Annotated in this window: 52 protein-coding genes, 1 tRNA gene and 1 pseudogene (1 of these 54 only partly in view); 21 read left to right on the top strand and 33 right to left on the bottom strand. The window is 72.3% G+C overall.

Annotated elements, in window-relative coordinates; translation table 11 throughout:
- The 3 genes from MNY60_RS11995 to MNY60_RS11985 form a co-directional block, all read right to left on the bottom strand.
- On the bottom strand, positions 1-97 hold the 5' end (the start) of the coding sequence (locus tag MNY60_RS11995) for a nucleotide exchange factor GrpE (protein WP_242360674.1). It extends 575 nt beyond the left edge of the window; the window shows 97 of its 672 coding nt (coding positions 1-97); the start codon lies at positions 95-97; its stop codon lies beyond the left edge, outside the window.
- A 158-nt stretch (positions 98-255) separates the two neighbouring features.
- Positions 256-1,317 carry a heat-inducible transcriptional repressor HrcA gene (hrcA, locus tag MNY60_RS11990; protein WP_242334218.1) on the bottom strand — a complete coding sequence of 354 codons (1,062 nt, stop codon included), beginning with the start codon at positions 1,315-1,317 and terminating at the stop codon, positions 256-258.
- A gap of 10 nt (positions 1,318-1,327) precedes the next feature.
- Positions 1,328-1,927, bottom strand: a complete 600-nt coding sequence (locus tag MNY60_RS11985; protein WP_242360672.1) for a tetratricopeptide repeat protein — start codon at positions 1,925-1,927, stop codon at positions 1,328-1,330.
- A gap of 436 nt (positions 1,928-2,363) precedes the next feature.
- On the opposite strand from MNY60_RS11985, the gene MNY60_RS11980 reads away from it, so the two are divergent.
- The 5 genes from MNY60_RS11980 (at position 2,364) to pdxA (ending at position 10,468) form a co-directional block, all read left to right on the top strand.
- Positions 2,364-6,107: a transcription-repair coupling factor gene (locus MNY60_RS11980; RefSeq protein WP_242360670.1), complete on the top strand. Its 3,744-nt coding sequence runs from the start codon at positions 2,364-2,366 to the stop codon at positions 6,105-6,107.
- A gap of 269 nt (positions 6,108-6,376) precedes the next feature.
- A complete protein-coding gene (locus MNY60_RS11975; protein WP_242334210.1) occupies positions 6,377-7,381 on the top strand; it encodes a peptidyl-prolyl cis-trans isomerase in 1,005 nt (334 codons plus the stop codon).
- A gap of 2 nt (positions 7,382-7,383) precedes the next feature.
- Positions 7,384-8,337: a peptidyl-prolyl cis-trans isomerase gene (locus MNY60_RS11970; protein ID WP_242355180.1), complete on the top strand. Its 954-nt coding sequence runs from the start codon at positions 7,384-7,386 to the stop codon at positions 8,335-8,337.
- The gene (locus tag MNY60_RS11965) at positions 8,334-9,353 is read left to right on the top strand and encodes a peptidylprolyl isomerase (protein ID WP_242360667.1); all 1,020 of its coding nucleotides are present in this window, start codon (positions 8,334-8,336) and stop codon (positions 9,351-9,353) included. The genes MNY60_RS11970 and MNY60_RS11965 overlap by 4 nt, the downstream gene beginning before the upstream one ends.
- Positions 9,350-10,468 (top strand): 4-hydroxythreonine-4-phosphate dehydrogenase PdxA, encoded by a 1,119-nt coding sequence (pdxA, locus tag MNY60_RS11960; RefSeq protein WP_242360666.1) that lies wholly within the window; start codon positions 9,350-9,352, stop codon positions 10,466-10,468. Before MNY60_RS11965 ends, pdxA begins: the two co-directional genes overlap by 4 nt.
- Here the strand turns inward: pdxA and ychF are convergent, their stop codons facing one another.
- The 15 genes from ychF to atpH form a co-directional block, all read right to left on the bottom strand.
- Positions 10,469-11,581: a redox-regulated ATPase YchF gene (gene ychF, locus MNY60_RS11955; protein WP_242334198.1), complete on the bottom strand. Its 1,113-nt coding sequence runs from the start codon at positions 11,579-11,581 to the stop codon at positions 10,469-10,471.
- A gap of 85 nt (positions 11,582-11,666) precedes the next feature.
- Positions 11,667-12,200, bottom strand: coding sequence for a F0F1 ATP synthase subunit B (atpF, locus tag MNY60_RS11950; protein ID WP_242355175.1), 534 nt, complete (start codon positions 12,198-12,200; stop codon positions 11,667-11,669).
- 53 nt (positions 12,201-12,253) lie between these two features.
- Positions 12,254-12,484: an ATP synthase F0 subunit C gene (atpE, locus tag MNY60_RS11945; RefSeq protein ID WP_242334192.1), complete on the bottom strand. Its 231-nt coding sequence runs from the start codon at positions 12,482-12,484 to the stop codon at positions 12,254-12,256.
- A 73-nt stretch (positions 12,485-12,557) separates the two neighbouring features.
- Positions 12,558-13,652: a F0F1 ATP synthase subunit A gene (atpB, locus tag MNY60_RS11940; protein ID WP_242360665.1), complete on the bottom strand. Its 1,095-nt coding sequence runs from the start codon at positions 13,650-13,652 to the stop codon at positions 12,558-12,560.
- Positions 13,649-14,017: a hypothetical protein gene (locus tag MNY60_RS11935; protein ID WP_242334187.1), complete on the bottom strand. Its 369-nt coding sequence runs from the start codon at positions 14,015-14,017 to the stop codon at positions 13,649-13,651. The genes atpB and MNY60_RS11935 overlap by 4 nt, the downstream gene beginning before the upstream one ends.
- A complete protein-coding gene (locus MNY60_RS11930; RefSeq protein WP_242334185.1) occupies positions 14,014-14,277 on the bottom strand; it encodes an AtpZ/AtpI family protein in 264 nt (87 codons plus the stop codon). The genes MNY60_RS11935 and MNY60_RS11930 overlap by 4 nt, the downstream gene beginning before the upstream one ends.
- A 149-nt stretch (positions 14,278-14,426) precedes the next feature.
- On the bottom strand, positions 14,427-15,557 hold the full coding sequence (locus tag MNY60_RS11925; protein WP_242334182.1) for an aminotransferase class V-fold PLP-dependent enzyme: 1,131 nt from the start codon (positions 15,555-15,557) through the stop codon (positions 14,427-14,429).
- The gene (gene hemL / locus MNY60_RS11920) at positions 15,558-16,847 is read right to left on the bottom strand and encodes a glutamate-1-semialdehyde 2,1-aminomutase (RefSeq protein WP_242360664.1); all 1,290 of its coding nucleotides are present in this window, start codon (positions 16,845-16,847) and stop codon (positions 15,558-15,560) included.
- Positions 16,848-16,864: 17 nt separating this feature from the next.
- Complete coding sequence (locus MNY60_RS11915) at positions 16,865-17,704, bottom strand: tetratricopeptide repeat protein (RefSeq protein ID WP_242334175.1); 840 nt, start codon at positions 17,702-17,704, stop codon at positions 16,865-16,867.
- Positions 17,701-20,409: a DNA gyrase subunit A gene (gene gyrA / locus MNY60_RS11910; RefSeq protein ID WP_255821338.1), complete on the bottom strand. Its 2,709-nt coding sequence runs from the start codon at positions 20,407-20,409 to the stop codon at positions 17,701-17,703. The genes MNY60_RS11915 and gyrA overlap by 4 nt, the downstream gene beginning before the upstream one ends.
- 295 nt (positions 20,410-20,704) lie before the next feature.
- The gene (locus MNY60_RS11905) at positions 20,705-21,103 is read right to left on the bottom strand and encodes a F0F1 ATP synthase subunit epsilon (RefSeq protein ID WP_242334172.1); all 399 of its coding nucleotides are present in this window, start codon (positions 21,101-21,103) and stop codon (positions 20,705-20,707) included.
- A 3-nt stretch (positions 21,104-21,106) separates the two neighbouring features.
- Positions 21,107-22,555, bottom strand: coding sequence for a F0F1 ATP synthase subunit beta (atpD, locus tag MNY60_RS11900; RefSeq protein ID WP_242334169.1), 1,449 nt, complete (start codon positions 22,553-22,555; stop codon positions 21,107-21,109).
- Between the two features lie 17 nt (positions 22,556-22,572).
- On the bottom strand, positions 22,573-23,448 hold the full coding sequence (gene atpG, locus MNY60_RS11895; protein WP_242334167.1) for an ATP synthase F1 subunit gamma: 876 nt from the start codon (positions 23,446-23,448) through the stop codon (positions 22,573-22,575).
- Between the two features lie 21 nt (positions 23,449-23,469).
- Positions 23,470-25,005 (bottom strand): F0F1 ATP synthase subunit alpha, encoded by a 1,536-nt coding sequence (gene atpA / locus MNY60_RS11890; protein ID WP_242334164.1) that lies wholly within the window; start codon positions 25,003-25,005, stop codon positions 23,470-23,472.
- Between the two features lie 40 nt (positions 25,006-25,045).
- A complete protein-coding gene (gene atpH, locus MNY60_RS11885) occupies positions 25,046-25,585 on the bottom strand; it encodes an ATP synthase F1 subunit delta (protein WP_242360663.1) in 540 nt (179 codons plus the stop codon).
- A gap of 205 nt (positions 25,586-25,790) precedes the next feature.
- Here atpH and MNY60_RS11880 point away from each other — a divergent pair, with 205 nt between their 5' ends.
- Positions 25,791-26,171, top strand: coding sequence for an Hsp20/alpha crystallin family protein (locus MNY60_RS11880; protein WP_242334158.1), 381 nt, complete (start codon positions 25,791-25,793; stop codon positions 26,169-26,171).
- A 107-nt stretch (positions 26,172-26,278) separates the two neighbouring features.
- Here the strand turns inward: MNY60_RS11880 and MNY60_RS11875 are convergent, their stop codons facing one another.
- The 3 genes from MNY60_RS11875 to MNY60_RS11865 form a co-directional block, all read right to left on the bottom strand.
- Complete coding sequence (locus tag MNY60_RS11875; protein ID WP_242334236.1) at positions 26,279-26,704, bottom strand: polymer-forming cytoskeletal protein; 426 nt, start codon at positions 26,702-26,704, stop codon at positions 26,279-26,281.
- Positions 26,705-26,878: 174 nt separating this feature from the next.
- Positions 26,879-27,781 carry a ParB/RepB/Spo0J family partition protein gene (locus MNY60_RS11870; protein ID WP_242360662.1) on the bottom strand — a complete coding sequence of 301 codons (903 nt, stop codon included), beginning with the start codon at positions 27,779-27,781 and terminating at the stop codon, positions 26,879-26,881.
- Positions 27,778-28,557 (bottom strand): ParA family protein, encoded by a 780-nt coding sequence (locus tag MNY60_RS11865; RefSeq protein ID WP_242334152.1) that lies wholly within the window; start codon positions 28,555-28,557, stop codon positions 27,778-27,780. The genes MNY60_RS11870 and MNY60_RS11865 overlap by 4 nt, the downstream gene beginning before the upstream one ends.
- 1,768 nt (positions 28,558-30,325) lie before the next feature.
- Here MNY60_RS11865 and MNY60_RS11860 point away from each other — a divergent pair.
- From MNY60_RS11860 to MNY60_RS11855, 3 genes and pseudogenes are all read left to right on the top strand, one after another.
- Positions 30,326-30,844, top strand: a pseudogene (locus MNY60_RS11860) (DUF5700 domain-containing putative Zn-dependent protease); the annotation flags it as partial.
- A 100-nt stretch (positions 30,845-30,944) separates the two neighbouring features.
- A complete protein-coding gene (locus MNY60_RS24465) occupies positions 30,945-31,118 on the top strand; it encodes a hypothetical protein (protein WP_374109402.1) in 174 nt (57 codons plus the stop codon).
- A 445-nt stretch (positions 31,119-31,563) separates the two neighbouring features.
- Positions 31,564-31,860, top strand: a complete 297-nt coding sequence (locus tag MNY60_RS11855; protein ID WP_242334149.1) for a GYD domain-containing protein — start codon at positions 31,564-31,566, stop codon at positions 31,858-31,860.
- Positions 31,861-32,067: 207 nt separating this feature from the next.
- Here MNY60_RS11855 and rsmG read toward each other — a convergent pair whose 3' ends face one another.
- From rsmG to rpmH, 7 genes are read right to left on the bottom strand one after another with little or no spacing between them, the layout of a single operon-like run.
- Positions 32,068-32,715, bottom strand: a complete 648-nt coding sequence (gene rsmG, locus MNY60_RS11850; RefSeq protein ID WP_242334146.1) for a 16S rRNA (guanine(527)-N(7))-methyltransferase RsmG — start codon at positions 32,713-32,715, stop codon at positions 32,068-32,070.
- 7 nt (positions 32,716-32,722) lie between these two features.
- On the bottom strand, positions 32,723-32,944 hold the full coding sequence (locus tag MNY60_RS11845) for a hypothetical protein (RefSeq protein WP_242334143.1): 222 nt from the start codon (positions 32,942-32,944) through the stop codon (positions 32,723-32,725).
- The gene (locus MNY60_RS11840) at positions 32,944-33,447 is read right to left on the bottom strand and encodes a R3H domain-containing nucleic acid-binding protein (RefSeq protein ID WP_242334140.1); all 504 of its coding nucleotides are present in this window, start codon (positions 33,445-33,447) and stop codon (positions 32,944-32,946) included. Before MNY60_RS11840 ends, MNY60_RS11845 begins: the two co-directional genes overlap by 1 nt.
- Positions 33,448-33,460: 13 nt before the next feature.
- Positions 33,461-35,104 carry a membrane protein insertase YidC gene (gene yidC / locus MNY60_RS11835; protein ID WP_242360660.1) on the bottom strand — a complete coding sequence of 548 codons (1,644 nt, stop codon included), beginning with the start codon at positions 35,102-35,104 and terminating at the stop codon, positions 33,461-33,463.
- Positions 35,105-35,106: 2 nt separating this feature from the next.
- On the bottom strand, positions 35,107-35,331 hold the full coding sequence (gene yidD / locus MNY60_RS11830) for a membrane protein insertion efficiency factor YidD (protein ID WP_242334134.1): 225 nt from the start codon (positions 35,329-35,331) through the stop codon (positions 35,107-35,109).
- Entirely contained in the window at positions 35,328-35,672 is a 345-nt protein-coding gene (gene rnpA / locus MNY60_RS11825; RefSeq protein ID WP_242334131.1) for a ribonuclease P protein component, read from the bottom strand. Before rnpA ends, yidD begins: the two co-directional genes overlap by 4 nt.
- Before the next feature lie 8 nt (positions 35,673-35,680).
- Positions 35,681-35,830: a 50S ribosomal protein L34 gene (rpmH, locus tag MNY60_RS11820; RefSeq protein ID WP_242334129.1), complete on the bottom strand. Its 150-nt coding sequence runs from the start codon at positions 35,828-35,830 to the stop codon at positions 35,681-35,683.
- 293 nt (positions 35,831-36,123) lie between these two features.
- On the opposite strand from rpmH, the gene dnaA reads away from it, so the two are divergent.
- From dnaA to MNY60_RS11780, 8 genes are all read left to right on the top strand, one after another.
- Positions 36,124-37,506, top strand: a complete 1,383-nt coding sequence (gene dnaA / locus MNY60_RS11815; RefSeq protein ID WP_242360659.1) for a chromosomal replication initiator protein DnaA — start codon at positions 36,124-36,126, stop codon at positions 37,504-37,506.
- Between the two features lie 344 nt (positions 37,507-37,850).
- Positions 37,851-38,981, top strand: a complete 1,131-nt coding sequence (dnaN, locus tag MNY60_RS11810; protein ID WP_242355154.1) for a DNA polymerase III subunit beta — start codon at positions 37,851-37,853, stop codon at positions 38,979-38,981.
- Positions 38,982-38,989: 8 nt separating this feature from the next.
- Positions 38,990-40,099, top strand: coding sequence for a DNA replication/repair protein RecF (recF, locus tag MNY60_RS11805; protein ID WP_242355152.1), 1,110 nt, complete (start codon positions 38,990-38,992; stop codon positions 40,097-40,099).
- Positions 40,100-40,255: 156 nt separating this feature from the next.
- Positions 40,256-42,673, top strand: a complete 2,418-nt coding sequence (gene gyrB, locus MNY60_RS11800) for a DNA topoisomerase (ATP-hydrolyzing) subunit B (RefSeq protein WP_308197129.1) — start codon at positions 40,256-40,258, stop codon at positions 42,671-42,673.
- Positions 42,674-42,741: 68 nt separating this feature from the next.
- The gene (locus MNY60_RS11795; protein ID WP_242360658.1) at positions 42,742-43,737 is read left to right on the top strand and encodes a 3-oxoacyl-ACP synthase III family protein; all 996 of its coding nucleotides are present in this window, start codon (positions 42,742-42,744) and stop codon (positions 43,735-43,737) included.
- 100 nt (positions 43,738-43,837) lie between these two features.
- A tRNA-Gln gene (locus tag MNY60_RS11790) sits at positions 43,838-43,911 on the top strand.
- 62 nt (positions 43,912-43,973) lie between these two features.
- Positions 43,974-44,483, top strand: coding sequence for an archaemetzincin (locus MNY60_RS11785; RefSeq protein WP_242334118.1), 510 nt, complete (start codon positions 43,974-43,976; stop codon positions 44,481-44,483).
- 7 nt (positions 44,484-44,490) lie between these two features.
- Positions 44,491-45,291: a hypothetical protein gene (locus MNY60_RS11780; RefSeq protein ID WP_242334114.1), complete on the top strand. Its 801-nt coding sequence runs from the start codon at positions 44,491-44,493 to the stop codon at positions 45,289-45,291.
- Between the two features lie 71 nt (positions 45,292-45,362).
- Here MNY60_RS11780 and MNY60_RS11775 read toward each other — a convergent pair whose 3' ends face one another.
- The 5 genes from MNY60_RS11775 to MNY60_RS11755 form a co-directional block, all read right to left on the bottom strand.
- Complete coding sequence (locus tag MNY60_RS11775) at positions 45,363-46,277, bottom strand: alpha/beta fold hydrolase (RefSeq protein WP_242360657.1); 915 nt, start codon at positions 46,275-46,277, stop codon at positions 45,363-45,365.
- Between the two features lie 7 nt (positions 46,278-46,284).
- Positions 46,285-48,321, bottom strand: coding sequence for a heterodisulfide reductase-related iron-sulfur binding cluster (locus MNY60_RS11770; RefSeq protein ID WP_242334109.1), 2,037 nt, complete (start codon positions 48,319-48,321; stop codon positions 46,285-46,287).
- 151 nt (positions 48,322-48,472) lie between these two features.
- Positions 48,473-49,708: a hypothetical protein gene (locus MNY60_RS11765; protein ID WP_242360656.1), complete on the bottom strand. Its 1,236-nt coding sequence runs from the start codon at positions 49,706-49,708 to the stop codon at positions 48,473-48,475.
- A 213-nt stretch (positions 49,709-49,921) separates the two neighbouring features.
- The gene (locus MNY60_RS11760; RefSeq protein WP_242334103.1) at positions 49,922-50,590 is read right to left on the bottom strand and encodes a DsbA family protein; all 669 of its coding nucleotides are present in this window, start codon (positions 50,588-50,590) and stop codon (positions 49,922-49,924) included.
- An 87-nt stretch (positions 50,591-50,677) separates the two neighbouring features.
- A complete protein-coding gene (locus MNY60_RS11755; protein WP_242360655.1) occupies positions 50,678-51,667 on the bottom strand; it encodes a RimK family alpha-L-glutamate ligase in 990 nt (329 codons plus the stop codon).
- A gap of 118 nt (positions 51,668-51,785) precedes the next feature.
- Between MNY60_RS11755 and MNY60_RS11750 the strand changes: the two genes are divergently transcribed.
- From MNY60_RS11750 to MNY60_RS11735, 4 genes are all read left to right on the top strand, one after another.
- Entirely contained in the window at positions 51,786-54,629 is a 2,844-nt protein-coding gene (locus MNY60_RS11750) for an isoleucine--tRNA ligase (protein WP_242360654.1), read from the top strand.
- Positions 54,626-55,261: a signal peptidase II gene (gene lspA / locus MNY60_RS11745; RefSeq protein ID WP_242360653.1), complete on the top strand. Its 636-nt coding sequence runs from the start codon at positions 54,626-54,628 to the stop codon at positions 55,259-55,261. Before MNY60_RS11750 ends, lspA begins: the two co-directional genes overlap by 4 nt.
- A 55-nt stretch (positions 55,262-55,316) precedes the next feature.
- Positions 55,317-56,399, top strand: a complete 1,083-nt coding sequence (gene lgt / locus MNY60_RS11740) for a prolipoprotein diacylglyceryl transferase (protein ID WP_242360652.1) — start codon at positions 55,317-55,319, stop codon at positions 56,397-56,399.
- Positions 56,400-56,443: 44 nt separating this feature from the next.
- Positions 56,444-56,943, top strand: a 500-nt coding sequence (locus tag MNY60_RS11735) for a hypothetical protein (RefSeq protein WP_242360651.1), incomplete at its 3' end; no start/stop codon positions are given.

Genomic DNA, 56,943 nt, shown 5'->3' with positions numbered 1-56,943 from the left:
CGCCGCCCGAGATCCGCTCGACGGAGCGGAGCGCCTCCTCGACCGCGTCGAGGGGGATGTCCGCCCGGAAGGCACCTTTGTCGTGGGTGTCGGCCATCGCTCGCGATCGGGGGTTCGAAGGGGCGAGCGACGCCGCGGCACGCCTCGCGCCGCGCGCGCGCGCTCGCGGCCATCATGGCACGGGCCCGACGGGCGGAACAAGGCTCGCGCCGCGACGGAGCGCGCCCGGCCCGCGGCCCGTGTACGCCGCTCCCGCTACCCGTCCGACAGGGCCGCGAGGGCGCGCGAGATGTGGCGCGCGGTGAGATCCACGAGCGGTATGACGCGCGCGTAGTTCATGCGCGTGGGGCCCACCACCGCGAGCGTGCCGAGCACGTGATCGCCGCGCCCGTACGGCGCCGCGATGACCGAGACGTCCGGCACCGCCGCGAACTCGCTCTCCGCGCCGATGAAGATCTGCACCTCCTGCGAGGTGAGCACGCGATCGAGCACCCGCAGGATGCGGTCCTTCTCGGCGAACGCCTTGAGCAGCGCCCGCGCCTTGCGCACGTTCGCGAACTCCGGCGCGTCGAGGAAGCTCTCCTCGCCGTCGACGAGCACCCGCTCCTCGTTCGGCGCGAAGGACTGCTCCGCGAGCGAGAGTGCCTTCTGGAGGAGGTCGTGCAGCGCGCTCTGGTCGGCGCGCATGTCGGAGAGGATCTGCTCGCGCACCGCCGGGAGCGTCTCCGCCGCGGCCGCGAGCGCCTGGATCTTCTCGTTCAGGTAGTGCGCGGCGCGCTCGAGGTCCGCCGCCGCCATGGGGAACTCGAGCTGCACGAGCTTGTTCGTGACGATCCCCGCCTCGGAGACGAACACGGCGAGCACCCGGTTCTCGCGCAGCCGCACGAACTCCACCTGGCGGACGGGATCGACCCGGGGCCGCGGCGTCGTGACCACGCCCGCGTGGTGCGAGAGCGAGTGGAGCAGGTCGGCGGTGCTCTCGAGGAGCTGGCCCACGTCGTTCGCGGCGTGGGCGAGCCGCTCGATCCGGTCGCGGTCCTGCGCCGAGGGCGGGCGCATCTTGAGGAGCGAGTCGACGTAGAGCCGGTAGCCGCGCTCGGTGGGGATCCGCCCGGAGGAGGCGTGCGGCTTCTCGAGGAAGCCGAGCTCCTCGAGATCGCCCATCACCGACCGCACCGTGGCGGGAGAGCAGTCGAGCTCGTGGCGTGCGAGGAGCGGCTGGCTCGCGACCGGCTCGCCGGTCTGGATGTAGTCCTGGACCAGCGCGCGGAGGATCTCGCGCTCGCGTTTGTCCAGCTCGCCTGTGGGCCCCGGCATCGGTCTCCGCCTACTCGCCGGCGAGGTGCCTCTCCGCCGACGCGGCGAGGGCCGCGAAGCGGCTCCCGGAGAGCTCCCGCCAGCGCGCGCCCGCGAGCGCTCGATCGCCCGACGCCTGGGCGACGAGCGCCTCGAGGTGAATGCGCTCCTCGGGGTAGACGTAAGCGAACGCTGCCCGCGCCGCACCCCCGTCGTCGAGCCGCAGCGCCTCGGCGAGGGCGGCGCGCGTGGCGTCCTGCTCGCCGCGTCCGTCGGCGAGCAGCGCGAGCGCGTACCAGGGCTCGGGCCGCGCCGGATCGATGGCGCGCGCGGTCTCGAGGTAGGCCTCGGCGGCGGAGACGTACCCCTCGGCCGCGTAGAGCTCGCCGAGGTTCACGAGCGCCGCCTGCTGCTCCCGGGGCCTGCCGCTCGCGACCACCTCGTCGAGCAGCCGGCGCGCCGCGTCGGCGTGCCCCTCGAGCAGGTAGCTCACCGCGAGGTCGTTGAGCGCGGCCAGGCGATCGGGATCCTGGGCGAGCGACGCCTCGAAGGACGCGCGGGCGCCCGCGAGGTCGCCCGCCCGGACACGCTCAGAGCCCGCGCCCGGCGGGCTCGCGAGCGTGGCGAGCATGGGCGCCGCGTCCTCGCGAGCGGCCGGGCGAGGCTCCGCCCCGCCGCACGCAGCGAGGGCGAGCGACGCGAGGGCCGCAGCGATGGAGGAGCGGGAGATCGGTGGCCGCACGGGTGGCTCTAAGGCGTTCCAGGGCTGGTCCGAGTGTAGCGGTGCCCCAGAGGCCGATCAAGGAAGCAGGTGGCGCAGCGGGCGCGGCGGGATGGGGGGAGTTAGGATCAGGGCGAGGCGTCGGGCACGGCGAGGATCGGCGTGAACGCTCCCCCGAAGTCGCGAACGCTCCCCACGGGGGCGAGCGACTGCGGCGGCGCGAGCACGGCGAAGGTCGTCCGTTGAGCCCGGCGCCTCTTCTTTTCGACCGCGTCCCGAGCGGGCATGAAACGCGCGCGCCCCCAGGCGGCGTCGCAAGTAAGATGCCGCCCCCGAGCCGATCGCCGTGATCACGACGAAGCCTTCCTCAGACGAGACTGCCCCGACCGACGCGCGCGCCCGCGTCCGCCGCGCCCTCGAGACCCAGCGGCGCGCCGACGTGGTGGGCGTCGCCGGCGCCGCCCGCGGATACCTCGTGCGGGAGCTCCTCGCGCCGGGCCCCGCCCGGGCGCGCGCGGTCCTCGCGGTCGCACCCGATGAGGAGGACGCGGACGGGCTCGCGCGCGACCTCGCGTTCTTCCTCGGGCGTGACGCCGTCGTGCGCGTCCCGTCCGACGCGGTGCTGCCCTACGACGACCTGTCGCCGGACCGCGGCGTGGAGATGGAGCGGCTCTCCGCGCTCGCGAAGCTCCATGTCGCCCCGGATGCCGTGAAGGCGGTGGTGGTCTCGGCGCGCGCGCTCGCGCGCCGCATGGTGCCGCGCCGCGTGTTCGAGGCGGGGGCGGACCTCCTCGGCAAGGGCGTCTCGATCGAGCGCGAGGCGCTCGCCGCGAAGCTCGTGCTGCTCGGCTTCACCCGCACGCCCCTCGTCGAGGACCCCGGCACGTTCGCCGTCCGCGGCGGCATCGTCGACCTGTGGAGCCCGGCCGACGCCGCGCCCGTGCGGCTCGAGTTCTTCGGGGACGAGATCGAGAGCTGCCGCGCCTTCGACCCGCAGACCCAGCGCAGCGAGGGCGACGTGGCGGAGGTGCTCCTCTCCCCGGCGCGCGAGGCGCTCTTCTCCGACGAGGGGAAGGAGGCGGCCAAGGCGGCGGTGCGCGAGGCGGCCGAGCGCGTGAACCGTCCCACCTCGCGGGTGCGCGAGGTGCTCGACGCGATCGACGCCGGCACCCCGTTCTTCGGCATGGAGGCGCTCCTCCCCGGCTTCCACGCCGGGGGGCTCGGCACGCTCCTCGACTACCTGCCCCCGGGCACCCTCGCCTACGTGGACGACGCGGCCGGCGTGGAGGAGGCGCTCCAGGAGCTCGACGCGGAGCTCGCCCGCGAGCACGAGGCCGCGCTGCGCCGCGAGGAGCTGGCCCTCCCGCCGCAGGCGCACTTCCTCCCCGCCGCCGAGGCGCTCGCCGCGCTCGCGGCGCGGCCGGTGGTGCGCCGCCACGGGGTGTGGCTCGGGACGGCGGAGCCCGTCCGCTTTTCGCTCTCGGACACCCACGCCATCCGCGGGGAGATCGAGGCCGCCCACGGCGACGAGGGCGCGCTCGCCCCGCTCACCCGCCGCCTCGACGAGTGGCGCCGGCGGGGCATCGCGGCCGTGGTCGCCTGCGGCTCGCCCTCCACCGCGGACCGGCTCCGCCGGCTCCTCGAGGATCGGCGCCAGGCGTTGCGCGCGCACGAGGGCCCTCCAGGCGATCCGCGCGCGATCTTCGACCCCGCCATCCACGCCCACGTGTTCCAGGGCGAGATCTCGCAGGGCTTCGTGGACGGCGAGGCGGGGCTCGCGGTCGTCGCCGACGAGGAGATCTTCGGCCGGCGGGTGCGCAAGAAGGCGCGGCGCACCAAGGAGGAGAACGCCTTCGCGGCGGCCTTCCGCGAGCTCAACGACGGCGACCTCGTCGTCCACGTCGAGCACGGCATCGCCCGCTACCTCGGCCTCACCAAGATGCAGATCCGCGGGGTGGAGGGCGACTTCCTCGTCCTCGCCTACGACGGCGCCGACCGGCTCTACCTGCCGGTCGCGAAGCTGCGCCAGGTGCAGAAGTTCACCGGCGCCTCGCCGGAGACGGTCCGGCTCGACCGGCTCGGCGGGCAGTCCTTCGCGCTCCGCAAGGCGCGGGTGAAGGAGCAGCTCCTCAAGATGGCGGCGGAGCTGCTCGACATCTACGCCGCACGCGCGGCGCACCCGGGCTTCCAGTTCGCCCAGCCGGACGGGATCTTCCGCGAGTTCGAGGCGGAGTTCCCCTGGGAGGAGACGCCCGACCAGGCGAAGGCGATCGCCGACGTGATCGCCGACATGACGAAGGGTTCCCGTCTGCGAGCGAAGGGGCAGTCGGCTGAGCCTGCCCCGGAGCGAGCGGGGGGAGCCTCATCCGCCCCCCCAGTTCCCATGGACCGGCTCGTCTGCGGCGACGTCGGCTACGGCAAGACCGAGGTGGCGATGCGCGCCGCCATGCTCGCGGTGCTCTCGAAGAAGCAGGTGGCGGTGCTCGTCCCGACCACCGTGCTCGCCTCGCAGCACGAGCGGACCTTCCGGGAGCGCTTCAAGGGCTACCCGGTGCGCATCGAGGCGGTCTCCCGGATGAAGACCTCCGAGGAGGTGAAGCGGATCCTGAAGGACGCCGCCCAGGGGAAGGTCGACATCGTCGTCGGCACGCACCGGCTCCTCGCCGCGGACGTCTCCTTCAAGGAGCTCGGCCTCGTGGTGGTGGACGAGGAGCAGCGCTTCGGCGTCGCGCACAAGGAGCGCCTGAAGAAGCTCCGCAAGCTCGTGGACGTCTTGACGCTCACCGCGACGCCCATCCCGCGCACGCTGCACATGAGCCTCGCCGGCGTGCGGGACCTCTCCATCATCGCCACGCCGCCGGAGGATCGGCGCGCCATCCGCACCTTCGTCATGAAGTTCGACCCGCAGGTGGTCAAGGAGGCGATCGAGACCGAGCTGAAGCGCGGCGGGCAGGTGTACTTCGTCCACAACCGCGTCCGCTCCATCAACGCGATGCAGAAGTTCCTCGCCGAGATCGCGCCCGAGGCGCGGGTGGGCGTCGCCCACGGGCAGATGGGCGAGGGCAAGCTCGAGGAGGTGATGAGCCGCTTCGTCCGCAAGGAGCTCGACGTGCTCCTCGCGACGTCGATCATCGAGAGCGGCCTCGACATCCCGAGCGCGAACACCATCATCGTGAACCGCGCCGACCACTTCGGCCTCGCGCAGCTCTACCAGATCCGCGGCCGCGTCGGCCGCAGCCGCGAGCGCGCCTACGCGTACCTGCTCGTGCCCGCGAGGCGCCCCGTGACGAAGGACGCCCAGAAGCGCCTCGAGGTCCTGCAGCGCTTCAGCGAGCTCGGCGCCGGCTTCAAGATCGCGAGCCACGACCTCGAGATCCGCGGGGCGGGGAACCTGCTCGGCAAGGACCAGTCCGGCCAGATCGAGGCGGTCGGCTTCGAGCTCTACTCCGAGCTCCTCGACGAGGCCGTGCGCGAGCTCAAGGGCGAGCCGCCGCGCGAGGACATCGATCCCGACGTGCAGCTCCCGGTGCCGGCCTTCATCCCCGACCCGTACATGCCGGACGTCCACCAGCGGCTCTACTTCTACAAGCGGCTGGCCCAGGCGACGACCGACGAGGAGCTCGACGAGGTGCGGGCGGAGATCATCGACCGCTGCGGCGATCCGCCGGAGGAGCTCGACGCGCTCTGCGACGTGATGGCGGTGAAGGTGCGGCTGCGCGCGCTGCGCATCCGCGCCATCGAGGCCGGCCCCGGCCGGCTCGTCCTCACCCTCGGCGAGACGGCCGCGCTCGACCCGTTCCTGCTCGCGAAGCACGTGGCGGCCTCGGGGGGCGCGCTCCGCCTCACCCCGGACATGAAGCTCGTCTCGGCGCTCCCCGGCGCGAAGCCCCCGCCGGCGAAGGCCCCGCCCGGCAAGCCTGCCAGGATCGTGAAGGGCAAGGCGGCCCCGCGCCCTGCGCCGGTGGCCGTCCGGACGGCGGCGGTCGGGCTCGTGCCGTCGCCGGCCATGGAGCTCTCGACCGGGCGCGAGCTGCTCGGCGCCGCCCGCCAGCTCCTCGCCGGCCTCGCCCGCTGCGCGCGGCCCGAGTGAAACGGGCCGCGGCGCCTGGCCGCGCCTCGCGTCGCATCGCGCGTCGCGAGCAGGCGCCGGGACAGGGCTTTGGGCGGCGGGGGCGCGACCTGGCGTGCGAGGGACGGCGGGCCACCCGACGGGGGGACCTCGTCCTTGATCCCCCCCTCGTTCCGTGCTCTTTTCAGCCGCTCCAAGCCAGCGCCCGGACCCCCGGCGGGGAAGAACGGGGCGTGGTCCTGCGTTGGCTGACCGGCCTTTACCGCACGTCTTCCCGAAGGAGCACCCGCATGCTGCGCCGTTCCCTCGTCATCGGCCTCTGCGCGCTCGCCGCCGCCTGCCAGTCGCCGAAGGACAAGAAGTCGGGCCCCGTGATCGCGAAGGGCAACGGGGTCACCATCACCGCCGACGAGTTCAAGGCCCGCCTCGACGAGCAGTCGCCGTTCATCCGGGCGCGCTACTCGACGCTCGAGCGGAAGAAGGAGTTCCTCGACAACCTCATCCGCTTCGAGGTGCTGGCGCGGGAGGCCGAGAAGCAGGGCCTCGCGACGGATCCCGACGTGCAGCTGACCCTGAAGAAGATCATGGTCCAGAAGCTCGTCCAGAAGAACTTCCAGGACCTCGAGCGCGCGAAGGAGGTCCCCGAGCCCGAGCTCCAGAAGTACTACGACGAGCACAAGACGGACTACTTCCGCCCGAAGCGCGTGCGCGTCGCCGCGGTGGTGTTCGAGGCGCCGGCCGGCTCGCCCGAGCGCGCGAAGAAGCTCGCCGCCGCGAAGGCCGCGCTCGCCAAGATCAAGGCCGACGAGCAGAAGAACCCGCTCGCCTTCACGCAGGCGGTCTCGCAGTACTCCGAGGACGCCGCCACGAAGAACGCCGGCGGCGACCTGCAGTACAAGTCGCACGAGGAGCTCACGGCGGCCTACTCGAAGGAGCTCGCCGACGCCGCCTTCGCGCTCTCCGCCGGGCAGACCTCCGGCGTCGTCGAGACGCCGAAGGGCTTCTACCTCCTCAAGCTCACCGCGCAGCAGGAGGAGCTGAACCGCTCCTTCGACCAGGTGAAGGCGCAGATCCAGAACAAGCTCTACCGCGAGAAGAAGACGAAGGAGTTCGACGAGTGGCTGAAGCGCCTCAAGGACGAGGCGAAGATCTCCGTCGACGAGAAGGCCCTCGAGGCGGTGGAGGTCAGCGCCGCCGCGCCGGGCGCCATGCCCGGGATGCCCGGCACCGGGATGACGGGGGTCATGCCCCACGGCCCGATGCCGAGCGCGACCCCCGCCCCGCCGGCGAAGTAGGCGTGCGCGCGAGGCTCCTCATCCCGCTCGCGGCCCTCGGCGTGCTCGCCGGGGGCTGCGGCCGGTGCGGCGGCGAGAAGAAGGACGCGCCGCCCGCGCCGCGCGCCGTGGCGCTCGTGAACGGCGAGCCCATCGGCGCCGACGTCCTCGCGCGCGAGCTGCGCGAGACGCGCGCCGGCGAGGCCCAGGCCGACGGCGGGGGCGACACGCTCCGCCGCGGCCTCCTCGACGAGCTCGTGGATCGGGCGCTCCTCCTCCAGGAGGCGCGCGCCCGGTCCATCGTGGTGGGCCAGGACCAGGTCGAGCGCGCGTTCCTGCGGGTGCGCGCCGAGTACCCCGGCTCGAACTTCGACGACCTCCTCGCCCAGCAGCGCCTCGGCCAGGCGGACCTCAAGGGGCGGCTCAAGGACCAGCTCACCATCGAGCGGCTCTTCGAGGAGCAGGTGTTCCCGCAGGTGCAGGTCGCCGACGGGGAGATCCAGCGCTACTACGCGGACCACGCGGCGGAGTTCGAGGAGCCGGAGCGGGTGCACGTGCTCCAGGTCGTGGTGTCGACCAAGGAGGAGGCGCTCGCGATCCGCGACCGCCTCCGCAGGAACCCGCAGACCTTCGCGGAGGTCGCGCGCAAGTCGTCGATCGCCCCGGAGGGCAAGGCCGGCGGCGACCTCGGCTTCATCGGGCGCGGCGCGGGATTCCCCGAGGTCTTCGACGTCACCTTCTCCCTGCCCCTCAACAAGGTGAGCGACGTCACCCCCTCACCGTACGGCTTCCACGTCTTCAAGGTGATCGACCGGCGCGCCGCGGCCCGGCGCTCGCTCGACCAGGCGCGGCCCGAAATCGCCGAGAAGCTCACCCGCGAGAAGCGCGCGCGGGCCCAGGACGATTATCTCAAGGCCTTGCGCGAGCGCGCCCGCATCGAGATCGACGAGAAGGCCCTCGCCGGAGTGAATCCGTGACCCCAGCCGCCCTCCCCCTGCTCGTCCTCCTCGCCGCCGCCCCTGCCGCCCCCGCGGCCCCTGCGGCGCCCGCGACGCCTCCCCCGGCGGCCGCCCCTCACCAGGTCGTCGACCGCGTCGCCGCGCTCGTGAACGGCGAGGTGGTGACGCTCTCCGAGCTCGCCGACCGCGCCGGCCCCGCGCTGCTCAAGGCGGAGCAGCTCAGCCCGGGGCCCGAGCGCGACCAGGCCCAGGCCGCCGCGCTGAAGCGCGCCCTCGACGACGTGATCGCCGAGCGGCTCCTCCAGGCGAAGGCTGCGGAGCTGCAGCTCGAGGCGACCGAGCAGCAGATCGACGAGGCGGTCGCGGACATCAAGAAGCGCAACGACTTCGACGACGCGGCGCTCGAGCGCGCGCTCAAGGAGCAGGGGCTCGACCGGGCGGCCTTCCGCGCCAACGTGAAGCGCGAGTACGACGCCTTCCTCGTCCTCCAGTACGAGGTGCGCTCCAAGGTGAAGGTCTCGGACGACGACCTGCGCAACTACTACCAGTCCCACCCGCAGGAGTTCGGCGGCGAGGACGAGGTGAAGGTCCGCCACATCTTCCTGCCCCTGCCGGACGGCGCCACCAAGGCGCAGCAGGAGAAGGTGCAGGAGCAGATGACCCGCATCCTGCAGCGGCTCAAGACCGGCGAGGACTTCTCGGCAGTGGCGCGCGAGGTGTCGAAGGGCCCCTCCGCCGCCGAGGGCGGCGACCTCGGCTGGCTCCGCCGCGGCACCATCGAGAAGGCCCTCGAGGACGCGGCGTTCGCCCTCAAGCCGGGCGAGCTCTCGCCGCCCGTGCGCGCCGGCCCCGGCCTGCACGTCTTCAAGGTCGAGGAGCGCCGGGCGTCGGGGACGAGGTCGTTCGAGGACGCGAAGGAGGAGATCCGCGCCCACCTCGTCGACCAGCAGGCGGGCACCTACCGCCAGCAGCTCATCGCCGAGCTGCGCCGCGACGCGCTCGTCGAGACCAAGCTGCCCGAGCTGCAGAAGTGAGCGTCCGCGCGCGCCGGCACGCGGTCGCCGTCGCGCCGCGACCCATCGCCTCTTCGCCCCGGGCGCCGAGGCGCCGCGCCGCGAGCGCGCGGCCGGAGCGCGCCCGGCTCCCCGCGCTGCCGCGCATCGCCGTGAGCCTCGGCGACCCCTCGGGCGTGGGCGCCGAGGTGACCGCCAAGGCGCTCGCGGCGCTGCGGGGCGCCCTCGTGCCCTACGTCTTCGGCGACGCGCGCGTGCTCGCCCGCGAGCTCGCCTCGAGCGGACTCCCGCTCGTCGTCCCCGGCGCGCCGCTCCCGCCGGAGGGCGCGCTCGTCACGGTCACGCGGCTCCCCGCCGGCGCGGTGCGCCCCGGCCGCCCCGATCCCCGCGCCGGCGAGGCCCAGCTCGCCGCCCTGGAGGCCGCCTTCGACGCCGTGCGGCGCGGGGACGCCGACGCGCTCACCACCGCCCCGGTGTCGAAGGCCCAGGTCGCCCGCGCGCTGCCCGGCTTCGTGGGCCACACCGAGTGGCTCGAGGCCCGCTGCGGGGTGCGCCGCTCGGTGATGATGCTCGCCGGCGAGAAGCTCAAGATCGCGCTCGTCACGAACCACGTCGCCTTCGCGAAGCTCAGGCGCGCGCTCACCGTCGAGCGCATCGCCGAGACGCTCGTCATCACCCACCGGGCGCTGCGCGAGGACCTGGGCCTCGCGCGCCCGCGCCTCGCCCTCGCCGCGCTCAACCCGCACGCCGGCGAGGAGGGCGCGTTCGGCGACGAGGAGAAGACGCTCCTCCCCGCCGCGCTCGCCCGCGCGGCGAGCGCCGGCGCCCGCGCGCGCGGCCCGTTCCCCGCGGACTCGGTGTTCTTCCGCGCCGCGCTCGGCGAGTTCGACGCGGTGGTCGCCCTCTACCACGACCAGGGGCTCATCCCCGTGAAGCTCCTCGACGCGGTGGGCGGGGACCCGGCGGTGAACGTGACGCTCGGGCTCCCCATCGTGCGCACGAGCCCGGATCACGGGGTCGCCTACGACATCGCCGGCAGCGGGGTGGCGAACCCGGCCTCGATGATCGCCGCGCTCCGCCTCGCCGCGCGCATCGCGGGGGTCAGGGCGCAGGCCCGCCCGACCCGCGGCCGCTGATCACACATTAAACCTAAAGTGCATCACGTCGCCGTCCTGGACGACGTACTCCTTGCCCTCGATGCGCAGCTTGCCCTTCTCGCGCGCGGCGGACTCGCTCTTCAGCTCGAGCAGATCCTCGATGCGGATCACCTCCGCCTTGATGAAGCCCTTCTCGAAGTCGGAGTGGATGACGCCCGCCGCCTGGGGGGCGCGCGAGCCCGCCTTCACGGTCCAGGCGCGGCACTCGTCCTCGCCGGCCGTGAAGTAGGTGATGAGGCCGAGCAGCCGGTAGCCCGCGTGGACGAGCCGGTCGAGGCCGGGCTCCTCCAGGCCGAGCGAGGCGAGGTACTCCTCCCGCTCGCCGGGGGCGAGCGCGGCGAGCTCGGACTCGACCTTGCCGGAGATCTCCACCATGGGCGCGCCCTCGGCGTCGGCGAGCGCCTTCACCGCCAGGATGCTCGGATCGGTCGCCTCCTTGCCGAGCTGCGACTCGTCAACGTTGGCGATGTAGAGCACCGGCTTCGAGGTGAGGAGGAAGAGGTCGGCGAGCAGCGCGCGGTCGTCCTCGGAGAGCTTCTGCGCGCGGACGGGGGTGCCCGCCTCGAGGCCGGCCTTGGCGCGATCGAGCGCGGCGAGCTCCGCCTTGGCGAGCTCGCCGGGCTTCCCCGGCGCCTTGGCGTTCTTCATGGCCCGCTCGCGCCGCTTCTCGACCGACTCGAGGTCCTTCAGCATGAGCTCGGTCTCGACGACCTCCCGGTCGCCGCGCGGATCGACCTTGCCCGCGACGTGCACGACGTCGGGGTCCTCGAAGCAGCGCAGCACGTGGGCGATCGCGTCGACCTGCCGGATGTTGCCGAGGAACTGGTTGCCGAGCCCCTCGCCCTTGGAGGCGCCGGCCACGAGGCCGGCGATGTCCACGAACTCGAGGGTGGTGGGGGTGGTCTTCTTCGGCTTGAAGAGCGCGGCCAGCCGCTCGAGCCGCCGATCGGGCACCGGCACGACCCCCACGTTCGGCTCGATGGTGCAGAACGGGTAGTTCGCGGCCGCGGCCTGCGCCGCGCCGAGGAGCGCGTTGAAGAGGGTGGACTTCCCCACGTTGGGGAGGCCGACGATGCCGATCGAGAGACCCATGCGACCCTTGAATCTAGCCCGCGGAAAATGGAAACGCTCCGGCGGACGCGGGGCCCGCCGGAGCGTCTAGACCGGTCCGGCCGCGCTAGGCGGCGCGGTTCGCCGGGAGCTGCGCGATGTAGTCCTCGACGAGCTTCCGCTGCGAGGCGTCGTCGAGGTTCGCCTTCACGAGGCGAGAGGCCGCGTCGATGGCGAGGTCCGCGACCTGCGCGCGGAGCTCCGACATCGCCTTGGTCTTCTCCTCGTCGATCTGCCTGCGGGCGGAGGAGACGAGCTCGTCCGCCTCCTTGCGGGCGCGGGCGGTCAGCTCCTGGCGGAGCACCTCGACCTCCTGCTGGTTGCGCCGCGCGAGCTCGGCGGCCTCGCGCTGCGCGTGGGCGAGCGAGGCCTTCTGCTCGGCGAGCATCCGCTCCGCCTCGGCGCGCTCCTTCTTGGCCGCCTCGATCGCCTCGCGGATGGTCCGCTCCCGCTCGTCGAGCATCTTGACGATGGGCCCCCACGCGAACTTGGAGAGGACCACGAGCAGGAACAGGAACGTGATGGCCGCCCAGAGGGTGAGGCCGGGGTTCAGGTCCGTGAGCCCTCCGGCTGCGAGGGGCAGGGACGCGAGGGAGGCCATGCGCGACTCCGTGGGTGAAGAGGAGGTGAAGGTTCGACGAGCCGGATGTGCCCCTACGCCTTGATGGCGAGGAGCACGCAGACGACGATCGCGAAGAGCGTCACGCCCTCGATGAGGGCGGCGGCGATGATCATCGAGGTGCGGATGTCGCCGGCGACGGTCGGCTGGCGGGCGGAGCCCTCCATGGCGGCGGCGGCGAGCTTGCCGATGCCGAGGCCGGCGCCGAGGACGGCGAGGCCGGCGCCGAAGCCGGCGGAGAGGAACGCGAGGGCGGTGGAGGTCATGGTCGTCTGCCTTGTCTTTCAGAGGTGCGGGATTACCGGGCCGCTTGATTCCCGTGGCGCGTGGAGCGCTCGACTACCCATGGCCGGGGGACGCCCCCGCCACGTGAGAAGCGTGGTTGCCGTGATCGACCGAGCCCATGCCCGGCTCGCCGTGGCCGTGCTCGCCGTGCTCCTCGTCGTGGCCGTGGTGCGCGAGGCCCTGACCGATGAAGAGCGAGGAGAGCATGGTGAAGATGTAGGCCTGCACGAACGCGACGAAGAGCTCGAGCAGGTAGATGCCGAGCGCCATCGGCACCGAGCCGAACGCCACGCCCCAGTGGCCGAGGGCGAAGATGAGGCCGATGAGCGAGAAGATGACGATGTGGCCCGCCACCATGTTGGCGAAGAGACGGACGGTGAGAGCGAAGGGCTTCGTGAAGAGGCCCAGGATCTCGACCGGGATCATGATGGGCCACAGCCACGGGGCGACGCCGCCCGTCAGGTGCTTCAGCCAGCCGCCGAGCCCCATCGCCTTGATGGCCGCGTACTGCGTGATGACGAAGGTGAACAGCGCCAGGGCGACCGTGACGGACAGGTTGCCGGTCGCGGTGGCGGACCAGGGCAAGAGGCCGAACAGGTTCACGAAGAGGATGAAGAAGAAGGCGGTGACGAGGTACGGGACGAAGCGGTCGCCGTCGTGCTCGCCGATGTTCTTGCGGGCGATCTCGTTCCGCACGAACTGCACGAGCATCTCGAGGAAGTTGTAGAGGCCGCGGGGGACGAGCCCCTTCCTGCGCACCGCCGAGACGAAGGCGACGATGAGCACGAGCGAGGCGATCCACATCATCACCGCGTGCTTCGTCGGCGTCATGTCGAGCGAGCCGAAGACGAGCGGGCCCGACGCCTTGCCGGTGGCGTGATCGCGGTGCGTGCCGAACACGTGGTCGAGGTCGACCTCGCAGTTCCAGGCGAAGCCGCCCTCGCAGTAGCCCGGGTACTCGAGCGTGTGACCGTCGGTCACGTGGTGCATGAGCGACTCGGAGAGGCCGCCGCCGTGCCCACCCGCCTCGCCGTGGCCGCCCTCGGCGGCGGGCGCGGCGACCTCGGGCGTCTCGTGCGCCGGCGCCTCATGCGCGGCGGGCGCCTGAGCGAGGGAAAGCGTGAGCGCGAGGGTCAGGATGGCGGTCATGCGGCCCTTCCCGTGAAGCGGCGAAGCGAGTGGAGGTAGACGCCCTCGACGGCGCTGAAGGCGAAGTACGGCACGAAGAAGGCGACGACGAAGGCGAAGACGTTCTCGCCGGCGCGCGCCACGAACACGGTGCCGAGCGCGACGAGGAGGATGCGGGCGAGGAACGCGACGGTCATGACGAGCAGCGCCGGCTTGAGGGGCTTCTCGGCGTTCTTCACCGAGCGGGCGAGCACGAGCATCGACAGGAGGGCGGTGAAGCTGCAGGCCGTCGCGCCCACGAGCGCCGCGCGCCGGTACTGCCCCGCGGCGAGCGCGAGGCCGACGAAGGCGAGCGAGAGGGCGACGGTGATGACCTGATGCTTCACTTCTTTCCCTTGAGGACCTGCCTGAAGAAGCTGATGAAGCCGCCCGTCATGCCGAGCACCGCCCCCAGCATCGTGAGCCAGGGGACCTCGTTCCCGAGCTTCCGGTCGGCGAGGTAGCCGAGGAACGTGAACACGCCGACCGCGCCGACGAGGCTCGAGGAGGCCGCCATGTACGGCGCGGCCTTCCGGTACCCCTCGGCGAGCCCGGAGAGCCCCTTGTCCTCGCCGGACCCGCGCTCTCGATCCTCGGGATCCGCCAAAGACCCTCCGCTGCCGGCCTCTCCGCAACCCCGGAGAAGCGGGATTCCCCAATGCTTCCGCGGGCGGAAAGGCACGCCCGTATAGCAGGGGCGTGGCGCACACGTCAATGGTCTCGCACCCCGCCGGGAGCGCTCCCCCCCCGATCTGCTCAGCCGAGCGCGGCGAGCAGCCGGTCGACGTCCTCCTCGGTACTGTAAAGGTGCGGCGACACTCGGATCCGGTCGCCGCGCAGCGACGCCCAGACCTTGGCCGCGCGGAGCCGCTCGTACGCGGCGAGGGTGGCGGCGGAGGTCTGCGCGCGCAGGCAGAGGAGGTGGCTCCGCGCGGCCGGCTCGAGGGGGCTCGCCGGGACGAAGCTTTGCGGCAGGCGCGCGAGGAGGCGGTCGCCGAGCGCGCGGGCGTGCGCCTGGACCGCGGCGGGCGTCGCCTCGAGGAGGAGGCGCAGCGACTCGGCGAGCGGGAGCAGGTTGAAGAACGCCGCCGTCTCGTGCGCGTCGTAGCGCTGCGCGCCGGGCCGAAGCTCGATGTCGGCGGGCAGGTTGCCGTAGTCCTCCGCGCCCTTCACCGCCCACCAGTTCAGATCCCCCACCGCGAGCCGGTCGAGCACCTGCGCCGAGAAGAGCCCGAGCCCGCAGCCATACGGGCCGAGCAGGTGCTTGTAGGCGGAGGCGGCGTAGACGTCGACGCCGGAGCCGCCGAAGTCGAACGGCAGCGCGCCCGCCGCCTGGCTCCCGTCCACCACCGTGATCGCCCCGAAGCGCCGCGCCGCCTCGACCACCGGCCCGGGATCGAGCCGCCCGCCGTGGAGGTACGAGACGTGGGCGAACGCGACGACGCGGGTCCGCGGACCGACCCCCTCGGCGAGCCGCTCGGCCGAGACCGCGCCGGTCGGATGATCCGGCTCGACGACGCGGATCGCGACGCCGCGGCGGGCGAGCCAGCGCCAGGGCAGGTCGTTCGAGGGGAACTCGTGCCGCGCGAGCACCACCTCGTCGCCCTCGCCGAGGTCGAGCCCGCGCGCGACGGCGTTCACCACCTGACCCGCCCCGGTGACGAGCGCCACTGCCTCCTCGCGCGCGCCGAGGAGGCGCGCCGCGAGGGCCCGCGCCTCGGAGACGGCCGAGACGTAGGTGGCCGCCGAGATGCGCCAGGGCCGCTCCTTGAGGGCGAGCGCCTCGCGCCCGGCGCGCGACGCCGCGAGCGGGATGGGGCCCTGGCTCGCGGCGTCGAGGTAGGCGACGCCCTCGAATGGCGCGAAGCGCTCCGCCCAGCCGGGCATCTAGACCTTCGCGGCCTCGGCGAACGCCGCCTCGGCCGCGAGGAGCGTGTGCTCGATGTCGCCCTCGGAGTGCGCGGTCGAGAGGAACGCCGCCTCGAACTGCGAGGGCGGGAGGTAGGCGCCGCCCTCCAGCATGCGGTGGAAGAAGGCGCCGAAGCGCTTCGTCGAGGAGAGCCGCGCGCTCGCGGCGTCGAACACCGGCTTCTCCGAGAAGAACACCGTGAGCATGGAGCCGACCCGGTTCACCTGCACCGGCACCTTGGCGGCGGCGGCGCGGGCGCGGAGCCCGTCCGCGAGCTTCGCGGCGAGGTTCTCGAGCTTCTCGTAGGCGGCGGGGGTCATGAGGCGCAGGGTGGCGGTCCCGGCCGCCATCGCCATGGGGTTCCCGGAGAGCGTGCCCGCCTGGTAGATGGGCCCCGCCGGCGCGACCCGATCCATGACGTCGGCGCGCCCGCCGAAGGCGCCCACCGGCAGCCCGCCCCCGATGACCTTACCGAAGGTGACGAGGTCCGGCCGGAGGCCGAAGAGCCCGCAGGCGCCCCCCGACGACACGCGGAAGCCGGTCATCACCTCGTCCACGATGAGGAGCGCGCCGTGCTTGCGGCACAGGGTGAGCAGGCCCTCGAGGTAGCCCGCCCTGGGGACGAGCACGCCCATGTTGCCGACCACCGGCTCGATGATGACGCAGGCGAGGCGGTCGCCCCGCTCGGCGAAGAGCCGCTCGGCGGCGGCGAGGTCGTTGTACGGCAGCGTGAGCGTGTGCTTCGCGAGGTCCGCCGGCACGCCCGGGGAGTCGGGCAGCCCGAGCGTCTCGACGCCGGAGCCCGCCTTCACGAGGAGCGGATCGCCCGCGCCGTGGTAGCAGCCCTCGAACTTGAGGATGTCGTCGCGCCCCGTGAAGCCGCGCGCCACGCGGATGGCGGCGGTGGTGGCCTCGGTGCCCGAGGAGCAGAAGCGCATCTTCTCGATCCAGGGCATCCGCTCGCGCACGAGCTCCGCGAGGGTGATCTCGCGCGGCGAGGGGGCGCCGAACGAGGCGCCCTCCTTCATGGCGTCCTGCACCTCGCGCATCACCTCCGGGTGGGCGTGCCCGACGATCATCGGACCCCAGGAGAGCACGTAGTCGACGTAGTCGTTGCCGTCGACGTCGACGAGGTGGCTGCCCCTGCCGCGCGCGATGAACCGGGGCGTCCCGCCCACGCCGCGGAACGCGCGCACCGGCGAGTTCACGCCGCCGGGGAACAGGGTCTGCGCCTTCGCGAACAGCTTCTCCGACAGCTCGGTCTTCATGGCTTTCCTCTCGGTGACTAGCGGAAGGCGGCGGCGCGATCGCCCGGCAGCGTCGCGGGCTTCGCCCGCTCGCGGCGCTCGGTGACCGCCTCGATGTTGGTCCGGATCGCGTCCGGGTTCGGGTGGATGGGCAGCGCGAGCGCGTACAGCTCGAGCGCGCGGTCGAAGCGCCCCGCCTGCGCGTGGATGAGGGCCTGCCCCTCGAGCGCGCGGGCCGCGAGCTCCGGGCGCGGCTTGCTGTCGATGAGCGCCTGGAAGGCGGAGAGCGCCTCGTCGTCGCGCTTCTCGAGCGACCACGCCTGGGCGGTGAGGAGCTGCGCCTCGTCGGCGAGCTCGTGATCGGGCCACTTCTCCCGCAGGATGCGGGCCTCGGTGCGCGCCTGCGACCAGTTCTTGAGCTCGAGGTAGGCGCGGGCGACCTCGAGCTGGTAGCGCGGCGCCTCCGGCGCGCTCGAGGCGGCGACGTCCGCGTACTGGGCGATCGCGGCGAGCGGGTCGCGGAAGCGCTCGCGGTAGATGTCGCCGATCTGGACGCGCGCCTCGCGCGCCTCCTTGCCGCCCGGGTAGAGCGCCACGATGCGCCGGTAGTAGGAGATCGCGCCGGTGTAGTCGCCGAGCTCCAGGTACGAGACGTCCCCCGCGAAGCGCAGCGCCTTGCAGCGCACCGCCGCCTCGTCGGGCGAGAGCGTCGCGTCGCCGAGCTCGGCGAGCACCGCCTTGTAGCCCTGGAGCGCGCCCTTCGGGTCGCCCGCGTGGCGCTTCCCGTTCGCCTCCTCGAGCCGCTTCGCCGGCGAGGCGCAGGCGAGCGCGAGCGCCGCCGCGAGCGCGGCGGCGAAGGGGCCCGACCGCCGCCTCACGCGCCGGCCTCCGGCTCCCCGCCGCCCTGGTCCTCCGGCCCGCCCTCGGGCGGCTCCTCGCCCTCCGCCGCCTCGGCGACCCCGGCCGCCGCCGCCTCGGGCGTGGTCTCGGCGACGCGCGCGAGGCCCACCACCTGCTCGGACTTGGACTCGAGGGTGATGAGGCGGACGCCCTGGGTGTTCCGCCCGATGAGGCTGATCCCGCGCGAGGGCATGCGGATGAGCATGCCGCCGTTCGTGATGAGCATCACCTCCTCGGCGTCGGACACGAGCGCCGCGGCGACCACCGGGCCGTTCCGCTCGGTGGTCTTGATGGTGATGATGCCCTTCCCGCCGCGGCTCTGGATGCGGTACTCGGCGAGCTCGGTGCGCTTGCCGTAGCCGTTCTGCGTGACGGTGAGGATGGTCGGCGCGGGCTCGCCCTCCGGCGGCGCCGCCGGGATCGACTCGGCCGAGACGACCGCGTCCTCCGCCTCGAGGGTGATGCCCTTCACGCCGTAGGCGGTCCGCCCCATGGCGCGCACGTCGGACTCCTCGAAGCGGATGGCCATCCCCTGCGCGGTCGAGAGGAGCACGTGGCTCTTGCCGTCGATGAGCCGCGCGGCGATGAGCTCGTCGCCCTCCTCGATGCCGAGCGCGATGATGCCGGCCGCGCGCGGCCTCGCGAACTGCTCGAGGCGGGTCTTCTTGATGAGCCCCCGGCGCGTGGCCATGAACACGAACTGTCCGGGCTCGGCGGCGACCGCGCCGTTCGCCTTCTCGGCGGGCTCCGCGGCCTCGGCCTCGCCCGGCTCGGCGGCGATCTCGGCCGCATCCTCGGCGCCGGCGGGCTCCGGGAGCCGCCGCACCGGCAGGATCGCGGCGACCTTCTCGCCCGGCGAGAGCTGCACGAGGTTCACGATGGGCTTGCCGCGCGCGGCGCGCCCGGCCGGCGGGATCTCGTGGACCTTGAGCCAGTAGACCTTGCCCTTGTCCGAGAAGACGAGCAGGTAGCTGTGCGTCGAGGCGACGAAGATCGCCTCGAGGAAGTCCTCGTCCCGCGTGGCCGCGCCGGTCTTGCCGCGCCCGCCGCGCCGCTGGGCGCGATAGAGCGACACCGGGTTCCGCTTCACGTAGCCGGCGTGGGAGACGGTGACGACCATCTCCTCCTCGGCGATGAGGTCCTCCGTGGAGTAGTCGGTCGCCTCGCCCAGGATCTCGGTGCGCCGCTCGTCGGCGAAGAGCTGCCGCACCTCCTTCAGCTCCGAGACGATGACCTCCATGAGGACGGCCTCGGAGGCGAGGATCTCCTTCAGGCGGCCGATGAGCTTCTGCACCTCGGCGAGCTCGTCCAGGATCTTCTGGCGCTCGAGGCCGGTGAGGCGCTGCAGCTGCATCTCGAGGATGGCCTTCGCCTGGAGCTCCGAGAGGGCGAAGCCGGTCATGAGCCCGTCGCGGGCCGCGTCGCGGTCGGGCGCCTTGCGGATGAGCTCGATGATCTCGTCGAGGTGGTCGAGCGCGATCTGCAGGCCGAGCAGGATGTGCTCGCGCTCGCGCGCCTTGCGCAGCTCGAAGCGCGTGCGGCGGGTGACCACGTCGCGGCGGTGGGCGACGAAGCGCTCGAGCAGCTCCTTCAGGTTGAGGATGCGCGGCTGGCCGCCGTCGATGGCGAGGAGCGTCACGCCGAAGCCGGTCTGCATCTGCGTGTGGGCGTACAGGTTGTTCAGCACCACCTGCGCGACCGCGTCACGCTTCAGCTCGATGACGATGCGCATGCCCTCGCGGCTGGACTCGTCGCGGAGGTCGCTGATCCCCTCGAGGCGCTTGTCGCGCACGAGCTCGGCGATGTGCTCGACGAGCTTCGCCTTGTTCACCTGGTAGGGGATCTCGGTGACGACGATCGCCTCGCGCTCGGTCTTGGGGTGGACCTCGACCGACGCGCGCGCGCGCACCTGGATGGTGCCGCGCCCCTTCTCGTAGGCGGCGCGGATGCCGTCGCGCCCCTGGATGATCCCGGCGGTCGGGAAGTCCGGCCCGGGGATGAAGCGCATGAGCTCCGGGACGGACGCCTTGGGGTTCGAGATGAGGTGCGCCACCGCGTCGAGCACCTCGCCCATGTTGTGGGGCGGGATGTTCGTCGCCATGCCGACCGCGATGCCGGCCGAGCCGTTGACGAGCAGGTTGGGGAAGCGGGTGGGGAGGACGAGCGGCTCGACGGTCGAGTCGTCGAAGTTCGGCCCCCAGTCGACCGTCTCCTTGTCGATGTCGGCGAGGAGGAAGTCGGCGAGCCGCTCGAGGCGGGACTCGGTGTACCGGTAGGCCGCGGCGGGATCGCCGTCGACCGAGCCGAAGTTGCCCTGGCCGTCGATGAGCGGGTAGCGGAGGTTCCAGTCCTGGGCGAGCCGGACGAGGGCGTCGTAGACCGAGGAGTCGCCGTGGGGGTGGTACTTCTTCAGCACCTCGCCGACGACGCCGGCGCACTTCGAGTAGCGCTTGTTGTGGTGCAGCCCCTCGGTGTGCATCGCGTACATCACGCGGCGGTGCACGGGCTTCAGGCCGTCGCGCACGTCCGGCAGCGCGCGGCCGATGATGACCGACATCGAGTAGTCGAGATACGACTTGCGCATCTCGTCTTCGATCGCGACCTGGGCGCGCTGCCCGTCTCCGGGCGGCGGCGCCCCGGGGGCGGCGGCGGGCGGGCTCGGCGGGAGGTTCTCTTCGGCCATCGGAGCTCTTCCCTCCCGGGCCATAGGCGCGCGAGGGGGTTCGAGCGCGCGGGCACCTGGGAGAAGGGGGTGTTTTAGCCGGTTTCCCTCGGAGATTCAACGCTTTTGCCCGTCCCGGGGCGGGCCTTCGGGGCGTCCGCCGGGCCCGCGCGGCGGACCCCTCCGCGCGCCCCCGAGCGCCGCGCTCGTCCTTCACGATCCGTCCCGCCCGGACGCCCGCGCCGGCCCGAAAAAAGAGAGCGGGGAGGCGCGCCGTGCGCCTCCCCGCCCTGGGTCCACGAGTGGAGCGAGACGCCTAGCGCCCGGCCACCGAGAGCCGCGCCGCGGCCCGGCGCACGCGCGCCGACTCCTCGCCGTAGTGGCCGTCCTGCTCGGTGAGGCGGAGCAGCCGATCCTGCGCGTCGTCGAAGGCGCGCTTCGCCCGCTCGACGTCGATGTCGGCGGCCGCCTCGGCGGTGTCGGCGAGCACGATGACCCGGTTGTCGGCGACCTGCAGGAAGCCGCCGCCCACCGCGTAGTGGTGCTCCCGGCCCCCCTCTACGTACGTGAGCCGACCGGGCTCCAGCGCCGTCATGAAGGGCTCGTGGTTCAGGCGGATGCCGAAGCCGCCCGCGACGCCCGGTGCGCGGACCTCGTCGACGGTGACCGAGAGGACGCGCCGCTCCGGCGTGACGATGTCGAGGGTGAGCGCCATCGGTTACCCCGCGGCCAGCTTCTTCGCCTTCTCGACCGCCTCGTCGATGCCGCCCACCATGTAGAACGCCTGCTCCGGCAGGTCGTCGTGCTTGCCGTCCACGATCTCCTTGAAGCCGCGGATCGTGTCGGCGAGCTCGACGTACTTGCCCGGGTTGCCGGTGAACTGCTCGGCGACGTGGAACGGCTGCGAGAGGAAGCGCTGGACCTTGCGGGCGCGCGCCACGGTGAGCTTGTCGTCCTCGGAGAGCTCGTCCATGCCGAGGATGGCGATGATGTCCTGGAGGTCCTTGTAGCGCTGCAGCGTCTCCTGGACGACGCGGGCGACCTGGTAGTGCTCCTGGCCGACGACGAGCGGGTCGAGGATTCGCGAGGTCGAGTCGAGCGGATCGACGGCCGGGTAGATGCCGATCTCGGTCAGCTTGCGGCTGAGCACCGTCGTCGCGTCGAGGTGGGCGAACGCGGTCGCCGGGGCCGGGTCGGTGAGGTCGTCGGCGGGGACGTAGATGGCCTGCACCGAGGTGATGGCGCCGTTCTTCGTGGAGGTGATGCGCTCCTGGAGCTCGCCCATCTCGGTGGAGAGCGTCGGCTGGTAACCGACGGCCGAGGGGATGCGGCCGAGGAGCGCCGACACCTCGGAGCCCGCCTGCGTGAAGCGGAAGATGTTGTCGATGAAGAGCAGCATGTCCCGGTTCTCTTCGTCGCGGAAGTACTCCGCGATGGCGAGCGCCGAGAGCGCCACCCGGGCGCGCGCGCCGGGCGGCTCGTTCATCTGCCCGTACACGAGCACGCACTGGCTCTTCGAGAGGTCGTCCTTGTTGATGACGCCCGACTCGATCATCTCGTGGTAGAGGTCGTTCCCCTCGCGGGTGCGCTCGCCCACGCCGGCGAACACCGAGAACCCGCCGCGCTTCTTCGCGACGTTGTTCACGAGCTCCATGAGGAGCACGGTCTTGCCGACGCCGGCGCCGCCGAAGAGGCCGATCTTGCCGCCGCGGAGGTACGGGGCGAGGAGGTCGATGACCTTGATGCCGGTCTCGAACGCCTCGATCTTCACGTTCTGCTCGACGAGGGTCGGCGCCGGGCGGTGGATGGGGAACTTGCGCACCGACGCCACGGGCCCGCGCTCGTCGACCGGCTCGCCGACGACGTTGAGGATGCGGCCGAGCACCTCCTTGCCGACCGGCACGGAGATGGGGGCGCCGGTGGTGCGCACGCCCATGCCGCGCACGAGGCCTTCGGTCGAGTCCATCGCGATGCAGCGGGCGGTGTTCTCGCCGAGGTGCTGGGCGACCTCGATGACGAGGTTGTCGGCGCGCGCGTCGAGCGCGGGGTTCGTCACCGAGAGCGCGGTGTAGATGTCCGGCAGCGCTCCGGGCGGGAACTCCACGTCCACGACCGGGCCGATGACCTGGGTGATCCTGCCGCTCTGAACGTTCGTCGGGGTGGTCATGTCTTCCTTTCCCAAATCTACTTGAGCGCCTCGGCGCCGCTCACGATCTCCATCAGCTCCTTCGTGACGTAGGCCTGGCGCGCGCGGTTGTACTGAAGGGTGAGCGAGGCGATCATCTCCTCGGCGTTCTTGGTCGCGCTCTCCATCGCGCTCATGCGCGCGCCGTGCTCGCTGGCGGCGGACTCGAGCAGCGCGCGCCACACCTGCATCGCGATGTGGCGGGGGAGCAGGTCGCGCAGGAGCCCCTCGCGCGACGGCTCGTACTTGAAGTCGATGGCGGCGCCGCTCGCGTCGGCGCCGGGCGCCGTCTCGATGGGCAGGAGCTGGAACACCACCGGCTTCTGGGAGATGGCGCTCTTGAACTCGTTGTAGGCGAGGAAGACCGCGTCCACCTCGCCGGAGAGGTAGCGCTCCGTGTACTCGCGGGCGAGGTCCTCGGCCTTCTCGTAGGTGAGGGCCGCGTTCACCCCGGTGAAGTCCTTGCGGACCTCCACCTTGCGCGCCCGGAAGAAGTCGCGCCCCTTGCGGCCGACGGTGGCGAGCTGGATGCGCTCGAACCGGTCGCCGTTCTCGACGAGGAAGCGCTGCGTGAAGCGGGCGATGTTCGAGTTGAAGCCGCCGGCGAGGCCGCGGTCGCTCGTGATGACCACCACCTCGGCGGTGTGCTGGGCGCGCGGGGCGAGGAGCGGGTGGGCCACCACCTCGTCCGCGGCCGCGCGCGCCGCCACCCGCGCGAGCGTCTGCTCGAGGAGCTGCGCGTACGGGCGCGTCTTCAGGATGGCGTCCTGGGCCCGGCGCAGCTTGGCCGCCGAGACCATCTTCATCGCCTTCGTGATCTGCCGCGTCGACTTGACCGAGCCGATGCGGTTCCGGATGTCGCGCAGTGAGGGCACGGGGGCTCGTCCTCGGAGGGCCTACTGGCCCTCGATCTGGAACACGCCGCGGAACTCGCGGAGCGCCGCGTCGAGCTGGGCCTTGATGCCGTCGTCGAGCGCCTTCTTCTCGGCGATGGCGCGGGCGACCTCCGGGTGGCGGCCGTCGAGGAACTCGATGAGCTCCTGCATGTAGCGGCCGATCTGCTCGACCGGCACCGCGCGGATCCAGCCCTGGCCGTTCTCGTCGCGCATGGTCGCCGCGTAGATCTGGATGACCTGCTTCTCGACCGGCATCGGCAGGTACTGGCCCTGCTTCAGCACCTCCACGAGCCGCTCGCCGCGGGCGAGGGTCTCCTGGGTGGCCTTGTCGAGGTCGGAGCCGAACTGGGCGAACGCGGCGAGCTCGCGGTACTGGGCGAGCTCGAGCTTGAGCGAGCCGGCGACCTGCTTCATCGCCTTGATCTGCGCGGAGCCGCCGACGCGGGACACCGAGATGCCGACGTTAATGGCCGGCCGGACGCCCTGATAGAAGAGGTTCGACTCGAGGAAGATCTGGCCGTCGGTGATGGAGATGACGTTCGTCGGGATGTACGCCGACACGTCGCCGGCCTGCGTCTCGATGATGGGGAGCGCGGTGAGCGACCCGCCGCCCTCCTTGTCGGAGAGCTTCGCGGCGCGCTCGAGCAGGCGGCTGTGGAGGTAGAACACGTCGCCCGGGTACGCCTCGCGGCCCGGCGGGCGGCGCAGCAGCAGCGAGAGCTGGCGGTACGCCACGGCCTGCTTCGAGAGGTCGTCGTAGATGATGAGCGCGTGGCGGCCGGAGTCGCGGAAGTACTCCGCCATGGTCACGCCGGTGTACGGCGCGAGGTACTGCATCGGGGCGGGGTCGGACGCGTTCGCCGCGACGACCGTCGTGTACTCCATCGCGCCGTGCTTCTTGAGCGTGTCGACGACGCGGGCCACCGTCGACTGCTTCTGGCCGATGGCCACGTAGAAGCAGTGGAGGTTGTTCCCCTTGTTGTTGATGATCGTGTCGATCGCGACCGCGGTCTTGCCCGTCTGGCGGTCGCCGAGGATGAGCTCGCGCTGCCCGCGGCCGACCGGGACCAGGGCGTCGATCGCCTTGAGGCCGGTCTGCATCGGCTCGTGCACCGACTTGCGCTTCACGATGCCGGGGGCCTTGATCTCGATCTTGCGGGTCTGCTTCGCGTTGATCGGGCCGCGGCCGTCGATGGGGTTGCCGAGGCCGTCGACCACGCGGCCGAGCAGCTCCTCGCCCACCGGCACCTCGGCGATCTTCCCGGTGCGCTTCACCGGGTCGCCCTCGCGGATGTGCTCGTAGGCGCCCATGATGGCGGCGCCGACGTTGTCCTCCTCGAGGTTGAGGACGAGGCCGGAGACGCCGCCCGGGAACTCGAGCAGCTCGCCGGCGGCGGCGCCGGCGAGGCCGTAGATGCGGGCGACGCCGTCCGCCTGGCTGAGGACGGTGCCGGTCTCGGCGACGTCGACCTTCTTGCCGTAGTCCTTGATCTGCTCGCGGATGATGCGGCTGATCTCGTCGGCGCGGATATCCATCGTGAGGCTCTCCGGAGGATGAACTGACAGTTAAAGATCGCTACTGCTTCAGCTGGCGCCGCAGATCCTCGAGCTGGGTGCGGACCGAGCCGTCGTAGACGACGCTGCCGACCTGCGCGACGACGCCGCCGAGCAGGGCGGGGTTGACCTCGCGATCGAGGAGGACGGTGGCCTTCGTCGCCTGCGAGAGCCGGTCGGCGATGGCCTTCGCGGCGGCGGCGTCGAGGGGGACCGCGCTCGTCACCTTGGCCCGGACCCGGCCGAGGTGCGCGTCGGCGAGGGCCCGGAAGTGCTCGACGATGTTGCCCAGGTAGGCAAGGCGGTTCCGGTCGCCGAGGAGGAGGAGCAGGTTCGCGGGCTCGGCTTCGAGCCTGAACGCGGCCGCGAGCTTCTCCACGATGGCCCGCCGCTGCTCGCGCGAGTACACCGGGTTGGACAGAACGTCGCGGAGATCGTCAGAGCCCTCGACAGCCTCCTTGAGGGACTGGAGGCTCTCGCTCCAGGGCTCTACTCGACCCATCTCCGCAGCCAGGCTGAAGAGCGCCCGCGCGTACCGCCGGGCAATGGAACCCATGATCATAAGGGACGCGCTCCGTAGCACGGTGTGGGTGCGACGGTCAAGCACGAATCTCCCGGCAGTACTTGGACTTAGGCTCGGTCGAAGCCCTCCCGTTTGACAGCCCGCGACCTCGCTTTACGTTCGCGTTGCCAAAAGGAGGATGAAAATCATGGCGATGCCGACGAGATGGGAGCCCTTCCGTGACCTCGCTCGTCTCCAGGACGAGATGAACCGACTTTTCGACGATCGCGCCTACAAGACCAGCGAGTCGGTCGGCTGGACTCCGCCCTGCGACATCTTCGAGGACGACGACGAGCTGGCGCTCCGCTTCGACCTCGCGGGGGTTGACCCGAAGGACGTAGACATCCGGTTCGAGAACGGGGTCCTCACGCTCAAGGGCGAGCGGAAGCTCGAGAACGAGGCGCGGCGCGACAGCTATCACCGCATCGAGCTGGCCTACGGGACGTTCACGCGCTCGTTCTCGCTGCCGGCCACGGTCGACGCCGAGAAGATCCGCGCCGAGGCGAGGAACGGTTTACTCACCGTCCACCTGCCGAAGCGTGCCGAGACGAAGCCCCGCGCCATCCAGGTGAAGGTCGGCGTGTAGCGCCGAGGCGAGGCTCGGGCGCCCCGCGCGCCGAGACGAGAAGAGCGGGCCCGGTTCTCCCGGAGCCCGCTCTCTTCGTCTCTACGGCTGGAGTGCGTCCGGGAGCGCTACGACTTCACGGCGGCGACGGGGCCGGGAGCGGTGGCCGGCTTCGCGCCGCCCTTCTCCACGCCCTCCATCTTCGTCTGGCCCTCGAAGATCACGCCCTTCTCGATCATGAGGGACGGCGACTCGATGTTGCCGCGCATGCGCGCCGGGTGGTGCAGCTCGATCGCGCTCTTGGCCCGAACGTTCCCGTTGATCTCCCCGTGCACGATGATCGTGCCGCAGGTGATCTCGGCGTTGACCTTCGCGCCCTCGCCCACGACGAGCACGTCGTTCGTCACGATCGTCCCGGTGAACTTGCCGTCGATGCGGACGGTGCCCTCGAAGGTGAGCTTGCCCTCGAACTCGGACCCGCGCCCGAGCAGGGCGTTGAGGTCGCCGGTGGGGGTGGGAACGGACGACAGCTCATCGCGCTTCAGCATGGCCATGTTTCTCGGCTCCTCGTTGAGTGACTTCGCGGGCGTGGGCGCTCCGGGTGCGTCCGCGCCGACCGCCGGCGACGTCGCCTCCTCCCGCAGCTTTGTCCAGAAGGACATCCGTCCTCGCTGTGGTTGCTCCCCGAACATCGGGGCTGCCGCCCCCTCGGGCGGCGGTACAGGGAACTACGCTCCAATCTTCCCGAGTATTCCATCCAGCTCGTCGAGCGAGGAGTATTCAATCTCCAGGCGCCCGGCGACTGCAGACTTGGGCACGACCCTACACCTGGCCCCCAGCCGGCGCTGCAGGCGCTGTCCCAGCGCCTTGACGGCCGGGCTCTCGGAACCGCCGGAGGGACGGTCGCTTTCCTTCCGCCCGAGCGAGCGGACGAGCGCCTCGGTCGCCCGGACGGAGAGCCCCTCCCGGATGGCCTTTTGGGCCGCCCGCTTGATGGCCTCGGCGTCGTCGATGGCGAGCAGCGCGCGGGCGTGGCCCATGTCGAGCTGACCCTGTCGGACCGAGTCGCGCACCTCCTCGGGGAGCTTCAGGAGGCGCAGGGCGTTCGCCACGGTGGAGCGCTCCTTGCCGACGCGCTTCGCGATCTCGTCCTGCTTGAGGCCGTGGTCGCTCGCGAGCACCTCGTAGGCCTCGGCCTCCTCGATCGCGTTCAGGTCGGCGCGCTGTAGGTTCTCGATGAGCGCGAGCTCGAAGGCCTCGCGGTCGCTCGTCTCGCGCACGATGGCGGGGATCTCGCGGATCCCGGCGCGCTGCGAGGCGCGCCAGCGCCGCTCGCCGGCGACGATGCGGTACTTGCCGCCCTCCTTGCGCACGAGGATCGGCTCCACCACGCCATGCTCGCGGATGGAGGCGGCGAGCTCCTCGAGCTTCGCCTCGTCGAAGCGCTTGCGCGGCTGGTCCGGGTTCCGCTCGATCGCCTCGAGGGGCAGCGCGAGGAGCCCGCGCCCGGGCGCCACCGCCGCGGCGGCCGGCGCCGCGGCGGGCGCGACGCTCGCGGGGGGCGGCGCGTTCGAGAGCAGGGCGGCCATGCCGCGGCCGAGGGCGGGGCGGCGCTTGTCGGCGAGGCTCACGCGACACCTCCGAGCTGGCTGAAGCGGCCCGTCACCTCGCGCGCGAGCTCGAGGTAGCTCTGGCAGCCCTTCGAGGTCACGTCGTAGAGCAGGATGGGCTTGCCGTGGCTGGGCGCCTCGGAGAGCCGCACGTTGCGCGGGATGACGGTCTTGAAGACCTGGTCCGAGAACGTGCGGCGGATCTCCTCCGCCACCTGGTTGGAGAGGTTGTTGGGCGAGAACATGGTGAGGACGATGCCGTCCACGGTGAGCGCCGGGTTCGCGCTCGAGCGGACGAGCTCGATCGTCTTCAGCACGTCGGCGAGCCCCTCGAGCGCGTAGTACTCGCACTGGAGGGGGATGACGACGCCCTGGGCCGCGACGAGCCCGTTGAGCGTGAGGAGCCCGAGCGACGGCGGGCAGTCGATCACCACGTACTCGTACGAGCCCGCGACCTCGTCCACCGCGCGCTTCAGGCGCGACTCCCGCGACTCCAGCTCCGCGAGCTCGAGCTCGGCGCCCACGAGGTGCCGGGAGGCCGGGACGAGGTCTAGGAACTTGAGCTCCGTCTTGCGAACGGCGCTCGCCATCGGCACGCCGTCCACGAGCACCTCGTAGATGGAGCACTCCGACTCGTCACGTCGGATGCCGAGGGCGCTGCCGGCGTTCCCCTGGGGATCGACGTCCACGAGGAGGGTGCGCCGCTCGGCGGCGGCGAGCGAGGCGGCGAGGTTCACGGCCGTCGTGGTCTTGCCGACGCCGCCCTTCTGGTTCGCGATGGTGAGGATCCGGGCCATGGCCTGAGCATCCGTCTGCGGGGCGCGCGCCCCTTCCGTCGTGTTCGCCAACTCGGGACCTCTCGGTTGTTTCGCGCGACCCCCTGGCCGCGCCGGCGCGCACTTTGGCCGATCGATCTGACACGACGCGGCGTCCGAACGCCTCCGGCGCCTCCGCTTTCCGCCCATCGTCGCCCTCGCTCCTCGCGCTGTTCCACGTGGAACGTCGGTCCGGGAGGGCAGCGGCAGCCGCTCGGCCGGGCACGACGTTTCACGTGGAACATCGCCAGCGGGGGACCGCTTCCCGCGGGCGGGCGCGGCCAGTGGGCAACCCTCGTCCAGCAATGTTCCCGTGGTCTTCGTCGCGGGCGGGCGAGGCGAGGCGGCGTTCCCGGTCTGCGGGCGTGGAGGGCCCCTTGGGCGGGCGCTGGAAGGGCGGTTCGGACGCGGAGGTCGGCGCGAGGGTGGGGTTGCACCGCGACGGCGGGGGAGGCGGGAGGAGCTACGCGCAGCCGGGCCGCGAGCGGACGGTGATGCGTCGCCGTTCAGGCCGCGCTCGACCCTCCCTGATGCCTCGGGGCGCGGACGATGCGCATGCCCGCCCGCGAACGCGAAAGCTCGGGCGTACCCTGCCGAGGGCCCGAGGCCCGTCGAGCGGCCGGTCCTCAGCCGGAACCGGCGCCCGGCCATGGGGGCCACGGCCAAAGTGAGGAATGAAGCAGCTCTTCGCGACGCGCGCCCGCGTCGCCACCACCGCCCGAATCGTCGAAGCGGTTCATCTCGTCCTGGAGACGAGCGAGGTCACGGGAACGGTGTCTTCCGTCGGCTAGGCGGGGCCGTGCTCGCGCTCGCGCTATTGCAGATTCCCGCAGCACCAGAGCTCCCGGCAGTCGCGCGCCGCGTCCGCTGAGTCGAAGCGACCTGCGGCGTGGACCGTGTCCCGTCTTCCGCGAGCGCCACGCCTTCCACCGCGTTCCACGTGGAACAGCAGGACGCCGATTCGCTGCGCGTGAGTGGGCCGAGGTTCGGCGCCCGTGAGCTGCGCCGACCGCACAGGCGTCGACGACGACGCCCTTCGTGCGTCGTTCACGTCCGGGGACGACCGCCCATGAGTCCGCGCTTGCGCCTGGGCGCCCCGAGCCGCTCCCGCGGTCCTCCTGCGCACCATTCCGGACGGGCCGCCATCTCTCCCAGCCAAACGCCCGCGCGGCGGGTCGGATGGGGGAAGCGACCATCGGCGTAGACCGCATTCCCTCCGCCACGACCACGCACCACCAGCGTTCCACGTGGGACGGCAGGCCGTTCGCGGCGCGTGAGTGGGGGCCGACCTGAGGTGACCCGGGCGTCGGGATCACCTCCTCGCGCTTCCGCCACCCGTCTGAACCGCGCCGAGCGCCTCGGCGTCGACGACGACCCTTGGTGCATCGTTCACGTCTTCTGGACGTTGCTAACGACCGCCAGCCCAGGGTCGGTGCCGGCCGCTGGGCGCTTCCGCGCCGCCGCCCGAGATCCGCCGAAGCGCGGCGGCGCGCGAACCCGCTTGGACCCAGCCGTCAGGAGAGCGCGAGCCTGCGGCGTCGCGAGGCGGCGTTCCACGTGGAACATCGCGGTCCGTGGTGACTCCTCACGCCCGACGGCGTTCAGCTCGTGAACGGAACTCCTGGAGAGCCATGCTCGCGACTGTTCTCGCCGTCGCTCTCGCTTCCTCGCACGGGCACCGACCGACGCCGAGTTCGCGCGGCTCTACGCGACGGACGCCTACGTCCGACTCGAGCGGCGCGAGACGGAGATGAAGACCGTTCACCGACGCCGAGTTCCGCGCGTTCGTCACGTCCGATGCGCTGCTCGACGGCGGGCCGAACTCCAGCGGTGCTTCGCAGCATGGCAGCAGGCGGATCTCCCGGCGGCCGCAGAGCGAGCGCGCCGGTATCTCCCCACCGGCGCCCGGCTGCGCGCGACCGTCTACCTCGTGGTGAAGCCGAACAGCTTCGTGTTCGAGCTCGCCACGAACCCCGCAATCTTCTTCGCCGTGGGCGCGGACGCTCCCGATCCAGCGGTCATCCAGAACACCGTCGCGCACGAGCTTCACCACGTCGGCGCCGCGAGCGTCGCCGATCGGCTCGCTTCGCTCGCCGAGCCGCGCCGCACCGCGGCCCTCTGGACCGGGGCGTTTTCCGAAGGCATCGCCATGCGGGCCGCGGCTGGCGGACCGGACGTGCACCCGCACGCCGAGCGGGCGCGCTGGGACGCAGACCTCGCGCGCGCGCCGGAGGACCTCGGCGCGGTGAGCGCGTTTCTCCTCGACGTCGCCGAGGGCCGCCTCGTGGGCGACGCGATGGCCGAGGCCGGCCATCTTCCACGCCGATGGCGATCGCCCTCAGGGCGCCTGGTACACGCTCGGCTGGCGCATGGCCGTCGTCGTCGAGCGCCACCGCGGCCGGGCCGCAGTCGTCGCCTCGCTCAGGGACCCGCGCCTTCTCCTCGCGCAGTACCAGGAAGTTGCGCGCATGCTGAACGCGAACGGTGACCATCTCCCGCTCTGGCCCGACCGACTGCTGCGGCTGCTCTCGGATCCGAGCTGAAGCGGTTGCCTTCTGCGGGCCTGGTCGGCACGCGCTCGAGGAGCGGGAAGCGGTGCCCGTCCGTCGCGACCAGGCGAAGCCCGGACGGCGGCCGCGAGGTATCACCTGCCGTGATGTTTTACCATCCGTCATCCCGTGCAAGACCGCGACTCTCGTCCGGTCCCCCTGCCACCGGCCAGGCGGCGACGCGCCCCTTCTCCCGCTCGCCGCTGCCTGGAGCGAGGGGTAGCGCGGTCGCTCATGCGCTCCTCCTCACCCCGCCGCTCCGTGCCGGAGCGTGTCTCGTCGCGGCGCTGCTCGCCTGCGGCCGTGCTGATCGCGGGTCCGCACGGACGCGGCGGAGGGAGCGCCCGTCGTGGGGGACCCATCGGACGTCGCGCCGGAACCTCTCACGCGCGGGACCCTTCGGCTCGCGGGCTCGGGCCCGCGAAGAGCGGAGGGAGCGATGGCCTCGTATCTGATGCAGTTCAGCTTCACCGCGCAGGGCATCCAGCAGATCAAGGACAGCCCGGCGCGCGTCGAGGCGGCGAAGCAGACGGTCCGCGCCATGGGCGGTGAGGTGCGGGAGTTCTACGCGATCCTCGGCAGCGCCCACGACACGCTGTTCATCCTCGAGGCCCCGGACGACGCGGCGGTCGCGCGCATGGTCCTCGCCATCGGCTCGCGCGGCTACGTGCGCACCGAGACCCATCGCCTCTTCACCGAGGAAGAGTACGGGAAGGTCATCCGCTCGCTTCCCTGAGACGACGCGGGAGCGCACCCCGCCGCCGGATGCGGCGCACGCGCCTGCGCGCAGGCCCGGCGCGCGACCCGCCGCGCGCGCCACCTGCGACCACCGGGATCTCCGCCGTGGAGGAGACGCCGCGGCTGAAGCGGCGCGAGGTGGCCGAGCGGCACGCCGCGCCGCCGCCGAAGAGGAGGAGACCCGCGGGGTCTTCGCCCGGCGCCGCTACTGCGCGCGCCAGCGCGCGATGGCGCGCGCGGAGCGCGAGAGCGGCAGCTCGAAGCGCGAGACGTCGACGAGCGTGAGGCCGGCCGCCTCGCCGACGGCGGCGAGCCCCGCCGCGTCCGCGTCGCGCCCGAGCATGGCGAACAGCGTCCCGCCCGGCGCGAGGTAGCGGACGCCGAGCGGCACCCAGCGCTCGGGATCGGCGAGCGCGCGCGAGACCACCGCCTCGGCGCGCGGGAGCTTCTCCCGCTCCGGGTCGCCGTCGGCGCGGACCGCGAAGGCGCGGACCGCGAGGTCGAGCTCCGCGGAGACCGCCTTCACGAACGCGACCTTCTTCGCCACCGAGTCGCAGCAGGTGACCTCGAGCTCCGGCCGCGCGCAGGCGAGCGGCACGCCCGGCAGCCCCGCGCCGGCGCCCACGTCGAGGAGCGTGCGCGCGCCGCCGAGGAGGGGGAGCAGGAGCAGGCTGTCGACGAGGTGCTTCTCGGCGACCTCGGCGGGATCGGTGATGGTGGTGAGGTTCACCTTCCGGTTCCAGGCGAGGAGCCGGTCGGCGAAGCGCTCGAGGCGGGGGAGCGCCTCGGCGGAGACCGGCAGCCCGAAGGCCTCGATGCCGCGCCGCAGCGCCTCGTGGAAGGCGGCGTCCATGGCGTCGCTACTTCTTCTTCGCGCCGCGCCGGCCGATGGCCGCCTCGACCTCGCCCCGGTGCTCCGCGAGGTAGGCGTCGACCTCGGCGTCGTCGAGCTCGAGGTCGCGCAGCACGCCCTCGTACACGAAGCGGAACCCGGCGGCGTACTCGCGGTCCTGGAGCTCGAACGAGCGCCGCACCACCGCGGCCGAGAAGAGCCGCTCCGCCTTCGTGCGGGGACGCGCCACTACCGCTCGCCCCGCCCGCCCGGGATCACGAGCAGCTGGCGGAAGATGCCCTCGCCTTCGCTGCGGGTGGTGACGCCCTCGTGCTCGACGAGGGCGAGGTGGATCTGGCGGCGCTCGCGGGCGCTGATGGGCGCCACGGCGAGCACCTTGCCGGTGCGGATCGCGGCCGCGGCGAGCCGCTCCGCCATGGCCTTCACCGCGGGATCGCCCTCCTGGGCGAACCCGCCCACCTCGAGGTTCACCCACTTGCGCCCCTCGGAGCGCGGGTTCACCACGCGGTTCACGAGGTACTGGACCGCCTCGACGAGCGCCGAGGAGAGCTCGACGGCGTTCCCGGCGCGCGGGTTCAGGGCGACGCCGATCTGCTCGGCCGTCTCCTTCACCTCGACGTCCACCGCCGCGCCGAGCCGCTCGAGGAGCCCTGTGCAGAACTCCCGCGCCCGGGCGACCTTCTCCGGCGCCTCGGCCGGCGGCGGGCTCGGGGTTCCCTTGGTCTCGTCCATGGCTCCCCCCGGACTACTTGGCCTTCGCGGGCGCCGGCACGGCCGGCATGCGCCGCATCATCCACTGCTGCTGCGCGATGGACAGGAGGTTGTTCACGAAGATGTAGAGGGTGAGGCCCGCCGGCACGCTCAGCATGAGGAACGTGAAGAAGCCGGGCATGAAGTAGAGCATCATCTTCGCCTGCGCGTTGTCGGCGGGCTGGGGCGACAGGCGCTGCATGATGAACTGCGAGAGGCCCATCGCGATCGGCAGGACGAAGAACGGGTCCTTGATCGTGAGGTCGTGGATCCAGAGGAACGGCTCGCGGTAGAGCTCGACCGAGGTCTGCAGCGTCGCGTAGAGGGCGAACCAGATCGGCAGCTGGATGAGCATCGGCAGGCAGCCGCCGAGCGGGTTCACCTTGTGCTGCTGGTAGAGCTGCATCGTCGCGAGGTTCAGCTTCTCGCGGTCGTTGCCGTGCTTGGCCTTGAGCTTCTCGATCTCCGGCTGCAGCTTCCGCATCTCGTTCATCGACTGCATCGACTTCGCGGTGAGCGGGTAGAGCAGGAGCTTCACGAGCAGCGTGAGGAGGATGATCGCGACGCCCCAGTTCCCCACCAGCCGCTCGAACCAGCGCATCACATAGAGGAGCAGGCGGGCGAAGAACGCGAACGGGCGGGCCATCGTGCCGTAGTCGATGGCGCTCTCGAAGTTGCGGCCGTAGGCGCGCAGGTGATCGAGGTCCTTCGGGCCGGAGTACACGGTGAGCGCGTACTTGCGGGAGCCGCCCTCGTACGGCAGGCGGAGCGCGGCGAGCGCGCTGCCCTTCTCCGTGCCCTTCGCGAAGACGCAGCTCCCGGCCGGCTCGGCGGGGAAGATCGCCGAGACGAAGTAGCCCTGGTCGAGCCCGACCCAGGCCGCCGTGCCCTCCACCTTCTCGATGGCCTGGTCGCCGTCGACCTTGAAGCGCTCGGTCGTGTCCGCCGCGCGGCACACCGGGCGGATGAACTCGACCGGCGGCCCGGAGAAGAAGCCGCCGGACTTCGTCTTGGGCGGCATGTAGCCGGGGTAGAGGACGACGATCCCCGCGCCCGGCGCGGCGGCGCCCTGGACCTCGAGATCGAGGGCGAGCTCGTGGAACTTGCCGGTGAGGCGGAAGGTCTTCCGGACGGTGGCGTTGCCGGCGCGGCCCTCGAAGGTCACCGAGCGCGCGTCCTTCGCGACCACCCGCATCGGCGCGCGCGCCGACGGATCGCTCGCGGCGTCCTGCGCGCCGCCCAGCTCCGGCGAGGCCACGACCGCGAGCGGGTAGGGCTGATCCTTCGCCACCCGCACGAGGTCGATCTGCACCGGCTTCCCCTCGTGGTCGCGGCGGTACTTCTCGCCCTCGAGCACGACCTCCTTGAGCGCGCCGCCGTGGCTCGTGAGCACCGCCTCGAAGCCGTCGCCCGCGAGCTTCACGAGCTCCTCGGGGGTGTTCTCCGGGACGGCAGGCGCCGCAGGCGCCACCGGGGCAGGGGCAGCCGGGGCGGGCGCCGCCGGCGCGGTCTGGGCCGCCTCGGGACGCTTCTGCGCGCCGGGCTTCGGCTTCGGGGAGGGGAAGACGAACTGCCAGACGATGAGGACCGCCACGGAGAGGACGGTGGCGATGAGGACACGACGGTTCTCGGGACCCAAGGTTACCTCTCGGACTCCGGCACCGGATCGATGCCGCCGGGATGGAAGGGATGGCACTTGAGAAGCCGCCGCGCCGCGAGCGCCGACCCCTTGAGCGCGCCGTGGCGCTCGAGGGCCGTCACCGCGTAGGCGGAGCAGCTCGGATAGAAGCGGCAGGCGGGCGGAAGCAGCGGCGACACGAGCCGCTGGTAGAGGCGCACGAGGAGCACGAGGGCGCCCCGGATCACGCGCTCCCCCTCGGGGCGAGCCGCGTCCGCGCGGCCGCGAGCGCGAGGCGGATCCCGTCCCTACCCGCGGCGAGCGCGCCCGCGCGAGCGATCACGACGAAATCCACCGCGGGCAGATCACCCTGCATCGCGCGGAACTCCTCCCGCACCCAGCGCTTCACCCGGTTGCGCTCGACCGCGTTCGCGATCTTGGACGACACCGTGATCCCGATGCGCGGCCGGGCTCCGCCGGAGTCGAGCGACAGGACGAGCACGTCTCCGGCGTAGAGCCGCGTACCGCGCTGCTGGACGAGGAGGAATTCGCGGCGGCGGCGCAGGCGCGCCGCCTTGGGTAGCTTCACCTGCAGTGCTACTTCTTCGGCGTGCTCGGCGTGAGGCGCTTGCGACCCTTCGCGCGGCGGCTCTTGATCACGTTCTGCCCGCCCGGAGAGCTCATGCGCTTCCTGAAACCGTGCGTGCGATTACGGCGCTGCTTCTTCGGCTGATATGTCCGCTTCATGGCGCGGCAACCTCCCCGATCAGTCGCGAGATGTCAAGGTTTCCAGAGACTTGGCCCGTTCCGCCGGACCCTCGCGCGATCCGTCACCGCCCCGTCACGCGAAAAGCTCGTCGTTTCGCGACCACGCACGACGCCCTTGATCCTCTCGGTGAACCTTGGCTAACTTCCGCCCCCACGCAACACGAGGCCGCCTGCACTCTCGCCCTACGAGCGCCGAGTGAGCCGTCGTCCGGAAGCCCGGGCGTCGGAGGGGGGATCCTCGTTCCGTTGCGCGCACCTCGGGGGACAGCAGCATGGACTCGCGCGCGAGCGCCAAGATGATCTCGCCGGCAGACGAGCTCTGGTCGCGCCTCGACGCGTTCCTGCGCTCCCGGCTGCGCCCTGACCTGTACGACCGCTGGTTCGCGCCGCTCCACCTCGTCTCGCTCGAGGGGAGCCGGCTGCAGATCGCCGCGCCCGACCGCTTCCACCGGGACTTCGTCGAGGACAACTACCGCTCCTTCTTCGAGGAGTTCGTGCCCGGCCTCGCCGGCCAGGCGGTCCAGATCACGTTCGTCGTGGACGCCGCGCCGCGCCTCGCGCCGACGCCCCTGCCGCTGCTGGACGGCCCGGCGCTCACGCCGGTGCCCCGCGCGGCGGAGGCGGCCGACCCGCGCGACTCGCGGCCGAACCCGCGCTACACCTTCGACACCTTCGTGGTGGGCGAGTCGAACCGCTTCGCGTTCGCCGCGGCCCAGGCCGTGGCCGCGAACCCCGGCCACACCTGGAACCCGCTCTTCCTGCACGGCGACTCCGGGCTCGGCAAGACCCACCTCCTGCACGCCCTCGCCCACGCCATCCTCGACAAGCACCAGGGCGGGCGCGTCGCCATCGTCTCCTCGGAGCGCTACACGAACGACTTCGTCGCCGCGCTCTCGAAGGGCACGATGGACGAGTTCCGCCACAAGTACCGCGAGTGCGCCGCGCTGCTCGTCGACGACGTGCAGTTCCTCGCCGGGAAGGACAAGACGGCGGAGGAGTTCTTCCACACCTTCAACGAGCTCCACGATCACCACGTGCAGATCGTCCTCTCGAGCGATCGCAGCCCGAAGGAGCTGAAGGGGCTCGACGCCCGGCTCTGCTCGCGCTTCGAGTGGGGCATGCGCGTCCAGATCGAGGTGCCCGAGTTCGAGACGCGCGCCGCCATCCTCCAGAAGAAGGCAGAGGTCGAGTCGATCGACCTGCCCGGCGAGGTGACCCAGCTCCTCGCCAGCCACATCCGCTCGAACGTGCGCGAGCTCGAGGGCGCGCTCATGCGCCTCGCCGCCTTCGCCTCCTTGAAGAGCGAGCCCATCACCGTGCCGCTCGCGCGCGACGTGCTCGGCGACGTGATCCCGCCCGAGGGCTACAAGCCGCCCATCGAGCGCATCCAGGAGGCGGTGGCGGCGCACTACGGCCTCACCGTCGCGAAGCTCACGAGCGCCTCGCGCGAGCAGAAGATCGCGCAGCCGCGCCAGGTGGCGATGTACCTCTGCCGCGAGCTCGGCAAGGAGAAGTTCCAGTCCATCGCCGAGCGCTTCAACAAGAAGGACCACACCACCGTCATCGCCGCGGTGGAGCGGATCCGCTCGCTCATGGAGAGCGAGGAGACGGTCCGCACCGCCGTGCAGGTCCTCACCGCGAAGCTCGCGCCCTGAGCCGCGCGACGCCCTCGACCCCGCTCCCGTTCGCGCGCGGGCCGCTACAGGCGGCCTCGCGCGTCCTTGCGTCCGCTCGCCGGGCGCCCGCGACGGCTCGGCTCGCCTCCCGGGCTCGGCGCGAGGCTGTGGATCATCTGTGGATCCGGCACCGATCCTCGTGGGGACGGGGTGTGGACCGCTGTTGACACCGTTTCTCGGCCCGCGCTACACAAACTCGACCCAAAGGGATCCGGAGAGTTTTCCAGGCCGAAAGCTCCAGGAGTTTCGCGGGTTCCGAGCCCTTATCCACATCCACTCGGCCCCTGCTGTTACTTCTAGGATCACAAGAAGAGGATCTTCCCATGGAACTGAAGATCGGAGTCGCTGAGCTCTCGAAGGCGCTCGGGCGCTCCCAGGGCATCGTGGAAAAGAAGAGCACGATGCCGATCCTCTCCCACGTCCTCCTCGAGGCGAAGAAGGGTCAGCTCGTCGTCTCGGCGACCGACCTCGACCTCGCCGTCTCGTCCGAGCACGGCGAGAGCTGCGAGGTGCTGAAGGAAGGCGCCCTGGCCGTCTCGGCCCGCCACCTGTACGAGATCGTTCGCGCCCTGCCCGAGCAGCAGGTCACCCTCAAGCGCGCGAACAACAACTACCTCGAGGTGCGGAGCGGCCCCTCCGAGTTCCGCATCGTCGGCCTCCCCGCCGAGGACTTCCCGGCACTCCCCCGCTTCGAGAAGGTCACCTTCACGGACGTGAAGCCGGACGAGCTGCTCGAGATGATCGAGCGGACCTTCTTCGCCGTCTCGAACGACGAGACCCGCTACAACCTGAACGGCGTCTACTTCGAGCCGAGCCCCGAGGTGCTCCGCCTGGTCGCGACGGACGGGCACCGCCTGTCGCTCTCCGAGCGCCCCTCGAGCAGCACGTTCGGCCTGAAGCGCGGCGTGATCCTGCCGAAGAAGGGCCTCCAGGAGCTGCGCAAGCTCCTCGCCGAGGCCGTCGAGGGGGGCACGGAGGGCGGCGAGACGAAGCTCGGCTTCGTCGAGAACAGCGCCATCTTCCGCCGCCCGGGCGTGATCCTCTCGATGCGGCTCATCGAGGGGCTCTTCCCGGACTACCGGCAGGTCATCCCGAAGCAGGGCGAGAAGGTGGTCCGGGTCGGGCGGGACCGCCTCCTCGAGACGCTGCGGCGCATCTCGCTCCTCTCCACCGACAAGGCCCACGCGGTGAAGCTCGAGCTCGGGAAGGGCACGCTCCGGGTGCTCTCGCAGAACCCGGACCTCGGGGAGGCCAAGGAGGAGGTGCCGGTCGAGTACGAGGGCGAGCCGCTCAAGATCGGCTTCAACGCGCGCTACCTCATGGACGTGCTCGCGGTGGTGAAGAGCGCCGACGTGCAGCTCGAGCTCGCGGACGACCTCTCCCCGGGCGTGCTCCACGGCGGCGACGAGAAGGATCAGGGCTTCACCGCGGTGGTGATGCCGATGCGGATCTGACGTCCCGGGTGAAGCTCCTCTCCCTCGCCGTAAAGGACTTTCGCAACCTCGCCGAGGTCGTGCTCGCGCCCTCGCCGCGCGCGACGGTGCTCCTCGGCGAGAACGGCCAGGGGAAGACGAACCTCCTCGAGGCCATCTACTTCCTCACCACCCTGAAGCCCCTGCGGGCGGCGCGCCTCGTGGAGCTCGTCCGCCACGGCGCCGAGCGGGGCGAGGTCGCGGGCGACTTCGACGGCCCGGGCGGCGTCCGGCGGGTGGCGGTGCAGGTCGCCGCCGGGGGACGGGTGGCGCTCCTCGACGGAAAGCCGCAGGAGCGGCTCGACGACTACTTCGAGGGGCTCGCCGCCGTCTGCTTCGCGCCGGACGACCTCTTGCTCGTGAAGGGCGGACCGGAGGGTCGCCGCCGCTTCCTCGACCGCGCCGCCTTCAACCGCTGGCCGGCGGTGCTCGGCGAGGCGCGCGACTACGTGCGGGCCCTGCGCGCCCGGAACGCCGCCCTGCGCGGCGGGGTCGCCGAGGTCGAGGCGAGCTTCCGCGCCCCGCTCGCGCGGGCCGGGGCGCGCCTCGTGCGCCGCCGGCAGGCCCTCGTCGACGAGCTGGCGCCGCGGGTGGGCGCCGCCTTCCGGGAGATCTCCGGCCCCGGCGCGCCGGACGCGCGCTTCGCGTACCGGCCCTCGGCCGGCCTCTCCGGCGAGGGCAGCGAGGCGGAGCTCGCCGCAGCGCTCGACGCGGCCCTCGGGGCGCGGCTCGAGCGCGATCGCGAGCGCGGCTTCACCTCCGCCGGCCCGCACATGGACGAGCTCGTCCTCGCGCTCGACGGCCGCGGCGCCCGCGCCTACGCGAGCCAGGGACAGCAGCGCGCCCTCGTGCTCGCCCTCAAGATCGCCGAGATCGAAAATCTTCGGGCGGCGCTCGGCCGGCCGCCTTTGCTCCTGCTCGACGACGTGTCGTCCGAGCTCGATCCCGCCAAGAACCGCTACCTGCTCGCCTACCTGGCTGCCCTGCCGGCGCAGGCGTTCCTCACCACCACCGACCGGCGGCTGCTCGAGCCCGCGGCCGGCCCGGATACGACCTTCTATAGGGTAGAGCGCGGGGTGGTCACGCCGCTCGTTTCCTGAGTGGATCCGAGAAGTTGGGTTGACGAAGGGAACGTTGCCAGCAGCCGCCTTGCCTGCTATACCCCACTGTCTCGCCTAAGCTGCGGGAACCCTTCGGGGAAACGACGGAGGAACCCCCTGGAAACCGCCGAGAAGAGCCTTCAGCCGACGAACGGCGTGGAGGAGTACGGAACCGACGCGATCAAGGTGCTCGAGGGCCTGGAGGCGGTCCGCAAGCGCCCGCACATGTACATCGGCGACGTGGGGGAGCGCGGGCTCCACCACCTCGTGTACGAGGTCGTCGACAACTCGGTCGACGAGGCGATGGCGGGGCGGGCGAACGAGATCAACGTCACGATCCACGCCGACCGCTCGATCACCATCGTCGACAACGGCTCCGGCATCCCCATCGGCCCTCATCCCACGGTGAAGGGGATGGACACGCTCGACGTGGTGCTCACGAAGCTCCACGCCGGCGGCAAGTTCGAGTCGAACGCGTACAAGGTGTCGGGCGGCCTCCACGGCGTCGGCGTCACCTGCGTGAACGCGCTCTCCGAGTGGCTCAAGGCCGAGGTCTACCGCGACGGCAAGGTCTGGCAGCAGCGCTACGAGCGCGGCACGCCTGCGGGCAAGGTCACGGCCGTCGGCGAGACGCAGCGGCGCGGCACGAAGATCACCTTCAAGCCGGACTCGACCATCTTCGAGGTGTTCGACTTCTCCTTCGAGACGCTCTCCGGCCGCCTGCGCGAGCTCGCCTTCCTGAACGCCGGCCTCAAGATCACCATCGACGACGAGCGGAGCGGCAAGAAGCACGAGTTCCTGTTCAAGGACGGCATCCGCGAGTTCGTGGCCTACCTGAACAAGAGCCGCGACGTGCTCTTCCAGCCCCCCATCTCGCTCCGCCAGGAGGTGGAGACCGAGCGCGGCGCCGCCGTCGTCGAGATCGCCCTGCAGTGGAACGACGGCTACGACGAGAAGGTCTTCGCCTTCGCGAACAACATCCACAACCACGAGGGCGGCACCCACCTCATCGGCTTCAAGACCGCCCTCACCCGCACCATCAACGCGTACGGGCAGAAGAACAACCTGTTCAAGGACCTGAAGGACGAGCTGCCCTCCGGCGACGACATGCGCGAGGGGCTCGCGGCGGTGATCTCCATCCGGCTGCCCGGCGCGAGCTTCGAGGGCCAGACGAAGACGAAGCTCTCGAACACCGAGGCGAAGAGCATGGTCGAGACCATGCTCAACGAGCGGCTCGGCGCGTTCCTGGAGGAGAACCCGAACGTCGCGAAGCGCGTCTGCGGCAAGGTGGCGGAGGCGACCCGGGCGCGCATCGCCGCGCGCAAGGCGCGCGAGACGGTGCGCCGCAAGGGCGCGCTCGACGGCGCCTCGCTGCCGGGGAAGCTCGCCGACTGCCAGTCCAAGGACCCGCGCGAGTCCGAGCTCTTCCTCGTGGAGGGCGACTCCGCAGGCGGCTCGGCGAAGCAGGGGCGCGACCGGCGCATCCAGGCCATCCTCCCCCTGCGGGGCAAGATCCTGAACGTCGAGAAGGCGCGCTTCGACAAGATGCTCTCGTCCGCCGAGATCGCGACGATGATCACCGCGCTCGGGACCGGCATCGGGCCCGAGGAGTACGACGCCGGCAAGATCCGCTACCACAAGATCGTGATCATGACGGACGCGGACGTCGACGGCTCGCACATCCGGACGCTGCTCCTCACCTTCTTCTTCCGGCAGATGCCGGAGCTCGTCGAGAGGGGCTACCTCTACATCGCCCAGCCGCCGCTCTACCGCGTGCAGAAGGGCAAGAAGGAGAGCTACCTCAAGGACGAGCCGGCGCTCGACGAGTTCCTGCTCCACCTCGGCACGGACAAGGCGAAGCTGGTCTCCGGCGAGACCGTGGTGGGGGGGCACGACCTGAAGCGCCTCGCGCAGGAGGCGCTCGCCTACCGCTCGCTCCTCGCCCGCGTCGATCGGCGCCGCGACAGCCGCATCGTCGACGCGGCGGTCCAGCTCGGAGACCTCGACCTCGAGCTCCTGAAGCACCACGAGAAGGTGAAGGAGCAGGTCCAGAAGATCTACGACCGGGCGCAGAAGCTCCACCCCGAGCTCGAGGTGCGCCTCGCCAAGATCGAGCGCGACGAGGAGCACGGCTGCGACGCGCTGGTGTTCCAGACCACCATGTCGGGCGCCACCCGCACGACGCGCATCGACTTCGACTACCTCTCCGGCCCGGAGTGGGGCGAGCTCGCCGGCCTCTACGCGGCGGTGGCGGAGATCGGCCCCGGCCCGCACCGGCTCCAGACCGGCGAGGGCGAGGAGGAGGTCGACGACGTCTTCGCCGCGGTGGAGGCGCTCAAGAAGAGCGCCACGGCGGGCCAGACCATCCAGCGTTACAAGGGGCTCGGCGAGATGAACCCCGAGCAGCTCTGGGAGACGACGATGGACCCCACCCGCCGCACGCTCCTGCAGGTCCGCGTCGACGACACCGTCGAGGCGGACGAGGTCTTCAGCGTGCTCATGGGCGACGCGGTCGAGCCGCGCCGCGAGTTCATCGAGAAGCACGCCCTCGACGTGCAGAACCTCGACATCTGACAGCAGCCGCCCGCGCGCGAAGGGCTCCTCCCCTTTCGCGCGGGGCGCTCACCGCAAGGACCCAAGCGATGCCTCGCGCCGCCTTCGCCGCCCTCGGCACCTTCGTCCCCGACCGCGTCGTCACGAACGAGGAGCTCACCCGCCACATGGAGACCACCGACGCGTGGATCCAGGAGCGGACGGGGATCCGGGAGCGGCGCTGGGTGCGCGAGGGGACCGAGAACTCCGACCTCGCCTTCGAGGCCACGAAGCGCGCGCTCGACAAGGCCGGCTGGAAGGCGGGCGACATCGAGGCGATCATCTACGCCTCCCTCTCGCCCGACCACATGTTCCCGGGCGACGGCTGCTTCCTCAACGCGAAGCTGGGCATCCCCGGCGTGCCCGCGCTCGACATCCGCAACCAGTGCTCGGGCTTCCTGTACGGGCTCTCCGTCGCCGACGCCTGGATCCGCGCCGGCGTGTACCGCCGCATCCTGCTCGTCGGCTCGGAGATCCACTCCACCGGCCTCGACGTGTCGACCCGCGGCCGGGACGTGGCGGTGATCTTCGGCGACGGCGCCGGCGCGGCCCTCCTCGAGGCGACCGACGACCCGGGCCGCGGCGTGCTCTCGGTGCACCTCCACGCCGACGGCCGCTTCGCGAAGGACCTCTGGACCGACGCGCCGGGCTCCAAGTACCACCCGCGCGTGCAGGTCGCGCAGATGGAGTCGGGCGCGATCTACCCGCACATGGAGGGGCAGAAGGTCTTCAAGCACGCCATCTCCAAGATGCCGGAGGTGGTGCGGCGCGCCCTCGACCAGCACGGCCTGACCCCGAAGGACCTGAAGGTGCTCGTGCCGCACCAGGCGAACCTGCGCATCGCGCAGATGGTGCAGCGCAGCCTCGAGCTCGAGGACGCCCAGGTCTTCAACAACATCCAGAAGTACGGGAACACCACCGCCGGCTCCATCCCCATCGCGCTCGCCGAGGCCGTCGAGGAGCGCGGGGTCTCGCGCGGGGACCTCGTCGGGCTCTGTGCGTTCGGGGCGGGTTTCACCTGGGGGAGTGCCCTGGTACGCTGGTAGGTCGCTGCCGCGCGGGAGGATTCCCGCCCGCGCCGTCGAGAGGAAACCCGCGCCGGGGAAGCGCAGCGAGGAAAAGCAGGCCGCCCGTGCGTCGCAACGATGAGGCGTCGTCCAACGGCAGGACTGCGGACTTTGGATCCGCGTATGAAGGTTCGAATCCTTCCGCCTCAGCCAACTCCGGCCCGAGGCCCGGCAGCGCGCGCGCGGAGCTGAAGGCGCTGGCGCGCCCGAGCCACGTGCTCCTCGTGCCGCTCGGCGAGGTGAGCCCGAAGGTCGTCGCCGAGGCGGCCCAGGCGCTGCGCGAGGTGCTCGGGGTCGCCGCGAAGAACGGCCCCTCGCTCGACCGACCGCGCTACGCGTTCAACGAGGCGCGCGGCCAGTACCACGCCACCTCGATCCTCCGCCGCCTCGCCTCGCTGCGCACGGGCGGGAGCGGGCCGGTCCCGGTGGTGGGGATCACCGACGTCGATCTGTTCCTCCCCGACGCGCCCTACGTGATCGGCGACGCCGATCGCGACGCGGGGGCGGCGATCTTCTCGCTCGCGCGGCTCTCGCACGGGGCGCCCGCGGAGGTCCGGCGGCGCGCGCAGGTCGAGACCGTCCACGCGACCGGCCACCTCCTCGGCCTCTCGCACTGCGCGGACTACCGCTGCGCCATGTTCGTCTCCCGCGACGCCGCCGACTCGGACCGCAAGGGCCCCGGCCTGTGCGCGAGCTGCCGCGCCGCGCTCGGCTCGGAGGGGTGACGCCGCGGTGCGGCGGCTCTGCCAGACGGAGCGGTCGAGCTGCGGCGCGTGCTGCGGGCTCTACAACGGCCGCGACCTCTCCCGCGAGGGCCTGCGCGCGGAGCTCTCCCGGCGCAGCCGCGCGCTCGCCCGCGTGCCGCGGACGCCCGCGGCGTTCCGCGCCGCCGCGGCGGCCATCGCCGCCGACTCGCCCGCGCCGCTGTTCCCCTCGGTGCGGATCTGCCCGCTGCTCGGCTTCCTCGACGCGGCGGAGACGCGCGTCGGCTGCCTCGCCCACCCGCTCGCGACCGGCGGCGCCGACCTGCGCGACTGCGGCGCCTACGACGTCACCACCTGCGACGCGTTCCTCTGCCCGAGCCACGCCTGGCTCGCGGAGGAGGAGGCGGCGCTCCTCGACCGCGCCCTCGCGGACGACTTCCACCTCTACGGGCTCGTCGTGACGGACGTGCCGTTCCTGCGCGCGGCGCTCGCGGGCGTGTCTGCGCGCACCGGGGCGAGGGTGGAGCTCCGCCACCTCGAGCACGCGCCCTTCCGCTCCGCGCTGCGGCGGCTCTTCGCCCTCAAGGAGGAGCTCGCCCCCGGCTCGGAGGGGCTCTTCGGGGCGTTCCGGCCGGGCAGGGACGGGGAGCCGGTGCCGCGCCGCATCGACTACGAGGCCCTGGGCGCCGCGCCGTCGCCCTACGACGAGATCCTCACCTGCGTGGGCGCGGACCCGCGCTCCGGGAACGACCTCGAGCTGTTCGAGCGCGAGGTGACGCGACGGCTCGACGCTGCGGCGGCGGCGTTCCCGCGCGCGGTCGGTCGCTAGCCGGCGGCCAGCTCCGCGCGACGCTCCCGCCGACGCGAGGCCCGGCTGCACGGCCGCCCACGAGTCCGCGCTCAGCGCAGGAAGCCCGCGCGCCGCGCCACGTCCCGGATGGCGTCGGCGATGGGCCCCGGCGCCTCCTCCTGCGGATAGTGGCCGGCGGAGAGGCGCGTCACGCGCGCCCGGGGCAGCGCCGAGGCGACGCCGCGGAGCGCGCGGCCGAGCACCGGATCGCGCTCGCCCCACACCACCGCGGCCGGGCCGTCGAAGGCGGTCGCGACGGCGAGCGCGCGCTCGAGGCCGGCGACGGATGGGTGATCGGGGCGCAGCGGGACCATCCGCGCGAGGGCGAGGGGCGCCGTGCGATCGCGGAGCCGCCGCAGCGGCCAGCGGTAGGCGCGCGCGACGTCTCCGCGGATCGAGCGGCGATCGGCCTGCGCGAGGTGGAGCGCGTTCTGCGGGAAGCCGAGGAGTCGGAAGAGGAGCGCGGGGAGGACGGGCAGGTTCGCGAGGCGGTGGAAGGCGGTCTTGCGGGAGCCCGGGCGCGGGGGTCCGACGCCGGTGTTCGTGACGACGAGCCCCGCGAGCCGCCCCGGGCGATCGGCGAGGGCGGCGAGGCCGATGGGGCCACCCCAGTCGTGCACGGCGAGGACGAAGCGGCCGGGGACGACCGCGTCGAGGAAGGCGCCCATCACGCGGGCGTGGTTCTCGAGCGTGTGGAAGCGCGGGTCGCGCGGCTTCTCGGAGAGGCCGAGGCCGGGGAGATCCGGCATGACGAGGCGGAGCGGCGCGTCGCGGAGCCCGTGGGCGACCTCGCGCCAGAGGAAGCTCCAGGTCGGGTTCCCATGGAGGAGCACGACCGGCGGCGCGCCGGCGGGACCCGCCTCCATGACGTGCAGGGCGAGGCCGCCGGCGACGACCACCGAGCGCTCGAACGGGAGCGCCCGGGCGAGGAACGGCGGGAGCGGCGGGGCGGGGAGCCGCTCCACGAATCCCCTACCCTTCGCGCGGCGCGCGCGCGGCGGGGAGCCCGAGCGCGACGATCTCGGCGACGTCCAGGACCTTCAGCTTCTCCTCGCGGCCGGTCTCGTTCACGCCGTCCTTCATCATGGTGAGGCAGAACGGGCAGCCGGTGGCGATGACGCCGCCGGTCTCGCCGAGCGTCCGGGCCGCCTCCTCCACCCGGTCCTGGTTCACCCGCGTGCCGAGCTTCTCCTCGAGCCAGAAGCGGCCGCCGCCGGCGCCGCAGCAGAAGCCCTGCCGGCGGTTGCGCTCCATCTCGACGAGCTTCACGCCCGCGACGGCGCCGAGCGCCTCGCGCGGCGCCTCGGTGACGCCGTTCCAGCGCGCGAGGTAGCACGGGTCGTGGAAGGTGACGGGCCCGAGCCCCTCGGCCGCGCCGGGCGTGAGCCTCCCGTCGGCCACGAGCTTCGCGATGAGCTCGGCGTGGTGCACGACCTCGTAGCGCCCGCCGAACTGCGGCAGCTCGTTCTTGATCGTGTTGAGGCAGTGCGGGCACTGGACGAGGATCTTCTTCACGCCGTAGCCGTTCAGCGTGTCCACGTTCGCCTGCGCCTGCAGCTGGAACAGGTACTCGTTGCCGAGGCGGCGGGCCGCCTCGCCGTTGCAGGTCTCCTCCTCGCCGAGGATGGCGAACGAGACCTTCGCCTCGCGGAGGATCCGCACGATGGCGCGCGAGACCTTCTTCTGGCGGTCGTCGAACGCGCCGGCGCAGCCCACGAAGAACAGGTACTCGAACGGCTCGCCGGCCGCGGCGCGCGGCACGTCGAGGTCCTCGCACCACTCGGTGCGCTTGTTCGAGCCGATGCCCCAGGGGTTCCCCTGCGTCTCGATGCCCTTGAACACCCGGGCCGCCTCGTCCGGGAAGGCCGACTCGACGAGCACCTGCTGGCGGCGCATGTCCACGAGGCGCGGGATGTTCTCGATGAGGACCGGGCAGGCCGTCTCGCACCAGCCGCAGGTGGTGCAGGCCCAGAACGTCTCCGGCGGGATGACCGAGGTGATGGGCGGGAGCCCGGCGAGCGCGGCGTCGCGCGCGGCAGGGTCCTTTGCCCGGGCCGCGGCGGTGAGCGCGGGGGCCACCTCCGCGAGGTGGTGCCGGATCGACCGGTTCACCTCCTTGTGCGAGAGGGGCTTGCCGGTGACGTAGGTCGGGCAGTGCGTCTGGCAGCGCCCGCACTCGGTGCAGCTGTAGACGTCCCAGGCCTCCTTCCACGACAGGTCCTTCACGGTCGCGGTCCCGAAGCTCGCGTCCTCCGCCTCGAGGTCGAGCTTGCGGAGCGCGACGGCGGGGGGGAGCCGCGCGAAGAAGACGTTCGGGAGGCCGGTGATGATGTGGAAGTGCTTCCCGAACGGGAGGACGTTCAGGAACACGAGGATGAGGGCGAGGTGCAGCCAGAAGGCGAGGACGCCGAGCGCGTGCGCCTGGCCCGCCGGGAGCGGCGCGAGGAGCGCGCGGCCGAGCGCGCCGGCCGGTCCCCACGCGGAGCCGGGCGCGCCGCGCGAGAGGAGCTCCGACCCCTCGAACACGAGGTCCGTCACCATGAGGCCGGCGATGAAGAGCAGGATCACGACGCCCTCGGTCGAGAGCGTCACCCGGTCCGGCTTCGTGACGAGCCGCCGCCAGAGGAACCCGGCCACGCCCACCAGCGCCGCGAGAAGGACGAGGTCCTTCACGAGGCCGTACACGCGGCCGAACGGGGCCTCCGGCGCGAGGAGCGGCAGGTGGAACCCCTCGGAGAAGCCCATCCCGAACATCGTGATCGTGCGCAGCGCGAGCACGAGGAACGCCGCGAAGATGACGACGTGGAGGAGGCCCGGGCCGCGCTCCTCCGGATCGACGAGCCGCTTCTGGCCGAGGCCGAAGCGGAGGAGCGTCGCGAGCCGCTCGCCGGTCCGCGAGAGCCGGTCGTCGCGCCGGAGCGCGAGGAGCGGCGCGATCCTCTGGAGCATCGTGAACGCGAAGAACGCGAGCGCGAAGACGAGCATCGCGGCCGTGAGGAAGGGGCTCATGACGCGGCACGCTATCACCCCGCTCGGGCCCGGCAAGTCGCCGCAGCGGTCACGGCGGGGGGGCGAAAATGCCATGTCGGGAAGCGAAGGGGCCGCCCGCGGACGGGCGGCCTCCAGGCGTCTCGACCTTCACCCGGTGCTATGCCGGCTTTCAGCGCCGGCCGTTGCCCCGGCCGTCCTTCTCGTCGTCGTCGCCCTTCTTGTCTCCGCCCTGCCCGCGGCCGTTGCCGTTGCCATTGCCGCGGGGGCCGGCGCGGTCCGGACGGCCGCTCGGGGCGGGGGCGGGCGCGGCCTGGCCGGGCGGAGTGCCGCCGTGGCCCGGGGCGGCGCCGCTGTTGCCGGGCGAGGACGGCGCCTGCGCGGGAGAGGCGGCGCGGCCGGGCGTCGAGCCGTGGTCGCGATCGTCGTCGCCGCGGCCCGGCCGGCCCGCCGGCGGGGTCGGAGCCGGAGCCGGCGCCTGCGGGTAGGCCGGCGCGGCGTGGCCGGGCGGCGTCCCGCCGTGGCCGGGCGGGAGGTTGCCGTGGCCGGGGGCGTCGTCGGAGCGGCCGGGGCGGTCCTGCGTCGGATAGGGCGCGGGAGCCGGCGGCTGCGGGTAGGGAGCCGGCGCCGGGGAGGCATGCCCGGGCGGCGTCCCGCCGTGGCCGGGCGGGAGGTTGCCGTGACCGGGGGCGTCCTCGGAGTGGCCGGGGCGGTCCGGCTGCGGGTACGGCGGATAGCTCGGCGCCGGGGCGGGAGCCGGCGCGGGCAGCGGCGCGGGGCGCGGGGCCGGGTACGAAGGCGCGGGATAGGGGGCGGGACGCGGCGCCGGGTAGCCGGGCTGCGGCGCGGGAGCGGGGCGCCGGTCGTCGTAGCCGGGGTAGGCCGGCCGGCGATCGTCGTAGGCCGGACGCGGCGCCGGACGCCGGGCGGGCGCGACCACCGGCCAGTAGCTCGGCGGCGGCGGGCGGTTCGGGCGCCACGCGCCGCGGAACACGAAGCCGCGACCGCGGTTCCACGCGAAGTCCGGTCCGCTCGGCGGGTAGTACTCGTGGTTGTGCGGCCCGCGCACGTAGCACCAGCCGCGACCGGGCACCGGGTGCCCGCCGTAGTACGAGAACACGTACGGGCCGCGGTAGGAGTAGGCGCCGTCGTAGACGTCGTACTCGTCGAGGCGATCGGGGGCGTAGTCGTGCCGGTGCGGTCCCTCCTCGTAGCACCAGCCGCCGCCGAACGCGTCGGGCACGAAGTGCTGGCCCTCGTACCAGACCACCGCGACGCGGGGCGGCGCGGGCGCGGGCATGGGCGCAGGAGGCGGCGGAGGTGAGTAGACCGGCCGGCTCGCCGCGGTGTCGACGACGCACCCGGTGGCGAGGGCGGCGAAGGTGGCGGCGAGGAGGAGGCGCTTCATCGGGGAACTCCTTCGCGAGGGCTCGCTCGATCGACGCGTGGCGGGCGTCGGCATTCACCGGGGCGCCTCGCGCACCCCGCGGCGAGCGTAGTCGCAACGCGCGTGCCGGGCGAGCCCGCGACCGGAAAAGCGTGCGGGAGCGCGGCGCGCCGCGGCTGCGGGGGATGTGGGCGTGCCCGCCGCGCACGGGCGCGGGCACACTCGGCGGAACGCTCAGTGAATGACGCGCGCCAGCGGGAGGCCGTGGCGCACCCGCGCGTACCGCTCCAGGATCTCGCGGTACTCGTCGGCGGAGCGCGGGCCGGCGACGAGCCACTCCTCGCCCACGACGAGGGCGGGCGCGACCTCGACGCCGCGGTCCACCGCCTCCTCGTAGCGAGCGCGCACGCGCCGCTCGGTCGAGGGGGTCGCGAGCGCGCAGGCGAAGCGCGAGACGTCGAGGCCGGCGCACCCGGCGAGCTCGTAGAGGACGTCCCGGCGCGACACGTTCACCCCGCGGAAGAGGGCCGCCTGGCGGAGCGCGGTGCGGAGCGCCTCCTCGCTCCCGGCGCCCTGGAGCCGCGCGGCGGCGAGCGCGGCGAGGGGCGGGATGGACGAGAGCGGCGGATCCTGCGAGAGCCACAGGTCGGGCGTGATGCCCTGCGCCTCGGGCTCCTTCGCGGCGCGCCGCGCGGCGCGGGCGAGCCGTTCACGCTCGGTCCGCGACATCGCGCGCGGCTCGAGGCGCAGCGGGAACGGCTCGTGGCGGAGCGGCTCGTAGGTGCGCTCGAGGTCGGCGAGCGCGGCGGCGATGCGCTTCTCGGCGACGAGGCACCAGGGAGAGAGCGGATCCTCGTACAGGACGAGCGGGATGGGCTCGACGGGCGGGGTTCGAGGTGGCACGGTTGCGCGGATTCTAGATGCCGCGATCCGTTTGTTGAAGGGGCGTCCGCGGGCTGGCCTGCTCGCCTGGCCGCTCCCCACCTCCACTCACACGAGGTGGCCGCCCACGTAGCCGGAGTGGCGGGCGTGGCCGTACTCGACGGCGTGCGACACGTAGGCCGTGGCGATGTCCACGCCGGTGGCGGCCTCCAGCCCCTCGAAGCCGGGCGAGGAGTTGACCTCCATGATCTTCGGGCCGGTGCGCGCCTCCAGCATGTCGACGCCGGCGACCTCGAGCCCCATCACGCGCGCGGCCTTCACCGCCACCTCGGCGAACTCGCGCTCGAGCGCGACCGCTTCGGCCACGCCGCCGCGGTGGATGTTGGAGCGGAACTCGCCCGCGCGCGCGGTGCGCCGCATGGCGGCCACCACGTGATCGCCCACGACGAGCGCCCGCACGTCCTTGCCGCGCGACTCGGCCACGAGCTCCTGCAGGAGGATCTCCTGGCCGAGCGTCCAGAGCGTGTCGAGCATGCCCTCCACCTCGGCGGAGGTGTGGGCGATCATGACGCCCACGCCCTGCGTCCCCTGGATGAGCTTGATGATGCAGGGCAGGCCGCCCACCATCTCCACCGCCTGGGGGACCTCGTCGCGGTAGCGGCACATCACCGTGCGCGGGATGTCGATGCCGAAGCGCGAGAGGAGCTGCAGCGCGCGGAGCTTGTCGCGCGAGCGGGCGATGGGGATGGCGTTGTTGAGGACCGGCACGCCCATCATGTCGAACTGGTTCACCACCGAGAGGCCGTAGCCGGTGATGGAGGCACCGATGCGCGGGATGACCACGTGGAGGTCGGTCGCGAGGACCTCCTCGCCGCCGTAGAAGATCCGCGGACGGTCGCGGCCGAGCACCATGTTGCAGCGGAGGGTGTCGAGCACGCGCGGCGCGTGGCCGAGCGCGGTCGCGGCCTCCACGAGCCTCCGCGTCGAGTAGAGCTTCGCGTTGCGCGAGAGGATCGCGACGCCGAGCCCCTCGCCTGGAGCGGTCGCGCGACGGCGGCGCGCGCGGGGTCGCGCTCCGTTCCTGCGGGGGGGCGGCATGAGGCGGGGAAGGTTAGCGGCGCGTCGTCCGGCCCGCAATGGAGCGCCCGCGCGCAGCGGTTCGTTGAGAAACTCCCGCCGCGCTGCTAGAACCCCTGGTTTCCCAGAGGAAAATGCCGTGGACTACAAGGACACCGTCAACCTCCCGAAGACCGCGTTCCCGATGAAGGCGAACCTGCCGCAGCGGGAGCCCGAGATCCTGCGCGGCTGGGAGGAGCAGACGATCTTCCAGCGCCTCGTCGCCTCGAACGCGGAGCGGCCGGGCGCGAAGCGCTTCGTGCTCCACGACGGGCCGCCCTACGCGAACGGCGACATCCACATCGGCCACGCGCTCAACAAGATCCTGAAGGACGTGGTGGTGAAGTACCGCAACCTCAAGGGCGAGGTGGCGGACTACGTGCCGGGCTGGGACTGCCACGGGCTCCCCATCGAGCTCAAGGTGGACAAGGAGCTCGGGCCGAAGAAGCGCGACATGGACCGCGCCCAGATCATCGAGGCGTGCCGCGCCTACGCCCAGAAGTGGATCGAGCGGCAGCGCGAGTCGTTCAAGCGGCTCGGCGTCTTCGGCCGCTGGGACGATCCGTACACCACCATGTCGAAGGGGTACGAGGCGGAGATCGTCCGGACGCTGGCGCGCGCCGCGGAGAAGGGGTTCCTCTTCCGCGGCAAGAAGCCGGTCTACTGGTGCGTCACCGATCGCACCGCGCTCGCCGAGGCGGAGGTCGAGTACGAGGACCACACCTCGCCCTCGATCTACGTGGCCTTCGACCTCGTCTCCCCGCTCCCCGACGCGAAGCTCGCCGGGAAGAAGGCGCGCCTCGTCATCTGGACCACCACCCCCTGGACGCTCCCCGCCAACCTGGCGGTCGCGGCGCACCCCGAGTTCACCTACGTCGCCTACGAGCTGCGCGGGCACGTGCTCGTCGTCGCGAAGGACCTCCTCACCCGCTTCCTCGCCGACTGCGCGCCGGAAGAGCTCGCGGTGAAGGACGTGCCCGTCGCGCACTCCCCCGACGCGCACGCCGCGGCGACCGGCGGGGGCGGGCTCGTGCCGAGCGCGCACCTCGTCCACCCCGAGCGGATCCTCGCCTACCTCGACGGCAAGGCGCTCGAGGGGCTCACCTACCGCCACCCGTTCATGGACCGCGAGTCGCCGGTGATCCTCGGCGAGCACGTGACCCTCGAGGCCGGCACCGGGCTCGTGCACACCGCGCCCGGCCACGGCGCCGAGGACTACCAGGTCGGCCTCGCCTACGGGCTCGAGGTCCTGAACCCGGTGGACGGCGCCGGCCGCTTCACCGCGGAGGCGGGGAAGTACGCGGGCAAGAAGATCTTCGAGGCGAACGCGGAGATCGTGGCGGACCTGCAGGCCTCGGGGCACCTCCTCTCCGACCCCAAGGCCACCCTCCGCCACAGCTACCCGCACTGCTGGCGCTGCCACAACCCGGTGGTCTTCCGCGCCACCGACCAGTGGTTCCTCTCCCTCGAGCACGACGGGCTGCGCAAGAAGGCGCTCGACGCCATCGACCGGGTGCAGTGGATCCCGCGCTGGGGGCGCGAGCGCATCTACGGGATGATCGAGAACCGCCCGGACTGGTGCCTGTCCCGGCAGCGCACCTGGGGCGTGCCGATCCCGGTCTTCTACTGCGAGGGCTGCGCCGAGCCGCTCGTCTCGCCGCCGGTGATGGAGCGGGTCGCGCAGGCGTTCGAGGCGGAGGGCATCGAGGCCTGGTACCGCCACGCCCCGGCCGACTTCACGCAGGGCGAGGCCTGCCCGAAGTGCGGCAAGGCCGAGTTCCGCCGAGAGCAGGACATCCTCGACGTGTGGTGGGACTCGGGCGTCTCCTGGGCGGCGGTGGCCGCGAAGCGCGGCTTCGGCGTGCCGGTGGACCTCTACCTCGAGGGCTCCGACCAGCACCGCGGCTGGTTCCACTCCTCGCTCCTCACCTCGGTCGCCATCCGCGGCCAGGCCCCCTACCGCGGGGTGCTCACCCACGGCTTCGTGCTCGACGGCCAGGGCAAGGCCATGTCGAAGAGCCTCGGGAACACCGTCGCGCCCGAGGAGATCATCAAGAGGTACGGCGCGGACATCCTGCGCCTGTGGGTGTCGGCCGCCGACTACCGCGACGACGTGCGCATCTCCGCCGAGATCGTGGCCGGCCTCGCCGAGGGCTACACCAAGATCCGCAACACGGTGCGCTACATGCTCGGCGCGCTCGACGGCTTCGACCCGGCCCGCGACGCGGTGCCGCTCGAGGAGCTCGAGCCGCTCGACCGCTGGGCGCTCGCGAAGCTCGCCGCCTGGGACGAGAAGGTGAAGGCGGCGTACGAGGAGTACGAGTTCCACCTCGCCTACCACGCGACGATGCAGCTCTGCGCGGTGGACCTGTCCGCCCTCTACTTCGACATCATCAAGGACCGGCTCTACACCTGGAAGAAGGACGGCAAGCCCCGGCGCTCGGCGCAGACCGCGCTCTGGCTCGTCTGCCAGGACGTGCTGCGGCTCCTCGCGCCGGTGCTGTCGTTCACCGCGAGCGAGGCGTGGGGGCACCTGCCGGGCAAGCCCGCCGAGAGCGTGTTCCTCGCCGGGCTCCCCACCCGCGCGCGCCCCGCGGACGCGGAGGCGCTGGAGGCCCGCTACGGGAAGCTCTTCGAGGTCCGCGCCTCCGTGCAGAAGAAGCTCGAGGAGGCGCGGCGGGCGGGGCTCATCGGGAAGAGCCTGGAGGCCGCCGTGACGATCCGCGCCGAGGGCGAGACGCGCGCCCTCCTCGAGGAGGCGAAGGCCGAGCTGCCGACGCTGCTCATCGTCTCGCGGGTGACCCTCGCCGACGGCCCCGCGGCCGTCGAGGTCGAGCGCGCGCCGGGCGAGAAGTGCGAGCGGTGCTGGATCTACGCCGACGATCGCGGCATCGACCCGGCCCACCCCACCCTCTGCGGCAAGTGCGCGGGCGCCCTGCGATGAGCGCGAGCCGGCCGTTCTCCAAGTGGGCGCTCCTCGCCCTCCTCTTCGTCTCGCTCGTCGCGGTGGACCAGTGGACGAAGTACCTGGCCGTCGAGCGGCTCACCACCCTGTTCGACCGGACCGGCGCGCAGTCGCTCGGGGAGCGGGTGGCGGGGTTCCTCGAGCACGAGCACCTCGAGGAGATCTCGACCGAGCCGTACTACGTGTGGCGGCCGGTCTGGCGCATGAACTACGTGGAGAACCCGGGCGCCGCCTGGGGGCTCTTCCGCGGGCACTCGGAGCGCTTCCGCAACGGCTTCTTCACGCTCGTCTCGCTCGGCGCAGTGGCCTTCATCCTCTACTACTTCCGCAGGCTGCGTCCCGAGCAGCGCTACCTCCAGGTCGCGCTCGCGCTCGTGCTCTCCGGCGCGGTGGGGAACTTCCTCGACCGGCTCGCCCGCGGCTACGTGATCGACTTCGTCGAGTGGTACTGGTGGAACCGGCCGGACATCCGCTGGCCGACCTTCAACGTCGCCGACTCGCTCATCGTGGTGGGCGTGGCGATGCTGGTCCTCCACCCCGGCTCCGGCAAGGCGGCCCAGGCGAGCGGCGCCGCCGCCGAGGGCGACCGGCGCGCGTCCACGGGCGCCTAGCGCCGGTGCGTCCGCGCGCGGGCCACCGGCGCGGGCCCGCGCCGAAGGGATCCGAATGCACCCCATCCTCCTCCACCTCGTCGTCCCCGCGGGCCTCGGCAAGCTCGTGGCGCTGGCGGTGCTGGTCATCTCCGTCGTCGGACGCGCGGCGTCGCGGCTCCGCGCGGCGCGGCGCGCGGACGAGCCGCTCTCGGTCGGCCAGGCCTTCCGCGCGGACGGGCTCTCGAGCCTCGCGCTCGCCGCCGCGGTGCTCGCCCTCTGGCGCGCGGGGCTCCTCGACCGGGGGCTCCGGCTGCCCGTCCACGCCTACGGCCTCCTCATCGCCGCGGCGTTCGTCATCGGCATCTGGCTCGCGCAGCGCGAGGCGCGCCGGGTCGGCCAGGACGCCGAGCGGCTCGCCGACCTCGCCTTCTGGGTGCTCGTCGCCGCGCTCGCCGGGAGCCGCGTCTACTTCATCCTCGTGAACGCCGGCACGTACTTCGGCTCAGGCAGCGCCTTCGTCGCGACGCCCCTCGGGCGGATCCCGCGCGTCCTCGCGATCTGGGAGGGCGGCCTCGTCTTCTACGGCGGCTTCATCGGCGCGGCGCTCGCGGCCGCGCTCTACATGCGCCGGCACCGGATGCCGTTCCTCGCCCACGCCGACACGCTCATCACCTCGGTCGCCTTCGGCCACTTCCTCGGCCGGCTCGGCTGCTTCTGCGCGGGGTGCTGCTGGGGCGGGCTCGCGGATCCGTCGCTGCCCTGGGCGGTGCGCTTCCCGCCGGAGTCGCTCGCCTACAAGACGTTCCTCGAGCGCCCGGAGCCGGCGCACTACCTCGCCGCCGGCTGGGCGACGACGCTCCCGCTCCACCCCACCCAGCTCTACGAGGCGTTCGGCGAGCTCGCCCTGTTCCTCCTCCTCGCCCTCGTCATCCGGCCCCGCAAGCGCTTTCACGGCCAGGTGCTCGCGAGCTGGCTCCTCGCCTACGCGGTGCTGCGCACGGTCGTCGAGCTCTTCCGCGGCGACGTGGAGCGCGGCGTCTACCTGGGACTCGGCGCCGGCCAGTGGACGTCGTTCCTGATCCTCGCGGTGGGCGTCGCGGTGTGGGTGGGTGCGCGCAAGGAGCGCCCCGCGATCGCCGCGGCGGGCGCGCAGTAGCGGGAACGTTGATCGCCTCCGCGCGCGGCCGATAGACTCCGCGCGTGCCCGTCCCGCCGAAGCCGCCCGCACGTCCCGGAGCCCCGCTCGCGAAGGGCGCGCTGGGCGCCGAGGATCCGCTCTCGAGGTCGCGCCGCGGCAAGGACGAGCTCGCCGAGGCGGTGCAGGGCCTCGAGGAGGAGCTCGAGACCCTCAAGGCCCGCTACGAGCAGTACTTCCTCGGCATCGAGCGGCGCGAGCCGGTGCGCTGGCGCGAGGAGCTGAAGCGCAACGTGGCGCGGGTGAAGGGCGCGTTCACGCGGAACGCCGGGCTGCGCTTCCGCATCCAGGCGCTCCACGCGCGCTACCTCTCGTACGAGCGCCTCTGGATGCGCAGCGCGCGCGAGCGCGAGGAGGGGACCTACAAGCGCGATCTCTTCAAGGCGCGGCTGCACGCTCGCGCCAAGGCCGAGCGCGCGCAGGAGGCGGGCGGGAAGGCGGCCGCCGAGGGCGCGGGCCCGGCGCCCGTCGAGCCCGCCGCGGCCGCGAGCCCGCCCGCGGTGCC

This window comes from Anaeromyxobacter sp. SG17 (assembly GCF_022690695.1).
Taxonomy (GTDB): Bacteria; Myxococcota; Myxococcia; order Myxococcales; family Anaeromyxobacteraceae; genus Anaeromyxobacter; species Anaeromyxobacter soli.
The sequence above is the reverse complement of the archived record's forward strand: the minus strand, read 5'-3'. Positions and strand labels throughout refer to the sequence as shown.

Coding starts and splice junctions, on each gene's coding strand:
- hrcA (WP_242334218.1), bottom strand. CDS start 1,317: ATGCCGGGGCCCACAGGCGAGCTGGACAAACGCGAGCGCGAGATCCTC.
- MNY60_RS11985 (WP_242360672.1), bottom strand. CDS start 1,927: ATGCTCGCCACGCTCGCGAGCCCGCCGGGCGCGGGCTCTGAGCGTGTC.
- MNY60_RS11975 (WP_242334210.1), top strand. CDS start 6,377: ATGCTGCGCCGTTCCCTCGTCATCGGCCTCTGCGCGCTCGCCGCCGCC.
- ychF (WP_242334198.1), bottom strand. CDS start 11,581: ATGGGTCTCTCGATCGGCATCGTCGGCCTCCCCAACGTGGGGAAGTCC.
- atpF (WP_242355175.1), bottom strand. CDS start 12,200: ATGGCCTCCCTCGCGTCCCTGCCCCTCGCAGCCGGAGGGCTCACGGAC.
- atpE (WP_242334192.1), bottom strand. CDS start 12,484: ATGACCTCCACCGCCCTCGCGTTCCTCTCCGCCGGCTTCGGCGCCGGC.
- atpB (WP_242360665.1), bottom strand. CDS start 13,652: ATGACCGCCATCCTGACCCTCGCGCTCACGCTTTCCCTCGCTCAGGCG.
- MNY60_RS11925 (WP_242334182.1), bottom strand. CDS start 15,557: ATGCCCGGCTGGGCGGAGCGCTTCGCGCCATTCGAGGGCGTCGCCTAC.
- hemL (WP_242360664.1), bottom strand. CDS start 16,847: ATGAAGACCGAGCTGTCGGAGAAGCTGTTCGCGAAGGCGCAGACCCTG.
- gyrA (WP_255821338.1), bottom strand. CDS start 20,409: ATGGCCGAAGAGAACCTCCCGCCGAGCCCGCCCGCCGCCGCCCCCGGG.
- MNY60_RS11905 (WP_242334172.1), bottom strand. CDS start 21,103: ATGGCGCTCACCCTCGACATCGTCACGCCGGAGCGGCGCGTCCTCTCG.
- atpD (WP_242334169.1), bottom strand. CDS start 22,555: ATGACCACCCCGACGAACGTTCAGAGCGGCAGGATCACCCAGGTCATC.
- atpA (WP_242334164.1), bottom strand. CDS start 25,005: ATGGATATCCGCGCCGACGAGATCAGCCGCATCATCCGCGAGCAGATC.
- atpH (WP_242360663.1), bottom strand. CDS start 25,585: ATGATCATGGGTTCCATTGCCCGGCGGTACGCGCGGGCGCTCTTCAGC.
- MNY60_RS11880 (WP_242334158.1), top strand. CDS start 25,791: ATGAACCGACTTTTCGACGATCGCGCCTACAAGACCAGCGAGTCGGTC.
- MNY60_RS11875 (WP_242334236.1), bottom strand. CDS start 26,704: ATGGCCATGCTGAAGCGCGATGAGCTGTCGTCCGTTCCCACCCCCACC.
- MNY60_RS11865 (WP_242334152.1), bottom strand. CDS start 28,557: ATGGCCCGGATCCTCACCATCGCGAACCAGAAGGGCGGCGTCGGCAAG.
- MNY60_RS24465 (WP_374109402.1), top strand. CDS start 30,945: ATGGCCGTCGTCGTCGAGCGCCACCGCGGCCGGGCCGCAGTCGTCGCC.
- MNY60_RS11855 (WP_242334149.1), top strand. CDS start 31,564: ATGGCCTCGTATCTGATGCAGTTCAGCTTCACCGCGCAGGGCATCCAG.
- rsmG (WP_242334146.1), bottom strand. CDS start 32,715: ATGGACGCCGCCTTCCACGAGGCGCTGCGGCGCGGCATCGAGGCCTTC.
- MNY60_RS11840 (WP_242334140.1), bottom strand. CDS start 33,447: ATGGACGAGACCAAGGGAACCCCGAGCCCGCCGCCGGCCGAGGCGCCG.
- rpmH (WP_242334129.1), bottom strand. CDS start 35,830: ATGAAGCGGACATATCAGCCGAAGAAGCAGCGCCGTAATCGCACGCAC.
- dnaA (WP_242360659.1), top strand. CDS start 36,124: ATGGACTCGCGCGCGAGCGCCAAGATGATCTCGCCGGCAGACGAGCTC.
- dnaN (WP_242355154.1), top strand. CDS start 37,851: ATGGAACTGAAGATCGGAGTCGCTGAGCTCTCGAAGGCGCTCGGGCGC.
- MNY60_RS11795 (WP_242360658.1), top strand. CDS start 42,742: ATGCCTCGCGCCGCCTTCGCCGCCCTCGGCACCTTCGTCCCCGACCGC.
- MNY60_RS11770 (WP_242334109.1), bottom strand. CDS start 48,321: ATGAGCCCCTTCCTCACGGCCGCGATGCTCGTCTTCGCGCTCGCGTTC.
- MNY60_RS11765 (WP_242360656.1), bottom strand. CDS start 49,708: ATGAAGCGCCTCCTCCTCGCCGCCACCTTCGCCGCCCTCGCCACCGGG.
- MNY60_RS11755 (WP_242360655.1), bottom strand. CDS start 51,667: ATGCCGCCCCCCCGCAGGAACGGAGCGCGACCCCGCGCGCGCCGCCGT.
- lspA (WP_242360653.1), top strand. CDS start 54,626: ATGAGCGCGAGCCGGCCGTTCTCCAAGTGGGCGCTCCTCGCCCTCCTC.
- lgt (WP_242360652.1), top strand. CDS start 55,317: ATGCACCCCATCCTCCTCCACCTCGTCGTCCCCGCGGGCCTCGGCAAG.